This window comes from Variovorax ginsengisoli, assembly GCF_030486595.1.
In the GTDB taxonomy this organism is placed as follows: domain Bacteria; phylum Pseudomonadota; class Gammaproteobacteria; order Burkholderiales; family Burkholderiaceae_C; genus Variovorax; species Variovorax ginsengisoli_B.
On sequence record NZ_JAUJZH010000002.1, the window covers coordinates 112,277 to 169,235 of the forward strand.

49 protein-coding genes (2 of these 49 cut by a window edge) are annotated in these 56,959 nt (G+C 68.1%); 18 read left to right on the forward strand and 31 right to left on the reverse strand.

Annotated features, from left to right (window positions below):
• The 14 genes from QZH52_RS03100 to sucC all read right to left on the reverse strand — a co-directional run.
• Positions 1–905, reverse strand: the 5' portion of a protein-coding gene (locus tag QZH52_RS03100; protein WP_301803599.1) for a glycosyltransferase family 4 protein. It extends 175 nt beyond the left edge of the window; 905 of the gene's 1,080 nt are visible here — the first part of the coding sequence; it begins with the start codon at positions 903–905; its stop codon lies off the left edge, out of view.
• A complete protein-coding gene (locus QZH52_RS03105; protein ID WP_301803602.1) occupies positions 887–2,113 on the reverse strand; it encodes a lipopolysaccharide biosynthesis protein in 1,227 nt (408 codons plus the stop codon). The genes QZH52_RS03100 and QZH52_RS03105 overlap by 19 nt, the downstream gene beginning before the upstream one ends.
• Before the next feature lie 182 nt (positions 2,114–2,295).
• On the reverse strand, positions 2,296–3,249 hold the full coding sequence (locus QZH52_RS03110; protein ID WP_301803604.1) for a glycosyltransferase family 2 protein: 954 nt from the start codon (positions 3,247–3,249) through the stop codon (positions 2,296–2,298).
• A gap of 13 nt (positions 3,250–3,262) precedes the next feature.
• Positions 3,263–5,263 carry a tetratricopeptide repeat protein gene (locus QZH52_RS03115; RefSeq protein ID WP_301803607.1) on the reverse strand — a complete coding sequence of 667 codons (2,001 nt, stop codon included), beginning with the start codon at positions 5,261–5,263 and terminating at the stop codon, positions 3,263–3,265.
• A gap of 74 nt (positions 5,264–5,337) precedes the next feature.
• Positions 5,338–5,784: a pilin gene (locus QZH52_RS03120; protein ID WP_301803610.1), complete on the reverse strand. Its 447-nt coding sequence runs from the start codon at positions 5,782–5,784 to the stop codon at positions 5,338–5,340.
• 201 nt (positions 5,785–5,985) lie between these two features.
• Positions 5,986–7,260, reverse strand: coding sequence for a type II toxin-antitoxin system HipA family toxin (locus QZH52_RS03125; RefSeq protein WP_301803614.1), 1,275 nt, complete (start codon positions 7,258–7,260; stop codon positions 5,986–5,988).
• Between the two features lies 1 nt (position 7,261).
• Complete coding sequence (locus QZH52_RS03130) at positions 7,262–7,555, reverse strand: helix-turn-helix domain-containing protein (RefSeq protein WP_301803616.1); 294 nt, start codon at positions 7,553–7,555, stop codon at positions 7,262–7,264.
• 50 nt (positions 7,556–7,605) lie between these two features.
• Positions 7,606–8,418 carry an MBL fold metallo-hydrolase gene (locus QZH52_RS03135; RefSeq protein WP_301803619.1) on the reverse strand — a complete coding sequence of 271 codons (813 nt, stop codon included), beginning with the start codon at positions 8,416–8,418 and terminating at the stop codon, positions 7,606–7,608.
• Between the two features lie 36 nt (positions 8,419–8,454).
• Positions 8,455–10,722 carry a CHASE2 domain-containing protein gene (locus tag QZH52_RS03140; protein ID WP_301803625.1) on the reverse strand — a complete coding sequence of 756 codons (2,268 nt, stop codon included), beginning with the start codon at positions 10,720–10,722 and terminating at the stop codon, positions 8,455–8,457.
• A 45-nt stretch (positions 10,723–10,767) separates the two neighbouring features.
• Complete coding sequence (locus QZH52_RS03145) at positions 10,768–11,424, reverse strand: FHA domain-containing protein (protein WP_301803629.1); 657 nt, start codon at positions 11,422–11,424, stop codon at positions 10,768–10,770.
• Between the two features lie 64 nt (positions 11,425–11,488).
• Positions 11,489–12,298: a Stp1/IreP family PP2C-type Ser/Thr phosphatase gene (locus QZH52_RS03150; RefSeq protein WP_301803632.1), complete on the reverse strand. Its 810-nt coding sequence runs from the start codon at positions 12,296–12,298 to the stop codon at positions 11,489–11,491.
• 29 nt (positions 12,299–12,327) lie between these two features.
• Complete coding sequence (locus QZH52_RS03155; protein ID WP_301803635.1) at positions 12,328–13,008, reverse strand: TerC family protein; 681 nt, start codon at positions 13,006–13,008, stop codon at positions 12,328–12,330.
• Between the two features lie 95 nt (positions 13,009–13,103).
• Positions 13,104–13,997: a succinate--CoA ligase subunit alpha gene (gene sucD / locus QZH52_RS03160; RefSeq protein WP_301803638.1), complete on the reverse strand. Its 894-nt coding sequence runs from the start codon at positions 13,995–13,997 to the stop codon at positions 13,104–13,106.
• 10 nt (positions 13,998–14,007) lie between these two features.
• Positions 14,008–15,171, reverse strand: a complete 1,164-nt coding sequence (gene sucC, locus QZH52_RS03165) for an ADP-forming succinate--CoA ligase subunit beta (protein WP_286519718.1) — start codon at positions 15,169–15,171, stop codon at positions 14,008–14,010.
• Between the two features lie 179 nt (positions 15,172–15,350).
• Between sucC and argC the strand changes: the two genes are divergently transcribed.
• Complete coding sequence (gene argC, locus QZH52_RS03170) at positions 15,351–16,274, forward strand: N-acetyl-gamma-glutamyl-phosphate reductase (protein WP_301803644.1); 924 nt, start codon at positions 15,351–15,353, stop codon at positions 16,272–16,274.
• 45 nt (positions 16,275–16,319) lie between these two features.
• Here argC and QZH52_RS03175 read toward each other — a convergent pair whose 3' ends face one another.
• The 4 genes from QZH52_RS03175 to recA all read right to left on the reverse strand — a co-directional run bounded on the left by QZH52_RS03175 (position 16,320) and on the right by recA (position 18,540).
• Positions 16,320–16,649 (reverse strand): helix-turn-helix domain-containing protein, encoded by a 330-nt coding sequence (locus tag QZH52_RS03175; protein WP_301803646.1) that lies wholly within the window; start codon positions 16,647–16,649, stop codon positions 16,320–16,322.
• Positions 16,633–16,890, reverse strand: coding sequence for a type II toxin-antitoxin system RelE family toxin (locus QZH52_RS03180; protein WP_301803649.1), 258 nt, complete (start codon positions 16,888–16,890; stop codon positions 16,633–16,635). Before QZH52_RS03180 ends, QZH52_RS03175 begins: the two co-directional genes overlap by 17 nt.
• Positions 16,891–16,969: 79 nt before the next feature.
• Positions 16,970–17,419 carry a recombination regulator RecX gene (recX, locus tag QZH52_RS03185; RefSeq protein WP_301803652.1) on the reverse strand — a complete coding sequence of 150 codons (450 nt, stop codon included), beginning with the start codon at positions 17,417–17,419 and terminating at the stop codon, positions 16,970–16,972.
• 8 nt (positions 17,420–17,427) lie between these two features.
• On the reverse strand, positions 17,428–18,540 hold the full coding sequence (gene recA / locus QZH52_RS03190) for a recombinase RecA (RefSeq protein ID WP_301803655.1): 1,113 nt from the start codon (positions 18,538–18,540) through the stop codon (positions 17,428–17,430).
• Between the two features lie 145 nt (positions 18,541–18,685).
• Between recA and QZH52_RS03195 the strand changes: the two genes are divergently transcribed.
• The 3 genes from QZH52_RS03195 to QZH52_RS03205 all read left to right on the forward strand — a co-directional run bounded on the left by QZH52_RS03195 (position 18,686) and on the right by QZH52_RS03205 (position 21,358).
• A complete protein-coding gene (locus QZH52_RS03195) occupies positions 18,686–19,156 on the forward strand; it encodes a MarR family winged helix-turn-helix transcriptional regulator (RefSeq protein ID WP_286371826.1) in 471 nt (156 codons plus the stop codon).
• A 30-nt stretch (positions 19,157–19,186) separates the two neighbouring features.
• The gene (locus tag QZH52_RS03200) at positions 19,187–19,861 is read left to right on the forward strand and encodes a response regulator (protein WP_286510980.1); all 675 of its coding nucleotides are present in this window, start codon (positions 19,187–19,189) and stop codon (positions 19,859–19,861) included.
• Positions 19,862–19,939: 78 nt separating this feature from the next.
• Positions 19,940–21,358: a sensor histidine kinase gene (locus tag QZH52_RS03205; RefSeq protein ID WP_301804595.1), complete on the forward strand. Its 1,419-nt coding sequence runs from the start codon at positions 19,940–19,942 to the stop codon at positions 21,356–21,358.
• Between the two features lie 22 nt (positions 21,359–21,380).
• Here the strand turns inward: QZH52_RS03205 and QZH52_RS03210 are convergent, their stop codons facing one another.
• From QZH52_RS03210 to QZH52_RS03225, 4 genes are read right to left on the reverse strand one after another with little or no spacing between them, the layout of a single operon-like run.
• A complete protein-coding gene (locus QZH52_RS03210) occupies positions 21,381–25,418 on the reverse strand; it encodes a Pls/PosA family non-ribosomal peptide synthetase (RefSeq protein WP_301803671.1) in 4,038 nt (1,345 codons plus the stop codon).
• 57 nt (positions 25,419–25,475) lie between these two features.
• Positions 25,476–25,658, reverse strand: a complete 183-nt coding sequence (locus QZH52_RS03215; RefSeq protein ID WP_301803674.1) for a sporulation protein — start codon at positions 25,656–25,658, stop codon at positions 25,476–25,478.
• An 8-nt stretch (positions 25,659–25,666) separates the two neighbouring features.
• Positions 25,667–26,464, reverse strand: a complete 798-nt coding sequence (locus QZH52_RS03220) for a biotin--[acetyl-CoA-carboxylase] ligase (protein ID WP_301803676.1) — start codon at positions 26,462–26,464, stop codon at positions 25,667–25,669.
• A gap of 2 nt (positions 26,465–26,466) precedes the next feature.
• The gene (locus QZH52_RS03225) at positions 26,467–27,081 is read right to left on the reverse strand and encodes an SET domain-containing protein (protein ID WP_301803678.1); all 615 of its coding nucleotides are present in this window, start codon (positions 27,079–27,081) and stop codon (positions 26,467–26,469) included.
• A 252-nt stretch (positions 27,082–27,333) separates the two neighbouring features.
• On the opposite strand from QZH52_RS03225, the gene QZH52_RS03230 reads away from it, so the two are divergent.
• Together QZH52_RS03230 and QZH52_RS03235 are read left to right on the forward strand one after the other, a co-directional pair.
• Positions 27,334–30,324, forward strand: a complete 2,991-nt coding sequence (locus QZH52_RS03230; RefSeq protein WP_301803681.1) for a DNA topoisomerase III — start codon at positions 27,334–27,336, stop codon at positions 30,322–30,324.
• Between the two features lie 11 nt (positions 30,325–30,335).
• Entirely contained in the window at positions 30,336–30,512 is a 177-nt protein-coding gene (locus QZH52_RS03235) for a hypothetical protein (RefSeq protein WP_301803684.1), read from the forward strand.
• 9 nt (positions 30,513–30,521) lie between these two features.
• On the opposite strand, the gene QZH52_RS03240 is transcribed toward QZH52_RS03235, so the two are convergent.
• Complete coding sequence (locus QZH52_RS03240; protein ID WP_301803687.1) at positions 30,522–31,403, reverse strand: gamma-glutamyl-gamma-aminobutyrate hydrolase family protein; 882 nt, start codon at positions 31,401–31,403, stop codon at positions 30,522–30,524.
• A gap of 164 nt (positions 31,404–31,567) precedes the next feature.
• On the opposite strand from QZH52_RS03240, the gene QZH52_RS03245 reads away from it, so the two are divergent.
• A complete protein-coding gene (locus QZH52_RS03245) occupies positions 31,568–32,623 on the forward strand; it encodes a sugar phosphate isomerase/epimerase family protein (RefSeq protein ID WP_301803691.1) in 1,056 nt (351 codons plus the stop codon).
• Here QZH52_RS03245 and QZH52_RS03250 read toward each other — a convergent pair.
• Complete coding sequence (locus QZH52_RS03250) at positions 32,620–33,696, reverse strand: S1C family serine protease (RefSeq protein ID WP_301803696.1); 1,077 nt, start codon at positions 33,694–33,696, stop codon at positions 32,620–32,622. The genes QZH52_RS03245 and QZH52_RS03250 overlap by 4 nt on opposite strands.
• A gap of 390 nt (positions 33,697–34,086) precedes the next feature.
• On the opposite strand from QZH52_RS03250, the gene QZH52_RS03255 reads away from it, so the two are divergent.
• The 6 genes from QZH52_RS03255 (at position 34,087) to QZH52_RS03280 (ending at position 37,711) form a co-directional block, all read left to right on the forward strand.
• Positions 34,087–34,335, forward strand: coding sequence for a hypothetical protein (locus tag QZH52_RS03255; RefSeq protein WP_301803699.1), 249 nt, complete (start codon positions 34,087–34,089; stop codon positions 34,333–34,335).
• Positions 34,336–34,388: 53 nt separating this feature from the next.
• Positions 34,389–34,661, forward strand: coding sequence for a translation initiation factor IF-1 (infA, locus tag QZH52_RS03260; RefSeq protein WP_286519699.1), 273 nt, complete (start codon positions 34,389–34,391; stop codon positions 34,659–34,661).
• Between the two features lie 8 nt (positions 34,662–34,669).
• Positions 34,670–36,067 carry an ATP-dependent RNA helicase DbpA gene (dbpA, locus tag QZH52_RS03265; protein WP_301803703.1) on the forward strand — a complete coding sequence of 466 codons (1,398 nt, stop codon included), beginning with the start codon at positions 34,670–34,672 and terminating at the stop codon, positions 36,065–36,067.
• Between the two features lie 35 nt (positions 36,068–36,102).
• The gene (locus tag QZH52_RS03270; RefSeq protein ID WP_286371840.1) at positions 36,103–36,273 is read left to right on the forward strand and encodes a hypothetical protein; all 171 of its coding nucleotides are present in this window, start codon (positions 36,103–36,105) and stop codon (positions 36,271–36,273) included.
• A gap of 92 nt (positions 36,274–36,365) precedes the next feature.
• Positions 36,366–36,686, forward strand: a complete 321-nt coding sequence (locus tag QZH52_RS03275; protein WP_301803710.1) for a hypothetical protein — start codon at positions 36,366–36,368, stop codon at positions 36,684–36,686.
• 101 nt (positions 36,687–36,787) lie between these two features.
• The gene (locus QZH52_RS03280; protein ID WP_301803713.1) at positions 36,788–37,711 is read left to right on the forward strand and encodes a c-type cytochrome; all 924 of its coding nucleotides are present in this window, start codon (positions 36,788–36,790) and stop codon (positions 37,709–37,711) included.
• A gap of 10 nt (positions 37,712–37,721) precedes the next feature.
• Here QZH52_RS03280 and QZH52_RS03285 read toward each other — a convergent pair whose 3' ends face one another.
• Together QZH52_RS03285 and QZH52_RS03290 are read right to left on the reverse strand one after the other, a co-directional pair.
• Complete coding sequence (locus QZH52_RS03285) at positions 37,722–38,693, reverse strand: tripartite tricarboxylate transporter substrate-binding protein (protein ID WP_436411528.1); 972 nt, start codon at positions 38,691–38,693, stop codon at positions 37,722–37,724.
• Between the two features lie 41 nt (positions 38,694–38,734).
• Entirely contained in the window at positions 38,735–39,937 is a 1,203-nt protein-coding gene (locus QZH52_RS03290; RefSeq protein WP_286533313.1) for a M20 aminoacylase family protein, read from the reverse strand.
• An 88-nt stretch (positions 39,938–40,025) separates the two neighbouring features.
• Between QZH52_RS03290 and QZH52_RS03295 the strand changes: the two genes are divergently transcribed.
• A complete protein-coding gene (locus tag QZH52_RS03295) occupies positions 40,026–40,205 on the forward strand; it encodes a hypothetical protein (RefSeq protein ID WP_286519694.1) in 180 nt (59 codons plus the stop codon).
• A 19-nt stretch (positions 40,206–40,224) separates the two neighbouring features.
• Complete coding sequence (locus tag QZH52_RS03300) at positions 40,225–40,995, forward strand: SGNH/GDSL hydrolase family protein (protein ID WP_301803720.1); 771 nt, start codon at positions 40,225–40,227, stop codon at positions 40,993–40,995.
• Between the two features lie 4 nt (positions 40,996–40,999).
• Here QZH52_RS03300 and QZH52_RS03305 read toward each other — a convergent pair whose 3' ends face one another.
• Positions 41,000–43,288 carry an ATP-dependent DNA helicase gene (locus tag QZH52_RS03305; RefSeq protein WP_301803723.1) on the reverse strand — a complete coding sequence of 763 codons (2,289 nt, stop codon included), beginning with the start codon at positions 43,286–43,288 and terminating at the stop codon, positions 41,000–41,002.
• Positions 43,289–43,325: 37 nt separating this feature from the next.
• Positions 43,326–44,621: an Nramp family divalent metal transporter gene (locus tag QZH52_RS03310; RefSeq protein WP_301803726.1), complete on the reverse strand. Its 1,296-nt coding sequence runs from the start codon at positions 44,619–44,621 to the stop codon at positions 43,326–43,328.
• A 196-nt stretch (positions 44,622–44,817) separates the two neighbouring features.
• Between QZH52_RS03310 and QZH52_RS03315 the strand changes: the two genes are divergently transcribed.
• The gene (locus QZH52_RS03315; RefSeq protein WP_301803729.1) at positions 44,818–45,804 is read left to right on the forward strand and encodes an SDR family oxidoreductase; all 987 of its coding nucleotides are present in this window, start codon (positions 44,818–44,820) and stop codon (positions 45,802–45,804) included.
• Position 45,805: 1 nt separating this feature from the next.
• On the opposite strand, the gene QZH52_RS03320 is transcribed toward QZH52_RS03315, so the two are convergent.
• Entirely contained in the window at positions 45,806–53,257 is a 7,452-nt protein-coding gene (locus QZH52_RS03320; RefSeq protein ID WP_301803732.1) for an autotransporter-associated beta strand repeat-containing protein, read from the reverse strand.
• A gap of 275 nt (positions 53,258–53,532) precedes the next feature.
• Between QZH52_RS03320 and QZH52_RS03325 the strand changes: the two genes are divergently transcribed.
• Positions 53,533–54,012 (forward strand): FKBP-type peptidyl-prolyl cis-trans isomerase, encoded by a 480-nt coding sequence (locus QZH52_RS03325; RefSeq protein ID WP_286533303.1) that lies wholly within the window; start codon positions 53,533–53,535, stop codon positions 54,010–54,012.
• A gap of 332 nt (positions 54,013–54,344) precedes the next feature.
• Positions 54,345–55,412, forward strand: a complete 1,068-nt coding sequence (locus QZH52_RS03330) for a pirin family protein (protein ID WP_301803735.1) — start codon at positions 54,345–54,347, stop codon at positions 55,410–55,412.
• 10 nt (positions 55,413–55,422) lie between these two features.
• Here QZH52_RS03330 and QZH52_RS03335 read toward each other — a convergent pair whose 3' ends face one another.
• Together QZH52_RS03335 and QZH52_RS03340 are read right to left on the reverse strand one after the other, a co-directional pair.
• On the reverse strand, positions 55,423–56,409 hold the full coding sequence (locus tag QZH52_RS03335) for a Bug family tripartite tricarboxylate transporter substrate binding protein (protein WP_301803739.1): 987 nt from the start codon (positions 56,407–56,409) through the stop codon (positions 55,423–55,425).
• A gap of 13 nt (positions 56,410–56,422) precedes the next feature.
• Positions 56,423–56,959: the final stretch of a M20 family metallopeptidase gene (locus QZH52_RS03340; RefSeq protein WP_301803741.1), read on the reverse strand. The gene runs 891 nt beyond the window's last position; 537 of the gene's 1,428 nt are visible here — the last part of the coding sequence; its start codon lies off the right edge, out of view; it ends in the stop codon at positions 56,423–56,425.

A 56,959-nucleotide genomic window follows, 5' to 3' on the forward strand; every position in this document is an offset into this window, starting at 1 on the left:
GCTTCTCGCAGTTCGGGAATATCCGTGGCAACCACCCGGGTTCCGAGCGCGGCGGCCTCTGCGGCGGGCATCCCGAAGCCTTCATATATGGACGGCTGCGCGAGCACGTCAGCATGAGCGAACAACGCCGACATTCGCTCATCTGGAACGTACCCAAGTTCGCGCAGCCACTCAGGTCGTGTGGCTTGGGTGTTGGAGTTCACTCCCCAGCCAGCCGCCCCTGCCAACACCAGAACCTGTCGGGGCAATTTGCCCTGCGCCTTGAGCATTGCGAAGGCCTCGATCAGATTGGCTAAGTTCTTTCTCGGCTCTCGCGTGGCGACTGACAATACGTAAGGTTCGCTGACCGGGGCCAGCCCTTCGGGCGTGCCCATTCGAGCCCATTGGGACCCCGGACGAGCGATGCCATCAGACGCCCGTCCGATCGCTTTCTCAAGTCGCATGGCGGTTCCACTGGAGATGCTCACCACTTGGTTCGCCCGCATCACATCCTTGGCCAACCACCTCATATGTGCAAATCGGTTTACCGGCGTCATCGTCTCCGGAACGATTTGATGGTTGAGGTCGTACACGGTCGACACATATGGGATGCGAGCATGCGGCGCGAGCGTCGACGCGGCCCAGAAGACGTCGAGCGAATCATGCCGAATCAGCGCCCCGAGTCGCGCTTTGACCCAGAGCGAACTGGGAATCCGGCGCCCGATCGCGTAAGGGTCGGACTTCAGCAGCCAACGCCTCGATGGAAGTGGAACTTCCAGCGGACGTCGCGAGTAGAGGACCCATTCCGCATCCGGGAGCTGCTGAGGCATGCAATGCAGAATCTCGAAGATGTAGCGGCCAATGCCGGTAAGCTTGCCATCGAGGGAGCGAGCGTCAACGCCAATTCTCATGTCTGTGGTCGCCATGGCTGAGGTTCATGATCTGCACCTGCGACTTCAGCCCCGGCGGAGCCGACGGAAGTCCGCGTGATGACGACGAGCATCACCATCGTCATGGCGATATGCGTTGCACAGGTCGCTACCACGGCGCCCCGCCAGTCGATCAGTGCAACCAATGCAATGCAAAGTGCAACGCTCAGAATCGCCCCGCCGCTTTCGACGGCTGCTGCCTGGCGTTCGCGACCTGTGGTGGCGGCGATGCTTCTAACGGTGATCCAGCACGCCGAAGTCAGAGGCAAAAGGCACAGCCATCTCGCAATCTCTTTGACACCCTCGAACTGCGGTCCGAATATCCACGGAAGGAAAGGCGCAACTCCAAGCATCGCAACACTGGCAAGCAGGGACAGCGCGATCACTCCGAGCCAGCGGGCCCAAAGCACACGAACAGCATGAACGGCGCCTGATTGACCATGCTCAAACATCGCTCGCGTGCTCCACTCGATCAACGAGACAATCGGCAGCAGCAAGACGTCGACGATTCGATAAGCAAGCGAGTACTCGCCTGCAATACCCATCGACGACATCCTCGCAAGGATGACCTTGTCTACATCTGAGTGGACTCTGCTTGCGGCCGCCGCGGCAGCAAAAGCCACGCCTGAAGCGTGCTTCGCAGACGCCGCCCCATCGTCCTTCTTGCTTCTCCTTGATCGGAAGGACAGAACGAACCCACAAGCGGCAAGGATCAATCCGCTTGCAAAGACCACGTATGCCCAATGTGTCAAGGTGACCGGACTTTTAGTGAGAAGCACAGTTCCCCCGAGCATCGTGAGGCGCAGCGAAGGCAGTGCGCAGACCGCGCCGGCCATGGCCGCGTACCGCGAGCGCCCTTGAAAGGAACGCGCGATCAAGTCGGCTGTGGGAGCCCCGAGCAACTCCCCTGAAACCAGCAACACGACTGTCAACGGCGAAATCCGTTCATTGATTGTGAACCACGCAGCAAGAACTGCCACCGCAATCAGTGGCAGCAGCGAAAGAGCGATCCGGCGATGCATTCGAGCGAAACTGGATCGCCAGCGATAGGGCTCGATGGCGCAGTCTCTCAAATGCAGGGCAGGAGCGCCTAGGCCAGCCCACGTCGCAAAGAATCCAGCCACCCCCGCGATGGCGACGCTTGCGCCGAAGTCAAGCCGGCCGAGGACGCGCGCCGCCACCACTGTGAGCGCAGCTTGCAGCACCGCCCTGCAAGCCAGGCCGAATAGAACGACGAGATAGGACCGAGGGATCCACTTCCTCTGTCTCATCGCTGAGTCAACCTCGACCCGTCCATTTTGATCCTCAACCCTCGCAGATCGGCAAGGAGGTCACGACGGTGCTGCCTGTGCACGCATGAGTGGGAGCTTTCAGGTTCGCTTCGGGTTCAAGAATCGGAATTCTGATTGCCGTACATCAAAGCCGTGATCTGCTCCGAGATCAACCCGATCAGGAAAACAATGACCGCAGCGCTGAACAGCAGAACACTCATGTTTGTGAAGCGGTGCTGCGTCAGAAAGGTGTAGAGGTAGTAACCCACGCCGGTACAAAAAAAGCCGGCCGCGATCGGCGCGAAAAGTTTCAAGGGCGAGTACAGAGTGCCGATCTTGAAGATGATGAGCAGGAAGCGCACACCGTCCCGCATGATCTTCACATGGCTTGAAGTTCCCTTGATGCGCTGCTGCACATCGATAGGCTCATACGCCACGGAATAGCCTGCCCGGAAAAAAGCCATCGTACAGGTCGTCGGATAGGAAAAGCCATTGGGAAGCAAATGCAGGAATTCCTTGAAGCGCTTGCGGCGCACGACCCTGAAACCCGAGGTGAGATCCTTGACCGGATGACCGACCATCCATGTCGCCAAGCGGTTGTAGAAAGCGTTGGCCAGACCTCTGTGGCGACTGGCTTGCCCCCCCGCACTGCGAGCCCCGACCACCATTTCGTAGCCCTCGCCCAACCTGGCAAGCAGTCGTTCGATGTCCTCGGCGCGGTGCTGCCCGTCGCCATCCATGAACACGATCCACTCCCGACTCGCCGAGCGTGCCCCCGCTTTGATAGCGGCCCCGTTTCCGGACCCGTAAGGGCGATGCACCACTTGGACGCCCAAACCCCGAGCGAACGCGACCGTCTGGTCGGTGGACCCGTCGTCAGACACGATGATCTCAGCACCCGGCAGCTTGGCAAGCAGTTCCGGCAACAGTCGAGCAAGGCCTTCGGCCTCGTTGCGCGCGGGGATCACGACGCTCAGCTCGTGCAGCCCAGGAATTCCACGGGAGGCTACCGGCTTCGGTCCACTGGCTGCGGCAGCTGTGCGCGACATGGTCTCGGATGGGTTCAGCATTTGTTGGCTTGTTTCACTGATTGGCGGCAACCTGCCGGATGCTCTTGCGCTCTTCGTCGATCTGTCGTCCATGAACGTGCTTGCGATCCAGCTTCTCGGCCTCGTCCAGCTGGCCCAGCGCATCTCCGAATTGACCTTGCATGGCCAGCGCTTGGGCATACATGAGCCTGCTGGCCGCCGAATCGTCGGCATCGATGGCCTTGTGAATCAGCAAGGTGCCCTTGGGCAAATCATTGTATTTGTTGATGTAGTACTGGGCGAGCAGCTTGTTCACCTCGCCGCGATCCCTGTTCGAGATGCGGGGATTTCTCAGCGCAGCTTCCAGCAGTTCCAAGGCTTGCGCGTCCGGCAAGCGGCATTTGCCATCGATCTGGCAAGTCACGAAGGATCTCAGGGCCGCGGTATTGATGTTGCGATAGGGCCAGTGCTCGAACGCATATTTGGCTTTCTCGAATACGCTGGGCGCCGGGTCCAGATTCCGAAAATATGCCAGGTGAATTCTTGCGAGATAGGGCAGAACACCCGGCAAATAGCCGTTGGCCGCCTGCAGCAGCGCCTCATCCGCGAGTTCGCCGAAGCGCGCCTCTCCGGTGCTATCCAACAGGGCCATGTAGACACGCGCGAGTTCATAGGTCGCTCGGGGTGAGGCCGGATGGTTGGCGGCCTCCAGCGCCGCCCAGTCCACATGATTGGACCATTGCAAGGCGCGCACACCAGTCACGAAGCAGAGCAGCGCCAGATAGGCACAGAAGAGCGCCACACAAAGACGCCTCACCTCAGGCTTCGTTATACGTCGCAGGTACAAAGGGACCAGCAAGAACAGGCCGAAGGTGGCGAAATAGTTCCGATGCTCGTGCACCAGCTCGAGCGGAAAGATCGTGGATTCCATCGCGTGGGCGATCAGAAACCACCCCAGCGCAAACCACAACTCGGGTGCCTTGCGCCTGAAAAGCCAGGCCGATATGCAGATCACGGCAAGCCCCGCGACCGACAAGGCGGTGCTGACCGGGCTCCAAAGCGAGCTTGAGACCTCAAAATCGTCGTGATAAAGGGAGAGTTCGGCATTCCGCGGCAAAACAACCATCCGCAGGTAGTAGAACAGCACGCGACTTTCGGTCAGCGCCCGCTCGGTCAGCGTGAAATCCCGGTTGTTAAATGCGCCCGGCCCGAGCATCGCCGGAAGTTTGAACACGGCGATATAGATGGCACCGACGCAGACCAGCATCGTGGTGAATCGCTGGAGATCGAACGAGAGAAGATGCAGCGGGCGACCCCGATACATGAAGCCGAAAATGCTGTATTCGATCCACAGCAGCAGCGGCGCGAACAGCAATCCGCTTTCCTTGGTCAGGGCCGACAGCAGTACCAGCACGGCGATCGAGAAGCCCGCAAGTACGGCCTTCCAAACTGGATGCGACACGTCCTGCCGTTGCCAGGTCATCGCGCGAAAGCGCACGAAGATCAGCAACCCGACGAGCCCGAACAAGGCCGACAGACTCGTCATGCGCTGGACCACGTACAACACGCTGGTCAGATTGATCGGGTGCAGTGCCCACAGCGCTGCAACCATCCAGCCCGCCCATTTGTCGATGGTCGACGTCGTCGTCTTAGGCCATCGGCGCTGGACGAATGCGTCGTAGAGCGCCTGGGCGGTCGCACCGATCAGCAGCACATTAGCAAGGTGAATCAGTACATTGACGAGCTTGAAAGCGTAGGGCCCCCCCCCCCCGAAATACAAGTTCAGCGCGAAGGTCAGGAGCGCGACCGGCCGTCCCAGCGGGCCCGCATCTCCGGACCACGCCGCCGCCCAGAGCTCCCGCCAGTTAAGACTGCTGATGCGCAGGCGGTCGTTGCCTAGGATGTTGACATCGTCGTCGAAGACGAAACCGCCGTGCAACCCGGGCGCGTAGCAGGCAAAGGTCACGGCGAGCAAGACAACCCAGGGGAGCCACGCCAAGCCCGCTTTCGAGCCGGCAGCCTCTTTGGGCAGGACGGACGGGGGGGAGGAGAACATGCGACGGATCAACCAGAGGGACAAAAGAAAAAAGGCACTTTACGTGCCTTTTTCTCGTTGATGCTAGACGGGGATTAGCGGCATTCCGAAGGCATGTACTTGGCGGGCATGGCGGTTGCCCCCGCAGCGCACTTCCAGCCGACACTGCCCGCGTTCGCGCTCGAAGGAGTCAGGGTGATCTGCGCATTGTTTTGCACCAAACTGCCATAGGTGATCGTGATCGCACCCCCTGCGCCGACTGCGACGCCGGTTACAGCGTTGCCCTTGATCGATGCGGCGGGCGGGAGACCTGCAGAAGCGTTGGTTGTGGGCCAAGCACCCTTCGAAGCAAAATATTCACCCACACCCGCCTTGGCGGCCGAAGCCAGACCCAGACCTTCCGAAACGCGAGCACGCTTTGTGTAGTCCTGATACGCCGGCAGCGCCACAGCAGCCAAAATACCGATGATCGCCACAACGATCATCAATTCGATCAGGGTGAAGCCCTTTTGCACGTTGCGTGCGATGTTCCGACGGTTCATTCATTCACTCCAGTTAGTTGTAGAGCCCGAGGCGGGCCCCCGGTGCGGACATGTAACCGCAGCATCCGTGCCACCCCCGATTTCGCGCGTGCGCGCCGCTTTTCACGTGCAGTTGTTCACGTTCTAGTTACAACATGTGACGAAAACTGTTGCCGAAGTCTGACGCCGGGTGACATTTTTGTCACTCCCTGCCAACCCTCGTCACACCGGCGCCCCCCGCCCCGCCCCACCCCCCGCCCGCTCCACCCGCATCCACGCCCGAGCCCCATCCCACACGGCCGTCATGCGCTCCAGCAACTCCCCCGGCACCGCCGGATGCGGTGCCGCAAGCGCAGCGCTCATCGCCTCGCAGCTGTGCTCGATCACCGCGCCCGGATGATGCACGCCGCAGACATCGCGCCCAAAGGCCTCGAGTTCGGCCCGGTTCGGGTAGCTGCGGGCCGGGGACTTGTCGCCGCTGCGGCCACCCCGCCGCCACTTGAGCGCCAGGGTGTGGTCGACGGTCTCGATGCCGCCCGGCCGCTCGTAGGGATAGAGCACCGTGGTCACCTGGTCGTACACCGGGCTGGGCCAGACCCGGTCGTCGTCGTACAGCACGGCAAAGTTCTTGAGGTGGGCGTCGCCGTTGCGCAGCAGCACCGTCAGCACCAGCAGCTTGAAGAACTGGTGCAAGGCCGGCGCCGGTTCGCTGCACACCAGGCGCAGGGCCGCCGCCACGTCTTCGTAGCTCCCGATGTACTTGCGGCTTGAAAGGCGCTCCCGCACACGCAGCTGCATGACGGCCGCGATGTCCTCGAACCCGAGGCGGCTGCCGTCGGGCAGGATATCGAAGCGGTCGAGTACCAGCAGCTTGCCGTCGGCCGAGAGATCGGCGCGCGGCACCGGCAGGCCGGCGTGGCGCGCGGCTTCCAGGCACAGCCATTCGTTGGCGCTCAGGCCGGGGTAGCGCGGCCCCTCGGCCTTGACGATGACGTTGGGGCCGGGCACCACCGCCTTGTCGGCCACCGGCACCATGATCTTGGGCTGGACGCCGGCCAGGCCGGTGCCCGGGCCCATGAAGGCGTCGACCAGTTCCTCGAACAAGGCTTCGCTGCGCCCGCCGGCGAGCAGGTCGTCGCGCGAGACCAGGCCGGCGGCCCCTACGCCCAGCGGCGTTTCGCCGGGCAGCTGATAGGCAACGCGGCCGATGGCGCCGGCGCCCATCAGGGCCAGCAGGTGCATCTTGGTGACCTGGAACTTGCCGAAGCGCGCCAGGATGCGCTCGAACAGGTAGCCCTCGGGAAGGTTCATGTCGAGGGCGGCAAAGAGATCGCCGTCCTGGAACACGCGGTCCGCGATCGGCAGGCCCAGGCCGACCTGGTGCTGCGCCTCCGCTTCATAGACCAGCGAATAGATCGACCGCTTGGCGAGCAGCGCCTGCGGCCGGCCATGAACGGCCAACTGCAGGTCGCGCAGTTTTTCGGGCAGCGCCGTCATGTCAGGTCTCGTCGGGCTCCTGCAGGTGCGCGAAGGCCTTCGCCAGGTCCGCCGCGCGCAGCGGCCCGGGCTCGCGCGGGTCCAGGCTCAGCGCCAGGCCGAGCGGCGCGAGCATGGCGAGCAGCGAGGCCAGGGAGATGTCCTTTCCGGCCTCGAGCCGGTAGACCGGCATGCGCGACAGGCCGGCGCGCTCGCCCAACGCGGTCTGGGAGAGCTTCTTGCGGCGGCGCGCGCTGCGAATGATGGCGCCGACCTCGGACAACGAAGAGATCGGCGTGGCGATTTTGCTATCCATGCGTTGCATTATTCCAGTGCAGAGACAAAATGCAACGCATGAATAGCAAATTAGGTCTGCAGCACCTCATCCGCCTGCAGCCACCGAATGTCCCACCCCGCATCGCCGCCAGCGCGCATGCGCGAGCCATGCGTGATGCCGTCGATCTGGCTCATGATCTCTTCCGTCTCGGCCGGCTTTGTGTGCGTGATGTAGATCGGATAGCTGCGCCCAGGCGCGATCTGGGCCAGTTCGTCCGCCAGGGTCGCCGGCGACAGGTGCAGGCTGCGCCGCGCCAATGCCTGTTCGCGGTTGCTGAAGGCGGTCTCGATGACCAGCATCGCGACGTCGAGCTGGTTTACGCGGGTCCAGAAGGGCGCATTGCGTTCGGTGTCGCCACTGAACACCCAGTGCGGCCCGCCCTGCGCGCAGCGCACCGCGAATCCGCAGGCCGGCACCGTATGGACCGCCGGCAGCACCTCGATGTGCTTCAAGGCCCGGGTGCCCAGCTCCAGTTCCTGGCCGATCACCAGATCGTGGAAGGTCACGAACGGCGCCTCCCGGCTCGGGATGCTGGCGAAATCGGGCCAGATGACGTTGTTGAATACATGCGCGCGCAGCGCCTCGATGGTGGCGCGCAAGGCATGAACGCGCAGCGGCCGGGTGCGACGGCTGGCGATGGCATCGATCATCAAAGGCAGGGCGGCGACATGATCGAGGTGCGAATGCGTCAGCAACACGTCGTCAATCTTCGCCATCTCGTCGAGCGTGAGGTCGCCCACGCCCGTGCCGGCGTCGACCAGCAGGTCGCAATCGACCAGGAAGGAGGTCGTGCGGCAGTCCTTGGCGATGGCGCCGGAGCACCCCAACACACGCACCTGCATTTCGCGAGACCTTTTGACTTTCCAGCCCGTAGGCCGCTACTTCGAATCGAACCGGGTTGCGCCGTCCCATTCGGGATCATTGGGCTGCAACGACATCGAGGCTAAACGTTGTGCATACAGCTGGTAAAGGACTTTTTTGGCATCCGCGGCAACGAGGGCCGACAGCATAGCCTGTCCTTGTAACCAATCCTGCAGGCGATAGGCGGAAAGCACTCCATCCCACTGTTGCAGCTCTTTTCGGACTTCGGGGCTCACGCTGCCGGACCGCCCGATGGGCGTGAAGATGCGCACCCTCCGCGCCTTGCCCTGGACCTGGACCGTGTCGAGTTCCTGCCAGGTGAAGCCCGGCGCCGCGCGCCGGGTGGCCTCGGTGGCGATGATCTCGACGCCGTAGTGCACGCCCAGCCCCTCGATCCGCGACGCCAGGTTGACCGCATCGCCGACCACCGTGTAGCTGCGGCGCACGGCCGAGCCCATGTCGCCGACGCTCATCACGCCGGTGTTGATGCCGATGCCGACCTGGACCTCGGGCAGCCCGGACAGGCGCCGACGGCCGTTCAGTTCCCGCACCGCGGCGACCATCTCGATGGCCGCCTGCACGGCCAGCTCGGCATGATCGACGGTCTCGACCGGCGCCCCCCAGAAGGCCATCACGCAGTCGCCCATGTACTTGTCGACGGTGCCGCGGCGGGCGCTGATGATCTCGCTCAAGCGGCTGAAGAAGATGTTCAGGAAAGCCTGAAGCTCGGCCGGCGCCATCTGCTCGGCCATCCTGGTGAATCCGCGCATGTCGCAGAACATCACGGTGAGCTCGCGGTTTTCGGCCCGCATGCTGTAGCGGCCCGGATCGGCGCGCATCTCGTCCACCAGCTCCGGCGGCACAAAGGTGCCGAAGAGGCGGGCCAGGCCGCGGCTCGAGCGGCCCTCGATGAAATAGCCCCAGCTCATGTTGAGCACGAAAGACAGCGCGACCATCAGCAACGACAGCGCGAGCGGCAGCACCAGCCCGGCGCGCAGGAAGAGCCATGAGTTGACGCCGATCAGCACCACGCAGATCGACAGGGCCACGCCGATCGCACGCGCCGCGCCGCTCAGCGAGAGGCCGAAGGCCAGCGCCAGTCCGGCCGCGAGCAGCATCACGAGCTCGTAGCCCAGCGCGTAGTCCGGAACTGCCGGGAGCCTGGAATCCAGGAGTCCAGAGACGATGTTGGCGTGCACTTCGACACCCGGGAAGTCGGCGCCGACCGGTGTCGAGCGCAGGTCCTGCAAGCCCGGCGCGGTCGATCCGACGAGCACGATCTTGTCTTTCAGCTCTCCCGCGGCCAGGCCGCCGCGGAGCACCTCGGACGCCGACACATGGCGGAAGGACCCGCCGCGCGGCCCTCCTACGCCGCGAAACGGAACCAGCACGCTGGCGCTGGCGTCGACCGGAACGCGCAGCCGCGTGTCCCCGGTCGACAGCATCAGCGCCTCCAGCGGCGGCGGGGCGCTTCCCGGTCCGGCCGGGGCGAACGCCGGCGCCAGGTCGGTGTCGCCGACGGCCAGCCTGTACACCACCAGGGCCAGCGATTCGTAATACCCCGGCTGGGCGTTCTCGCCGTCGTAGCGCGCGATCAGCGGCACCGCCCGGATCACGCCGTCCACGCTGCCGTCGAGCACCACGTTCAGGAAGCCGCCGGCCGGCGCCGCCTCGGCCAGCTGCGGGATGCTGCCGACGAAGCCGTTCCAGCGCGTCGTGTAGTCGCGGCCCTCGGGGAAGGTGCCGGGCGGCAGGACCGGCGCCGGCAGAGCGCCCTTGGTCCGCGGGACCTGGGTCTGGGTGAAGTAGAAGCCGAGCGCCACCCGGCGGCCGGCCAGCGTCTTCGCGAAGGCGGCGTCGCGGTCGAGCGAGGGCGCGAGCTGCTCGATCTCCCGGGACAGCCCGGCCCGTTCCCGCAGCGGTCCTTGCGCGAGCTGGCGCAGGGCCTCGAGGCCCGAGCTCGCATCGGGCTCGACGAACAGCACGTCGAAGCCCAGCACCCGCGCCTGCTGCCGCTCCATGATCTCGGTCGTCAGCCGGGCGAGCTGGTCACGGCCCCAGGGCCATTGGCCGAGCGCCTGCAGGCTCGGGTCGTCGATGTCGACGATGACGATCCGCGGGTCAAGCGTGCCCGGCAGGGTGGCCCTCAGCCGCACGTCGTAGATGAAGCGGTCGAGCCGGTCGACGAAGGGAAGCTGCCAGGCGCCCAGCACATGCGCCAGGGCCAGCGCCACGGGCAGCAGCGTGATGGCGATGCGCGCGCCGTGCCGGCGCAGCAGGTTCATCCCGCCACCCGCGGTCGAAGACGGCGCGGCTGCTTCAGGGCGCGGTCAGCTGATGACGAACTGCATCCGCGTGCCGCCGAGCTCGAGCACGTCGCCGTCCTGCAGCGCCACGGCTTCGCTGCCGAGCGGCTCGCCGTTGAGCAGGGTCTCGCCGTCGATCGGCGCCACCACGTAGCCGTGCAGGCGACGCGTGACGGCGGCGACGGCCAGGCCGGGTTTGCCGATGGTGGTGACGACTTTCTGCAGCGACAGCTCGCGCCCCGCGGCCGAGCCCGAGAGCACCCGCATGACGGCCGCTCCGGCCGTGCCGCCGCCGAGCGGCGACTGCACCGTGGGCGCGGACGAGAGCGGAATCGGGCCCGAGGGTGCCGGGGGGGGGGGTCGGACCGGCAGCAGGCTCTCGGTCGCCGCGGCGGCGCCGGCCAGGAAACGGATCTTGTACTTGCCCACCTCGATGACGTCGTTCTGCTCCAGCGCCTGCTTCTTGATGGCGCGGCCGTTGACGTAGGTGCCGTTGGTGCTGTTGAGATCTTCCAGGTAGACATCGCCGCCGATCATGTGCAGCACGGCATGCTCGCCGCTGATCGCGAGATTGTCGACCACGATGTCGTTGTAGGGCCTGCGCCCCAGCGTGGTCCGGTCCTTGGCGAGCGTGACGTCCTTGATCACGACACCGTCGATCGACACGATCAATTTCGGCATGGCCGACTCCTGGATCTCGTTGTTTTGTTCACAGGGCCCTGGCAGCACAGTTTGAAGACCTTCTCTATCCAGTGGCACCAGGGGCCTGGGTCCCACCCGCCCGGGCCAGGACAACGGAAATGTTATCCCGGCCGCCATTGTCGTTCGCAGTTGCAACCAAAAGTGTTGCTTTCTCAGGCAAGCCGATATCTTGTAACAAAATCGTGAAAATCTGCGCGCTGGACACCATCTCGGACAGTCCGTCGGAGCACAACAGGAACAGGTCGCCCGGCATCACGCCGTGCTCGTGCATCTCGAGGTCGACGTGGCGCTCGATGCCGAGCGCCCGGGTGACGAGGTTGCGGTGCGGCGACACCACGGCCTGCTCGGGCGTGATGGCCCCGGCGTCGAGTTGCTCCTGGAGCAGCGAATGGTCGCGGGTCAGCAGTTCGAGCTGGTCGCCGCGCAGGCGGTAGCAGCGCGAATCGCCGATGTGCCCGACGATGGCGCGATGCGAGCCGAAGGCCGCCAGCACCAGCGTGGTCCCCATGCCCTGGAGCTGCACGTTCGCGATGCCGGCCTCGAGGATGGCCGCGTTGGCCTCGTCGGTGCCTGCCTGCAGGGCGCGCTTGATCGCCTTCGGATGCGCCTGTGGCCCGGCATGCGCGAGCCAGCGGCCGAAACTCGCCTGCAACAGCGCGATCGCCATGCCGCTGGCCACCTCGCCGCCGTTGTAGCCGCCCATGCCGTCGGCCAGCAGCACCAGCCCCAGCGAGGGTTCGAAGGCGATGGTGTCCTCGTTGTTGGCGCGCACCCGGCCCGGATCGGTCAGCGCGGCGAAATCCCACCTCAGGACGCCGGGGTCGTTGGAAACTGAAGTGCCGGGATTCGCCATGGATCAGGAGGTGGATGGACTGCGGCTTGTCAGGCTGCGGCGTGGGATCGCTTCTGCAGCCATTTTCCGACAGCGACGACAAACACCGCGCCGGCCGCGGCTGCCGCGTAATGCAGCCACGGATTGGCCGTAAGCATATCGTGCAGGATGGTGTCGCTCACGATGGTTTCGCCGGCCACCCAGCCGATCAGGGCGGCACCGAGCATGACGATGATCGGGAAGCGCTCCATCAGCTTGATCATCAGGGTACTGCCGAAGATCACCAGGGGGATGCTGATCGCCAGGCCGAGGATCAGCAGCACCATGCTGCCCTGCGCGGCCGCGGCGACCGCGATCACGTTGTCCAGGCTCATGACCAGGTCGGCCAGCAGGATGGTGCGGACCGCGGCCAGCATGCTGCCGTATTCCTTGTCTTCGCCATCGCCCTCCTCTTCGCCGCTGAGCAGCTGCGTGCCGATCCATAGCAGCAGCAGGCCGCCGATGATCTGCAGGTACGGCAAGGCCAGCAGCTTGGCCGCGACCACCGTCAGGATGATCCGCAGCACCACGGCGGCGCCGGAGCCGAACAGGACGGCGGTGCGCTGCTGCTGCGGCGGCAGCGAGCGGGCGGCCATCGCGATCACGACCGCGTTGTCGCCCGAGAGAATGATGTTGATCCAGACGATCTTGAGCAGACCGATCCAGAAGTCCGTGGTTTGAAGGAATTCCATGTCTCTTTATTCCACTGTTATTTGATTGAAAAAGCGCCCGCAACCTGGTTGCGGGCGCTTTTTCTCTTGTGTGGTTTGCGAGAAAGCGAGGCTTCTTACAGCAGCGCCTTGAGGCGCTTCGCGAGCTCCGAGAAGTTGCGCGTGACCGTGAAACCGCTTTCTTCCATGATCGCCAGCTTGGCATCCGCCGTGTCGGCGCCGCCGGAGATCAACGCACCGGCGTGGCCCATGCGCTTGCCGGGAGGCGCCGTGACGCCGGCGATGAAACCGACGATCGGCTTCTTCATGTTGTCCTTGCACCAGCGGGCCGCATCGGCTTCGTCGGGGCCGCCGATTTCGCCGATCATGATGACGGCGTCGGTGTCGGGGTCTTCGTTGAAGGCCTTCATGACGTCGATGTGCTTCAGGCCGTTGATCGGGTCGCCGCCGATGCCGACCGCGCTCGACTGGCCGAGGCCGATCTCGGTGAGTTGGGCCACGGCTTCATAGGTCAGCGTGCCGGAGCGGCTGACCACGCCGATGCGGCCCTTGCGGTGGATGTGGCCGGGCATGATGCCGATCTTGATCTCGTCGGGCGTGATCAGGCCGGGGCAGTTCGGGCCGAGCAGCAGCGTCTTCTTGCCGCCGGCGGCTTCCTTGGCGCGCATCTTGTTGCGCACTTCGAGCATGTCGCGGACCGGGATGCCTTCGGTGATGCAGATCGCCATGTCGAGGTCGGCCTCGACCGCTTCCCAGATGGCGGCGGCGGCGCCGGCCGGCGGCACGTAGATCACCGACACGGTGGCGCCGGTCTGCGAGGCCGCTTCCTTGACCGAGGCGTAGATGGGGATGTTGAAGATCGACTCGCCGGCCTTCTTCGGGTTCACGCCGGCCACGAAGCAGTTCTTGCCGTTCGCGTATTCCTGGCACTTTTCCGTGTGGAACTGGCCGGTCTTGCCGGTGATGCCTTGCGTGATGACCTTGGTGTCTTTGTTGATGTAGATCGACATGACTTGTTCCTTACTTGGCGACGGCCGCAACGACCTTCTGAGCGGCTTCCGCCATCGTATCGGCGCTGATGATCGGCAGGCCCGAATCGGCCAGCAGCTTCTTGCCCTCGACTTCGTTGGTGCCCTTCATGCGCACGACCAGCGGCACTTGCAGGTTCACCGCCTTGCAGGCCGCGATCACGCCGGTGGCGATGGTGTCGCACTTCATGATGCCGCCGAAGATGTTGACCAGGATGGCCTCGACGTTCTTGTTCTTCAGCATGATCTTGAAGGCCTCGGTCACCTTCTCGGGGGTGGCGCCGCCGCCCACGTCGAGGAAGTTGGCCGGCTCGCCGCCGAACAGCTTGATGGTGTCCATGGTCGCCATGGCCAGGCCGGCGCCGTTCACCAGGCAGCCGATGTTGCCGTCGAGGCTGATGTAGGCGAGGTCGAACTTGCTGGCTTCGACTTCGGCCGCGTCTTCCTCGTCGAGGTCGCGCAGGGCGACGATCTCGGGGTGGCGGAACAGCGCGTTGCTGTCGAAGTTGAACTTGGCGTCGAGCGCCATGATGTTGCCCTTGCTGTCGCGGTTGAGCGGATTGATCTCGACCAGCGAGGCATCCGTTTCCATGTAGCAGGTGTAGAGCTTCTTGAAGACGTCCACGGCTTGGGCGGTGGAGTCGGCCGGGATGCCGATCGCGTCGGCGATCTTCTTGGCCTGTGCGTCGCCGAGGCCGGTCAGCGGGTCGATGAACTCGGTGACGATCTTCTCGGGCGTGGAGTGCGCCACTTCCTCGATGTCCATGCCGCCTTCGCTCGAAGCGATGAAGGCCACCTTCTGGGTGGCGCGGTCGGTCACGGCCGAGACGTAGTATTCCTTCTGGATGTCGGCGCCGTCCTCGATGTAGAGGCGACGGACCTTCTGGCCTTCGGGGCCGGTCTGGTGCGTCTTGAGCTGCATGCCGAGGATCTCGCCAGCCAGCTTCTTGACGTCTTCGATCGACTTGGCAACCTTGACGCCACCGCCCTTGCCGCGACCACCCGCGTGGATCTGGGCCTTGACGACCCAGACCGGGCCGCCGAGCTTCTGGGCGGCCTCGACCGCCTCCTGAACTGTGTACGCCGGGATGCCGCGGGGTACGGGCACGCCGAACTTGGCAAGAATTTCCTTGCCTTGGTACTCGTGAATCTTCATGAGGGTGTCTCTCGGAACGAGGGGTTGAGATCGGGAGAATGTGGTTGCTGTCCACGGGCCACGGCGCCTGGCGGCGGGGGCGGCGGACAGCAGGGAACTGTATCATGGTGCGCCGCACCAACAATTGACCCCACTTTGTGGTCAATACGTATTTACTCCCAAGGCACACGAGGCCCCCTATGCCCAAGGTCTTCATCGATGGCGAAGCCGGAACCACCGGCCTCCAGATCCGCGAGCGGCTCCAGTCGATGCCGCAGATCGAACTCGTGAGCATCGCGCCCGAGCTGCGAAAAGACGTCGCCGCCAAGCGCACGCTGATGGCCGGGGTCGACCTGGTCGTGTTGTGCCTGCACGACGACGCGGCGCGCGAATCGGTGGCGCTGATCGACCAGCTCGACGGTCGCCGCCCCAAGATCATCGACGCCTCGACCGCGCACCGCACGGCGCCCGGCTGGGTGTTCGGCTTCCCCGAGCTGGCTGCCGGACACGCGGACGCGGTGGCCAAGGCCGAGCGCGTGGCCAATCCCGGCTGCTACGCCACCGGCGCGATCGCCATCGTTCGCCCGCTGGTCGACGCCGGGCTGCTGCCACCCGACTTCCCGATCGCCCTGCCCTCGGTCAGCGGCTATTCGGGCGGTGGCCGGACCATGATCGAGGCCTACGAAAAGGGCGAGGCGCCGCTGTTCGAGACCTATGCGCTGGGCCTCAAGCACAAGCACATCCCCGAGATCATGAAGTACACCGGCCTGACCCGCCGTCCGGTCTTCATCCCCTCGGTGGGCAACTTCAAGCAGGGCATGCTGGTGCAGCTGCCGCTGCACCTGGACGACCTGCCCGACCGCCCGAGCGCCGCCCATCTGCACGACGCGCTGGCGGCCCACTACGCGAGGAGCAACACGCCGGAACAGTTCGTGAAGGTGTTGCCGCCGACCGCCGACGGCAAGATCGACGCGCTGGCGCTCAACGACACCAACCAGCTGGAGATCCGCGTGTTCCCGAACGAGGATCACCGGCATGCGGTGGTCATTGCCCGGCTCGACAACCTGGGCAAGGGCGCGAGCGGTGCGGCGGTGCAGAACCTCAAATTGATGCTGGGCATCTAGCGAAGGGTTCGGGGAATTCCCGAATTCAACCGCGCAGGAGCAGCTTCAGAAATCGAGTTGGCTGCTGCTGATGCCCAGCGCGTTCGCGATGTTCTCGCGTGATCCCTTGCGCAGGCGCGAGCTGGTTTCGAGCTGCGCATAGGCGCTTTGCGTCACACCCATGCGCTTGGCGACCTCGCTCTGGGTCAGGCCCAGATGGGTACGCCAGGCCTTGGCCGGCGACATGGCGTCATCGAAGACGAGTCTGACCACGGCGTCGGGCACCAGGTCGCCTTCGTTCTCGAAGCGCTTCACGAATTCGTCGTAGGGCACTACGACGAAGGCGGGGCGACCATCTCCATCCAGGATGGTCTGGAAGCTAATAGGTTTGTTCATTTCGCTTCCTCACTTCCTCGATGCTGACGATGTGAATCGCCACGTTGAAGTCAAAGAACACTCTGTAGTTACCCACCCGCAGGCGGTAGCCGTGCGCGTGATTGATCAGCTTCTTCACGTTGCGCGCGCCGGACAGATCGACCAACTCCGATGACACGGCTGCGCGGATTGCGGCGCCCGACTGACTCGGCAGCTTACGCATCTGCTTCAGGGCTTTCGTCTTCCAGCTGATCGCGCTCACGGAAACTATAAGTCAATAATTAGATATTGCAAAGAAATTCTAATATTTTGAAGACGTAGCGAGGCCTGGCTAAACCGGCCTATTCGTCCGCGTCGTGCCGCAGCACCTTCGCGACGACCGCGCCGGCGAATCCGCGCGCCATCAGGAATCGGACTTGGCGGGCACGCTCGGTCGCATCCTGCGGCTGGACCCCGAAGCGGCGCTTCCAGACCTCGAGCGCACGGTCGAACTCGCTGCCCTGCAGCCCCGCCACCGCTTCGGCCACCGCCTCGGGCGCGATGCCCTTGTGCAACAGCTCCTGGCGGACGCGGGCAGCGCCCAGCCGGGCCGCCCGCTGGTGCAGCACCGACTGCACCACCCTCGCCTCGCTGATGAAATCCTTGGCGGCCAGCTCGTCGAGGGCCTGGGCCAGGGTGCCGGGCTCTTCCTCGTATTTCTTGAGCTTGCGCTCGAGCTCGGCGCGCGAATGCTCGCGCTGGCTCAAGAGGCGCAGGGCGCGCCCCTTGAGCGATGGCGCACTGAAGGCCATGCGGGTGATTACTTCTTGTCGGCCTTGTCGGCCTTTTCCGCCTTCTCGGGCTTGTCGGCGTCGCCACCGGCGCTCTCGACCGCCGCAGCCAGCAGCGGAATGCCCAGCGACTCGCGCACCTTGTTCTCGATCTCGCGCGACAGCTCGGGGTTCTCGCGCAGGAACTCGCGGGCGTTGTCGCGGCCCTGGCCGATCTTCTCGCCGTTGTAGGCGTACCAGGCGCCCGACTTGTCGACGATCTTGGCGTTGACGCCCATGTCGATGATCTCGCCCTCGCGGCTGATGCCCTCGCCGAACAGGATGTCGAACTCGGCAGTCTTGAAAGGCGGCGACACCTTGTTCTTGACCACCTTGACCTTGGTCTCATTGCCGATGGCTTCGTCGCCCTTCTTGATGGTGCCGATGCGGCGGATGTCCAGACGCACCGAGGCGTAGAACTTCAGCGCGTTGCCGCCGGTGGTGGTTTCGGGCGAACCGAACATGACGCCGATCTTCATGCGGATCTGGTTGATGAAGATGACCATGCAGTTGGTCTTCTTGATGGTGGCGGTGAGCTTGCGCAGCGCCTGGCTCATCAAGCGGGCCTGCAGGCCGGGCAGCGAGTCGCCCATTTCGCCTTCGATTTCGGCCTTGGGCGTGAGCGCGGCGACCGAGTCGACCACGATCAGGTCGACCGCGCCGGAGCGCACCAGCGAGTCGACGATCTCGAGCGCCTGCTCGCCGGTGTCGGGCTGGCTGATCAGCAGGTCAGACAGGTTGACGCCGAGCTTCTGGGCGTATTGCACGTCGAGCGCGTGCTCGGCATCGACGAAGGCGCAGGTGCCGGCCTGGCGCTGCATCTCGGCGATGACCTGCAGGGTGAGCGTGGTCTTGCCGGAGGATTCAGGGCCGTAGATCTCGATCACGCGGCCGCGCGGCAGGCCGCCGACGCCGAGCGCGATGTCCAGGCCCAGCGAGCCGGTGGAGACCACCTGGATGTCTTCCAGGGCCTCGCCCTCGCCCAGCCGCATGATCGTGCCCTTGCCGAACTGCTTTTCGATCTGGGCCAGGGCGGCCTGCAGGGCCTTGGCCTTTTCGCTGTTGGGGACCGAGATGCTGGTGCCTTTGACGAGTGCGTCCATGTGGAAAACTCCTTGAATATCAATGGGTTGTAGAGGCCGCATCGATCTGCTTTTAATCACAGGCTGGATGCTTGAACAGTAGTGTAGCGAGGGATACCGGGTCGGGAAGTCATTTTTTGGTCAGTTTGCCTTACTATATGACGCCATGGAAATGCCCTCCGACGCCTGGCGCCAGACCCACCTCGGCCGCCTGCTGGGCCACGCGATGCGCCGCTTCGACGAACGGGTGCTGAGCCTGATGGCGCACGACGCCGAGGTGCCTTTGGCGCTGTCGAACCTGGCGGCCCGGGCCCAGGTGAGCGCCGCCCACATCCACATCACGCGCCACCTGGCGCGCGAGGGCTCGCGGCTGACCGAACTGGCCGAGCGCGCCGGCATGACCAAGCAGGCGATGGGCACGCTGGTCGACCAGTGCGAGGCCTGGGGACTGGTCACGCGCGGGCCCGATCCGTTCGATGCGCGGGCGCGGCGGGTGTTGTTCACGACCGACGGGCTGGCCTGGCTGGAGGCCTTCCGCCGTGCCGTCGCGCAGGCCGAGGACGAGTTCCGCGCCAGCGTCGGCAGCGAGATCGCCACCGTGGTAACCATCGGTCTCGAGGCGTACACGGCGGCCTAGAATTCGAGGTTGCTCTGGAGGCAAGGCACCATGCGAATACTCATTGCAGAAGATGACCAGGTGCTGGCCGATGCCCTGCTGCGCAGCCTGCGCACCTCGGGCTCGGCGGTCGACCACGTGGCGACCGGCACGCAGGCCGATGCCGCGCTGATGACCAACAGCGAATTCGACCTGCTGATCCTCGACCTCGGCCTGCCCAACCTGCACGGCCTCGAGATTCTCAAGCGGCTGCGTGCGCGCGGCTCGCAATTGCCGGTGCTGGTGCTGACCGCGGCCGACAGCGTCGAGGAGCGGGTCAAGGGCCTGGACTACGGCGCCGACGACTACATGGCCAAGCCCTTCTCGCTGCAGGAACTCGAAGCCCGGGTGCGGGCCCTCACCCGGCGCGGCATGGGCGGCACCAGCAACGCGATCAAGCATGGTCCGCTGGTCTACGACCAGGCGGGCCGGGTGGCGACCATCGACGGCAAGATGATCGAGCTGTCGGCGCGCGAACTCGGCCTGCTCGAGGTGCTGCTGCAACGCGCCGGCAGGCTGGTCAGCAAGGACCAGCTGGTCGAGCGCCTGTGCGAATGGGGCGAGGAGGTCAGCCTCAACGCCATCGAGGTCTACATCCACCGCCTGCGCAAGAAGATCGAGAAGGGCCCGGTGCGCATCGCCACCGTGCGCGGGCTCGGCTACTGCCTCGAGAAGATCCCCTCTTGATCCCCGGAACGCCGCACCCGCTTGGTCAAACTCTTCCAGCGCGCCCAGCGCTCCCTGTTCGGTGAGATCCTCGACTGGATGCTCACGCCGCTGCTGCTGCTGGTGCCGGTCAGCATCGGCGTGACCTGGCTGGTGGCGCAGGGCATCGCCAATGCGCCCTTCGACCGGGCGCTGGAGTCCAACATCCAGACCCTGGCCCGGCTGGTCGACACCGACAACGGGCGGATCAAGTTCGCGCTGCCGCAGCCGGCGCGCGAGATCCTCGGCAGCGACGAGATCGACCGGGTCTACTACCAGCTGCTCGACGTCCACGGCACGCTGCTGAGCGGCGAGCGCGAAGTGCCGTACCCCGGCACCGACGATCCGCCGGTGCCCGGCGTGGTCTACCTGCGCGACGGCCAGATGCACGGGCAGAAGGTGCGGATCGCCTCGCTCTGGGTGGCGGGCAAGCCGCCGGATGTGCCGCTGGCGCTGCTCCAGGTGGCCGAGACGCGCGAGAAGCAGTCGGTGCTGGCGACCGAGATCATCAAGGGCGTGCTGTTGCCGCAGTTCGCAATCCTGCCGCTGGCGGTGCTGCTGATCTGGCTGGCGCTGGTGCGCGGCATCAAGCCGCTGTCGGTGGTCGAGGCGCGGATCCGCGAGCGCAAGCCCGGCGACCTGAGCCCGCTGGACGAATCCTCGGTACCGCTCGAGGTGGTGCCGCTGGTGCTGTCGGTGAATGACCTGCTGAGCAAGCTCAACGATTCGATCGGCACCCAGAAGCGCTTCCTGGCCGATGCGGCGCACCAGCTCAAGACCCCGCTGGCCGGCCTCCGCATGCAGGCCGACCTGGCCCAGCGCGAGGGCGCCAACGCCGACGAACTCAAGCAGTCGCTCAAGCAGATCGGGCGCGCCAGCGTGCGCGCCACGCACACCGTCAACCAGCTGCTGTCGCTGGCCCGGGCGGAGGGCAGCGGCGCAAACATCGGGCGCCAGCCCTGCGACCTGGCCCGGCTCACGATCGAGGTGGTGCGCGAGGCCGTGCCGCGAGCGATCGACAAGCGCATCGACCTCGGCTACGAGGGCGCCGAGGCGGGTTCGCCCGGCGTGGTGTTCGAGGGCAACCCGACGCTGCTGAAGGAACTGGTGCGCAACCTGGTCGACAACGCGCTCAACTACACGCCGTCGACGCCCGATCGGCCCGGCGTCGTGACGGCGCGGGTGCTGGCCGACCCCTTCGGCCAGGTCCTGGTGCTGCAGGTGGAAGACAACGGGCCGGGCATCGCGGCGCACGAGCGCGAGCTGGTGTTCCAGCCCTTCTACCGGGTGCTCGGCAACGAGGCCGACGGCTCGGGCCTGGGCCTGCCGATCGTGCTGGAGATCGCCCGCCAGCACGGCGCCACCGTCCGGCTCGAGGATGCCCATCCGGGCCAGCGGCCGCCCGGCACGCTGGTCAGCCTGCGCATCGACACCCGCGACGGCGGCCGGCGCCCGCACGGGCCGGGCCCGCACGCCTGACGAACGCGGTCCTGGGGCCCGGTCAGGCGGCGACCGGCGCGGCGGGGTTTCCGCTCCAGCGCGAAAACGGCGGGATGCTTTCGCCCTTCATCACCAGCGTGAGCGGACCGAGCTGGGCGCCGTCGTGCACCGTCGCACCGTAGAGCACGATGCTGCGCGGGCCGATGTTGACCCGGGCGCCGATGTCCACGTGATGGATCTTCATCACGCGGTCCTCGAACAGGTGGGTCTGCGGGCAACACTGGGCATTGAGCTCGCTGTGGTCGCCGATGCGCACGCAGTCGAACTCGGTGAGGTCGGTGGTGTCCAGGTAGACCCCGCGGCCGATCTTCGCGCCCAGCAGGTTGAACGCCAGCGGCAGCCAGGGTGTGCCGCGCAGGTAGTGCATGAAGTTGGGCACAGCGATGCCCTCGTAGAGGTTGGTCGCGGCCTCGGAGAGCCAGACGAAGGGCGTCCACATCGGCACCGCGAGCGGGCGGTAGCGGCGCAGGAAGAGCCACTTGAACAGGACCACGAAGATGAAGGTCGCGAGGCCGAAGACCAGGCCATCTACAGTCAGGTAGGCGATCACGGCGCCCCAATGGCCCGCGGCCGCCGAGGGCATCACGGCCAGCACGATGGTGTAGCCGGCGGCGATCACGATGGCGTGCGGCGCAACGATGCGGAAGGCCTCGACCAGGCCGCGTCCGAGCCTGCGGATGGGCGAGGGGTTGAAGGTCAGGTGCTCCGGATGGCCGGTGACGACTTCGCGCGCCGGCAGGCGCAGCGCCGGCGAGCCGACCCAGGTGTCGCCGCTCTGGACCGCGGCCGGATCGGGGGCGCGGCCGAGCACGCCGATCAGAACGTTCTCGGGCAGGGTGGTGCCGTCCGGGATGTAGGCCCCGTTGCCGACGAAGCTGCGGCGCGAAATGACCGTCGGGCGCATCGACATCCAGCCGCCGTCGATCTCCTCGTCGCCCAGCAGCACCGCATCGGCGATGAAGCTGCCCTCGCCGAGGGTGAGCATGTCGGGCACGACGCCCAGCGCGGTCGAGATCTCGGCATTGCGTCCGACCTTGGCGCCGAGCAGCCGGTACCAGGCGGGCGCGAACATCGTCGCGTAGACGCCGTGCAGCACCGCCAGGCTCGACTCCTGGATCTGGTTGACAAGCCATTTGCCGCAGTAGACGTTGCTGTGCACCGGCCAGCTGCCGCTCTTCAGGCGCGGCAGCACGCTCCAGCGGATCCCGGCCGAGACCAGCGCGGTGAGCACGATCATCACCGCCGCCGCCGGCAGCGCCAGCACGAAGTACTTCAGCAGCTGCATCACGACCCCGTTGGTCTCCAGCCAGGGGAAGCGGTCGAAGTCGTCCAGCACGTCGATCAGCATGAAGGTCGGGAACAGGGGCAGGAAGAACAGCGCCGCCACCAGCAGGGCGCCGGTGAAGAAGAACAGCCCTTCGCCGATCCGCCGGCGCCGGCTGACGGCGGGGCGCGGGCGCAGCGAAGCCGGGTCGAAGGCACCCGCATCGCGCGCCGGCGAACCGCTCCAGATGCGCCCGGCCGGCACCGCCTGGCCCTCGGCCAGCGCGGACTGGGCGTCGAGATGGCCCCAGTCCCCGATCCGGGTATGGCCTTCCAGCACCGCGTAGGAGCCGACGTGAGCCTGCGCGCCGATGGCGATCGGCCCGAGGCGCAGCTCGCCGCACAGCACGCGCGCGTTCTCGAAGTTGACCGCGTTGCCGATGCTCGCGCCGTCCCCGACCGAGAACAGGTCGGGCGCGCGAAGCTTGACCGACCCGATCATCACGTCGCGCCCGATGCGCGCGCCCAGCGCCCGCAGCCACCAAGCGTGGAGCGAGGATCCGCTGATGAAATAGGTGGGCGCCGCATCGACCAGCCGGTCGGCCAGCCACCAGCGGAAATAGGTCAGGCCCCAGAGCGGGTAGCGGCCCGGCGCCAGCCGCCCGGCGATCAGCCATTTGCCGGCCAGGGCCAGGACGAACTCGAGCACCGTGGCGACCAGGAAGGCGGCCACCGACATCGCCACCGCGTAGGGAACCGAATCGCCTGGACTGCCCGTATAGAAGTGGTAGGTGAAGAAAGGCGCCAGCCACTGCGCCATGCGAATGGCGACCAGCCCCGGGATGGCCAGCGCCTGCGCCAGGCCGCAGCGCCAGCGGCGCCATGCCGAAGGCGGCGTCCAGTCGGGCACGCGCTCGGCAGCCTGGGTGCCGCTGGCCTCCAGCGCGGCAGCGATGCCGCCGACCGTGCGGTTCCGGTAGATCTCGCGCACCGTGATCCGGGCAAAGCGCGGATCGGCCCGCAGCATCGACGCGAGCCGCGCCGCCAGCAGCGAATGGCCGCCGAGTTCGTCGAAGAAATCCGAATCGCGCCGGATCGCGAAGCCGGGGAAGAGGGTGGCCAGCGCCGCGAACAGCGCGACTTCGGCGGCCGTCTCCGGGCGGTCCGAATCGCCTGCGGGAGCGACGGCTTCCGGGAGCGGCTGCGCCTTCAAGGCCTTGCGATCGATCTTGCCGGAACTCAGCCGCGGCATCTGCGGCAGCAGCTCGATCCGGCCCGGCACCATGTAGGGGGGCAGCCGCGCAGCGAGCGCCGAGCGCAGCGCGGGCGCCGAGACCTCGGCGCTGCCCTCCGGCACCAGGAAGGCGATCAGCTGGTCGACGCCCTGGACCTCGCGCAGCACCACGGCCGCGGTACCCACGCCCGGCTGCTGTGCCAGCAGCACCTCGATCTCGCCGAGCTCGACGCGAAAGCCGCGAATCTTGACCTGGTCGTCGGTCCGGCCCAGGCACTGGACGCGCCCGAGTTCGTCGATGCGGGCCAGATCGCCCGTGCGATACAGCCGGGCATCGTCGGTGTCGCGCGACCAGGGGTTGGGGAGGAACTTCTCGGCCGTCAGCTCGGGGCGCCCCAGATAGCCCGCCGCGACGCCGGGCCCGGTGATGCACAACTCGCCGATCTCGCCGCGCGGCAGCAGCCGGGGGCCGGCCGCCATGTCGGTAGCGATCACCAGCAGCGCGTAGTTGGGCAGCGGCAGGCCGATGGTGACGGGGTCGTCCACCGCCAGTTCGGCCATGCTGGCCGACACCGTGGTTTCGGTCGGGCCGTAGCTGTTGAAGAGCTGGCGGCCGGGCCGGGCCCAGCGCGCCACCAGCGAGGGCGGACAGGCCTCGCCGCCGAGGTTGATCAGGCGCAGGCTCGGCACGTCCTGGCCGAAGAGGGCGAGCAGCGTGGGCACGGCATGCAGCACGCTGATGCCGTGCACGGCCAGCGCCTGCGGCAGCGCTTCGGGGTCGGAAGCCAGCGCCTTCGGCGCGATCCAGAGCGTCGCGCCGACCAGGTAGCTGAGCCAGATCTCCTCGAACGACATGTCGAAGGCGACAGAGAAACCCTGGTAGACGAGGTCGTCCTCACGCACGCCCAGCATCTCGTTCTCGCTGCGCAGGAAGTGGCAGATGCTGCGCTGGCTGATGGCGATGCCCTTGGGCTTTCCGGTCGAGCCCGAGGTGTAGATCACGTAGGCCGGGTGCTCGGGCAGCGCCGCGGCGCGCCGCTGCAGCGCGCCAGCCGGGACGCGCTCGGCCAGCAGCGCCTCGACCCGCCAGAGCGGTCGGCCGATGGCCGCCAGGCGGGGCGCGAACTCGCTGCAGCTCAGGATGCCCGCGGCACCGGCATCGTCCAGGCAGGCGGCGATGCGTTCGACCGGCGTGTCGGCATCCAGCGCGAGCCAGGCGGCGCCGGTCTTGGCGATCGCCAGCTGCGCCACCAGCAGCTCGATGCCGCGCGGCAGCCACAGGCCGACGATCTGCCCGGGGCGGATGCCGTCGTCGATGAGCCGCGATGCACAACGGTCGGCCTGCGCGTCCAGTTCGCCGTAGCTCAGCCGCCGATCGCCGAAGATCAGCGCCGTCCGGGTCGGAACGCGTTGGGCGGTGGCCTCGAACAACGACGCCAGGACCTCGTCTCGAATGAGTTCGGGCCGCTCGGGGCCGCGCAGGATGGGAGAGGCGTCGAACGGGTCGGCGTGGGGGAAAAGGGCAGGGTTCGGGCGAAACATGGACGGGTTCTGATGCAGCGGTGCTGCTGGCGCACCGCCTTGGCTTCGGCGCGCCGGCTAAGGCTTGGTGGGCTCGACCTTGCGGATCTGCAGCATCTCCGGACGGACCTGCTGCTGCAGCCGTTGCGGCTCGGTCTCGCTGAAGCGCGCGGGCTCGGCGCCGAAGAGGGCCAGCGCGCCGCGGGTCCAGGCGAAATAGCCCAGGTTGGCGACGAGCAGGAGGACGACGACCAGGCGCATGGGTCCTGTCAAATCGGGGCGGGACGGGGCCGGACACTGACTTCGGCGCTGCTGATCATCTGTACGCCCGCGGCGGTGCGGACCAGCAGTTCGCCACCCCATCCGACCCCTTCGCAGTGGCCTTCGGTGCCGTCGCTGAGCCGCACTTCACGGCCGCGCAGCACATCGCGCGCGGCGAAGCGGGCCGCGAAGGGCACGAAGCCGCTGCCGCTGAACAGCAGCACGTCGCGCACCAGCGGTGCGGCGATCTCGCGCAGCACCTCGCCCGGCGTCGCGCCCGGCCGCCATTCCTTCAGCCAGGCGGGCGGCGTGCTGAGGTTCGCCGCTTCGCGCGCGCCGATGTTGATGCCGATGCCGATCACGAGATAGCGCTCAGCCACATCCGGCTGGAACAGGGCGGTTTCAATCAGGATGCCACCGAGCTTGCGTTCGCCGACCCACAGGTCGTTCGGCCACTTGAGCCCCAGGCCGGCGGCACCGGAGGGGTCCAGGCTTTCGGCCACGCTGACGCCGACCGCGAGCGACAGGCCGGACCAGTCCCGCGGGGCGAGCGACAGGCCGAGCGAAAAGGTCAGCGAACTCGGCTCGCGGGCGTCCTGGGCGCTTTGCCAGGGACGCCCCAGGCGGCCGCGGCCGGCGGTCTGGCGCTCGGCCACGAGCAGCACGGCGGCGTTGTGGCCTTCGCGGGCACGGCGCATCAGCTCGGTGTTGGTGGAACCGATCTCGGCCACCACCTCGACGCCGATGCCGGGCAGCACCGGCGCCAGGCTCTGCGCGATCTCGTCTTCGAACCAGGGGGCGGGCATGCTCAGCGCTTGTCGGACTTCTCGGCCTTTTCGGCCTTGGCGTTCTTTTTCTTGTCGGCCTTGGCGGATTTCTTGTCGGCCTGCTTTTCAGCCTTCTTTTCGGCCTTCCTGGCTTTTTTCTTCTTCTTTTTCTTCTTGCCCTCGTCGTCATCCTTTGGCGCCAGCAGCGTGCCGCGGCAGTCCGCCGACCCGCACCAGCAGGGGAACTCGGACAGCAGCTTCTTGGTGTACGGCTCGTCGATGATCAGCCCGTAGTCGTAGTTCAGCTCTTCGCCGGCCGCGATGTTGCGCAGCGCCTTGATGAAGACCCGGCCATTCTGCTCGTCGGCCTCGCAATTCGGCTCGCAAGAGTGATTGATCCAGCGCGAGGCGTTGCCATCGACATTGCCGTCGATCACGCGGTCGTCGTCGACGTGGAAGTAGAAGGTGTGCTGCGGCTGGGTCGGATCGTGGGGATGGCGCCGGAGGGCTTCCTTCCAGGAAATGACCTCGCCCTTGTATTCGATGAGCGTTTCGCCTTCTGCAATATCCTGCACGGCGAAGACGCCGTTGCCGTGGACACCGGAGCGACGGGTCTGGATTCGGCGGCCGCCGGAAATGGGGGATTTGGAAGGCATCGCCGAAGTCTGTTAGTTTGAATATGTACGCATGCGCGTGCGCGTACGCACGCGAGAAGCGCCCGATTGTAAATGTCGCCCCCACGCTCCCCATTTCGTGTGGTTCGCTGCCCCCCGAGGGGGCGCAGGCCGCCTTGGGGCGGCCCGGCGGCGGCCTGGTCGCCCCCACCCCCGCCTCGCGTGGGACGGCCGGGGGAGGGGGCAACCCCTGTCGGGGGATGCGGGTGTGACTGAACGAATAGGATTGGTTGAATGAAAACGTTGGTGATTGCAGAAAAACCCTCGGTGGCGCAGGACATCGTGCGCGCGTTGACGCCGGTGGCCGGCAAGTTCGACAAGCACGACGAGCACTTCGAGAACGACAAGTACGTCGTCACCAGTGCCGTGGGTCACCTGGTCGAGATCCAGGCGCCGGAAGAATTCGACGTCAAGCGCGGCAAGTGGAGCTTTGCCAACCTGCCGGTGATCCCGCCGCGCTTCGACCTGAAGCCGGTCGACAAGACCAAGACGCGGCTCAACGCGGTGGTCAAGCAGGCCAAGCGCAAGGACGTGACCCAGCTGGTCAACGCCTGCGACGCGGGCCGCGAGGGCGAGCTGATCTTCCGCCTGATCGAGCAATACGCCGGTGGCAAGGCACCGCTGGGCAAGCCGGTCAAGCGGCTCTGGCTGCAATCGATGACGCCGCAGGCGATACGCGACGGCTTCGAGCAGCTGCGCACCGACAAGCAGATGCAGGGCCTGGCCGACGCCGCCCGCTCGCGCTCCGAGGCCGACTGGCTGGTCGGCATCAATGGCACGCGCGCCATGACCGCCTTCAACTCGCGCGACGGCGGCTTCTTCCTGACCACCGTCGGGCGGGTGCAGACGCCGACCTTGTCGGTGGTGGTCGAGCGCGAGGAAAAGATCCGCAAGTTCGTCAGCCGCGACTATTGGGAAGTGCACGGCAGCTTCCTGGCCGAGGCCGGCAGCTACCCTGGCAAGTGGTTCGACCCGAACTGGAAGAAGCCGCCGCCCGGCCCCGACGGCGTGCCCGACCCCGAGCAACGTGCCGACCGGGTCTGGAACGAGCGCGAGGCGCGCGAGATCGCCGACGCCGCGCGCGGCAAGCCCGCCACCGTCACCGAAGAGAGCAAGCCCACCACCAGCGCATCGCCGCTGCTGTTCGACCTGACCTCGCTGCAGCGCGAGGCCAACGGCCGCTTCGGCTTCAGCGCCAAGACCACGCTGGCGCTGGCGCAGAGCCTCTACGAACGCCACAAGGCGCTGACCTATCCGCGGACCGACTCGCGCGCGCTGCCCGAGGACTACCTGCCGGTGGTCAAGGACACGATGAAGATGCTGGCCAATAGCGGCATGAAGCACCTCGCGCCCTTCGCGCAGCAGGCGGTCGACAACAACTACGTGAAGCCGTCGAAGCGCATCTTCGACAACGCGAAGGTCAGCGACCACTTTGCGATCATCCCGACCTTGCAGGCGCCCAGCGGCCTGTCCGACGCCGAGCAGAAGCTGTACGACTTCGTGGTGCGGCGCTTCATGTCGGTGTTCTTCCCGAGCGCCGAATACCAGGTCACGACGCGCATCAGCACGGTCGAGCAGGACGGCAAGAAGTATCCGTTCCGCACCGACGGCAAGGTGCTCGTCAAGGCCGGCTGGCTGGCGATCTGGGGCAAGGAAGCCGAGGACGACGAGAAGGACGACGACAAGGACGGCAAGCGCCTAGTGCCGGTCAAGCCGGGCGAACTGGTGAAGGTCGAAGCGGCCGATCCCAAGGGACTGAAGACCCGCCCACCGGCGCGCTATTCGGAAGCCACGCTGCTCGGCGCGATGGAAGGCGCCGGCAAGACCATCGACGACGACGAATTGCGCGAGGCCATGCAGGAGAAGGGCCTGGGCACGCCCGCCACGCGCGCGGCCACCATCGAAGGCCTGCTGGCCGAGAAATACATGATCCGCGAAGGCCGCGAGCTGATCCCGACCGCCAAGGCCTTCCAGCTGATGACGTTGCTGCGCGGGCTCGGCGTCGAGGAACTCTCCAAGGCCGAGCTGACCGGCGAATGGGAATACAAGCTCGCGCAGATGGAGCACGGCAAGCTGAGCCGCGAGGCCTTCATGCGCGAGATCGCCGAGATGACGGAGCACATCGTCAAGAAGGCCAAGGAATACGACCGCGACACCGTGCCCGGCGACTACGCCACGCTGGCGACGCCGTGCCCCAATTGCGGCGGCGTGGTCAAGGAGAACTACCGCCGCTACAGCTGCACCGGCAAGCCGGGCGCCGGCGCGAGCGCCGACGCCCACGGGCGTGCACATGACGCCGCCGGACAAGCCGGCAGCGAGCCCTGCGGCTTCTCGTTCGGCAAGTCGCCGGCCGGGCGCACCTTCGAGGTGGCCGAGGCCGAGGCGCTGCTGCGCGACAAGCACATCGGCCCGCTGGAAGGCTTCCGCTCGAAGGCCGGGTGGCCCTTCACCTCCGAGATCATCCTGAAGTTCGACGACGAGGCGAAGAACTGGAAGCTGGAGTTCGACTTCGGCGACGACAAGAACGCCGACACCGGCGAGATCGTCGACTTCAGCCAGCAGGACACCGTGGGCCCGTGCCCGGTCTGCGGCGCGCCGGTGTTCGAGCACGGCAGCAACTACGTCTGCGAGAAGTCGGTGCCGACCACCGCGCAGCCGACGCCGAGCTGCACGTTCAAGACCGGCAAGATCATCCTGCAGCAGCCGGTGGAACGCGCGCAGATGGAAAAACTGCTAGCCACCGGCAAGACCGACCTGCTCGACAAATTCGTCTCGATGCGCACCCGCCGCGCCTTCAAGGCCTTCCTGGCCTGGAACAAGGACGAGGGCAAGGTGACCTTCGAGTTCGAGCCGCGGACCAGCAAGTTCCCGCCGCGCAAGACCTTCGCCAAGGCGGCGCCGGCGGCGGCGAAGAAGGCGGCATCCAAGACGCCGGCGGCCAAGAAGGTCGCGGCGGCGAAGAAGTCCGCCGCGCCCAAGGCGCCGCGCAAGCCGGGCGCCGGGCTCAAGCCCAGCGACGCGCTGGCCGCGGTGATCGGCGCCGAACCGGTGGCGCGCACCGAGGTCATCAAGAAGCTGTGGGACTACATCAAGGCCAACGGCCTGCAGGACGCGGCCAACAAGCGCGCGATCAATGCCGACGCCAAGCTCAAGCCGGTGTTCGGCAAGGACCAAGTCACGATGTTCGAGCTGGCCGGCATCGTCGGCAAGCACCTCGGGGCATGAAGGGGATTCGCATGAAGACATTCGTCGCGGCGGCGTTCGCCGCCACCCTCTGCCTGGCTGCGGGCTGTGCATCGCGCGGTGCCTCGGGCGCCGACGGCGGCGGCGGTGCCGCGAGCAGCAGCAGCGGCATCACCGTGTTCGGCACGATCGACGCCAACGTCAGCAACATCAAGAACCAGAGCCGCTGACGGCGCGGCTCAACGCATCAGCAGGGCCTGCCGCAGCAGCCGTGCCGCCCGATTGCGGATGCGGCCGGGCGCGCTGCGCAGCGGCCCCTTGGGGCTGACCTTGGCGGTGGCGCAGGCCCACAGGAAATCCTGCAGGATGGCCGTGTCATCGACCGTGTCGGTGGCGCCGTAGGTATGGAACTCAGGGTGCCACTGGGTCGCGGCGATGTAGCTGCGGCCGCGGTCGACCTTGCGGCGGATGGCTTCGGGAATGCGGTCGGGGATGCTCCACGCATCGACCTCGAAGCCGGGCGCCAGGTCCTTCACACCCTGGTGATGGATGCTGTTGACGCGCGCGCTTTCCATGCCCGGATAGAGCTTCGAGAGGCGGGAGCCGGGCGTGATGCTGATCTCGTGGAAGTTCTGGTCGTAGGTCTCGGCGTCGCGGTGCCGAAGCGCGTTCGGGTGCTGGGCCTCGATGTCCTGGTAGAGCGTGCCGCCGAAGGCCACGTTGATCAGCTGCAAGCCGCGGCAGACGCCGAAGATCGGCTTGCCGGCCTGCTCGAAGGCCTCGACCAGCGCCAGGTCGTAGAGGTCGCGGATGCGGTCGCCCACCCAGGCGTCCTTGAGCGGCACCTCGCCGTAGCTGCCGGGCCAGACATCGGCGCCGCCGTGCATCACGACGCCGTCGAGCCATTCGGCGTAGTGCGACAGCTTGGTGTCGCCGCGCGCGGTGGCGCCGGTCGGGCAGGGGACCATCACCACCATCGCGCCGGCCGACATCAGCCAGTGCGTGATCGACTGCTCCACATACTGCAGCGTCTTGTTGGTGAACAGCGAGCGCGCCGGATCGGCGTGGGAGAAGCAGGCGGAAAGACCGATCTTGAGGCGCCCCGAAACGGTTTGTGACATTGGCTCTGTTGCGCCGCGAGTGCCCCGCGGCCCTGCTGTGTGGAATGGCAGTGGCCATTGTGTCGCCTTCCGGCGCGACGTGCACTGCGACGGCCAGGCTGACGCACTGTCGGACGGCATGCCGCGATGGCATCATCGATGCCCCACGACCCGGAGACAAGCACATGAAGACGATCAAGGGGCCGGCCATCTTCCTGGCCCAGTTCGCTGCCGACACGGCGCCCTTCAACTCCCTCGACGCCATCGCCGGCTGGGCCGCCGGCCTGGGCTACAAGGGCGTGCAGATACCGAGTTGGGACGCGCGCCTCTTCGACCTCCGCAAGGCGGCCGAGAGCAAGACCTATTGCGAGGAAGTCAAGGGCACGCTGGCCCGCCACGGCCTCGAGATCACCGAGCTGTCGACCCACCTGCAGGGCCAGCTGGTGGCGGTGCATCCGGCCTATGACGCCGGCTTCGACGGCTTCGCGGCCCCCGAGGTGCGCGGCGATCCGGTCAAGCGCCAGCAGTGGGCCGTGCAGCAGTTGCACTACGCGGCGCAGGCCTCGGCCCATCTCGGCCTGACGGCGCACGCGACCTTCTCGGGCGCGCTGGCCTGGCCCTACCTCTACTCGTGGCCGCCGCGCCCGGCCGGCCTGATCGAGGAGGCCTTCGACGAACTGGCGCGGCGCTGGAAGCCGATCCTCGACGCCTTCGACGAGGCCGGCGTCGACGTCTGCTACGAGATCCATCCGGGCGAGGACCTGCACGACGGCGTGAGCTACGAGATGTTCCTCGAGCGGGTCGGCAACCATCCGCGCGCCTGCCTGCTGTACGACCCGAGCCACTTCGTGCTGCAGCAGCTCGACTATCTGGCCTACATCGACCACTACCACGAGCGCATCAAGATCTTCCACGTCAAGGACGCCGAGTTCAATCCGACCGGCAAGCAGGGCGTGTACGGCGGCTTCCAGTCGTGGATCGACCGCGCCGGGCGCTTTCGCTCGCTCGGCGACGGCCAGGTCGACTTCGGCGCCATCTTCTCGAAGATGGCGGCGTATGACTTCCCGGGCTGGGCGGTGCTCGAATGGGAGTGCTGCATCAAGCACCCGGAAGACGGGGCGCGCGAAGGCGCCGAGTTCATCAAGCGCCACATCATCCGCGTGGCCGACCGTGCCTTCGACGATTTCGCCGGCGGCGGGGCCGACAGGGCGGCCAACCGGAAGATGCTCGGGATCGGCTAGATCCCCTGCGGCTTGCGCAAGGTCCGCATGCGGTCGACCGCGTGCACCTTGACCTTGCGGATCTGCGTGCCCTGCTGCACGGTGAGCTCGACGTCGGCCTCGGCGTCCGGCCGGGTCCAGAGCTGCTTGTAGAAAGCCTCGAGCGTCGCCACCCGGACGCCGTCGATCTCGAGCACCACGTCGCCCGGCTGCAGGCCGGCCTCGAGCGCCGGCCCCCAGCGGTCGACCCGCACGATCTGCACATGCCCATCGCGCTCGAAGGACGAGAGCCCGAGCCAGGGCCGCACGCTGGCCCGGGTGCGCCCGGTCGACTGCATCTCGGCCAGCACCGGCCGCAGCAGCTCGACTGGCACGAACATGTTGCCCGGCAGGCGGTTCGGACCACCGGCCTCGCGCACCAGCAGGCTGCCGATGCCGACCAGCTCGCCGTCGCGGTTGAACAGCGAGGCGCCGCTGTGGTTGGCGATCGGCGGGCTGGTGAAGAGGGCGATGTCGATGTGGTACTCCCAGTTGCCGGAGAACGGCCGGGTCGCCACCAGCCGCGTGAACGCCACCTCGGTGCCGCCGCTGGCGCCAGTGGCGGCCAGCAGCGGCTCGCCCGGCCGCAGCCCGCCGACGCCGGCCAGGGGCACCGGCTCGATGCCGGGCAGCGGCACCAGCGGGCGCACTAGCGCGAAGCCGGTCGCCAGGTCGTAGGCCACCTGGCGCGCCGGCAGCCGGCGGTCGTCCTGGGTCAGGACTTCGATGGTCTCGGCCTCCAGCAGCAGGTAGCCGATCGTGAGGATCAGCCCGTCGGGCCCGATCACCACGCCCGATCCGCTGCGCTGCCGCCCCAGGTTCTCGGCCGAGGTGGCCCCCTCGGTGGCCGTGACCTCGAGCGCGACGACCGCGTCGCCGGCGCGCTGCAGCGCCTGCACCTGGGCCTCGGCCCGGGCGGCATCGACCGCTGGCGCAGGGGTGGCCGCCTGCGCCAGCGGGAGCCATGCCAGCGCGGCCAGCCAAACCCCGACCCACTGCGAGCACCAGCGCCGGGGCGGCGCCGGCGGCCGCTTGGCGAAGGGGTGGTTTTGCATGGCAGCGCTCCTTGGAACGATGACGCCATGGTGCGCCGCAAGCGCCTCGCCCGCAAGCGCCGGGCGGACTGTCACGAAGCTGAAATAGCAACTGTCATGCCAGTCGGATATAATCCGGGGTTCGTTTCGATTTAACGACGAAGCACTTTCGTCATTTGCCGGCCGGGCTGGAGATTCTGGAGATCTCCGGGCCCCTCATGACCAGCCGGCACCACAGTGTGTTGGAGCGCCAGACCGGGCGCCCAAGATTTGCCACCACTGCCTTCGTACTTTGTTGAAGCGAACAGCGCGCTGTCCGCTCCGGTGGGCGCCATATCCGGCCGGCCTGCGCTCGTTTTATTCAATCTCAATTTCGGCATTTCGCGGCGTCGCGGGATGCCAAGGCTTTCGATGGACATCATTCAACACAGCATCGCAGTGGGCAAGTACCTTGTCTCGCCGCTCATCAAGGACCTGGACGACGGCCGCTATGCGGCATCGGTCTCGATCCGATCCGGCCGCGGCAGCGGCACGCACGACCGCGTGATGCGTTTCACGCCCAGTTTTGCCAGTCACGCGGCCGCCGTCGGCTACGCGATCGACCAGGGCCTGGGCTGGATTCGCGAACGCAGCGCACCCCGTACGCCTTGCGCCGCTTGATTCGGCACACCGATTTCCTATCCAATTACGACAACCCATTCAAAAGGTAATTCATGCCCAAGGAAGAACTGATCGAAATGAACGGCGCAGTGACCGAAGTGCTGCCTGACTCCCGCTACCGCGTCACCCTCGACAACGGCCACCAGCTGATCGCCTACAGCGGCGGCAAGATGCGCAAGCACCACATCCGCATCCTGGCCGGCGACAAGGTGTCGCTCGAGCTGTCGCCCTACGACCTGACCAAGGGCCGCATCACGTTCCGCCATCTGGAACGCCGTGGTCCGCCGCCGGTCAACAGCGGCGGCAACAACTCGCAGCGCCGCTGACCCCCTCCGTGACCGGTCTCGCCACCGACTTCGCCACGCTGCCGCTGTCGCCGCAGGCGCTCGCGAACCTGACGCAGCTCGGCTACCTGCAGATGACGCCGATCCAGGCCGCCAGCCTGCCGGTGGCGCTGCTCGGCAAGGACCTGATCGCCCAGGCCAAGACCGGCAGCGGCAAGACCGCCGCCTTCGCGCTGGCCCTGCTGGCCAACCTCAATCCGCGCCGCTTCGCCGTCCAGGCCATGGTGCTGTGCCCGACGCGCGAGCTGGCCGACCAGGTCACGACCGAAATCCGCCGCCTGGCCCGGGCCGAGGAAAACATCAAGGTGATCACGCTCTGCGGCGGCGTCGCCCTGCGCGGCCAGCTGGCCAGCCTCGAGCACGGCGCCCACATCGTGGTCGGCACGCCGGGCCGCATCATGGACCACCTCGACCGCGGCAGCCTGAACCTCGAGGCGCTGAACACGCTGGTGCTCGACGAAGCCGACCGGATGCTCGACATGGGCTTCTTCGAGGACATCGTGAAGGTCGCCCGGCTGTGCCCGAAGGAGCGCCAGACGCTGCTGTTCTCGGCCACCTACCCCGAGGGCATCCAGAAGCTCGCGGCGCAGTTCATGAAGAGCCCGCAGCAGATCACGGTGCAGGCCCAGCATGAGGAAGGCAAGATCGTCCAGCGCTGGTACCAGGTCAAGAACACCGAGCGCCTGCATGCGGTCAGCCTGCTGCTGAACCACTTCCGGCCGCAAAGCTCGCTCGCCTTCTGCAACACCAAGCAGCAATGCCGCGACCTGGTGCAGGTGCTGCAGGCCCAGGGCTTCAGCGCGCTGGCCCTGTTCGGCGAGCTCGAGCAGCGCGAACGCGACCAGGTGCTGGTGCAGTTCGCCAATCGCAGCTGCTCGGTGCTGGTGGCGACCGACGTCGCGGCGCGCGGCCTCGACATCGCCGACCTCGAGGCGGTGATCAACGTCGACGTCACACCCGACTCCGAGGTCCACATCCACCGCATCGGCCGCACCGGCCGCGGCGAGGCGCAAGGCCTGGCGCTCAACCTCGCGAGCATGGACGAGATGGGCAGCGTCGGCAAGATCGAGCAGCTGCAGGGCCGCGAATCCGAATGGCATCCGCTGGCCGAGCTCACGGCCGATGCCGCCGGTCCGCTGCAGCCGCCGATGGCCACCTTGCAGATCGTCGGCGGCCGCAAGGAGAAGATCCGCGCCGGCGACGTGCTGGGCGCGCTGACCGGCGAGGCCGGCTTCACGCGCGACCAGGTCGGCAAGATCAACGTCAACGAATTTTCCACTTACGTGGCGGTCGATCGGCGCATCGCGCGCGAGGCTGCGCACAAGCTTTCCACCGGCCGCGTCAAGGGCAAGACCGTCAAAGTGCGGCTGCTCGACGATGTGGCTTAATTACGTCCTTCGATTTCTTATCACCTGAGCTTTCCATGCCCAAGAAAATCCGCACCGAGGCAGACCGCATTGCCACCCCCAAGCCCGTTCCGCAACCCGGCTACAACGTCCCCAAGTCGGGTGGCGGCCAGAAGGTGAGCCTGGAGCGCGGCACCGCGACCCGCAGCAAGAAGAACCCCGGCAAGCGGGCCAAGAAGGGCGGCTGATCGCCCACCGAGTCGTCTGCGCCGCCGCGGCGCATGCACTCTCGAAACGCGCCCCCGGGCGCGTTTTTCATTTGGATCCCAGGCCTGCACCCATGTCCGACGACTACCAGATCGACATCCCGCCCTCGTTCTTCGCGGTCTACACCGACACCAGGCAACGCCTCGCCGAGCCGATCGCGGTCGTGCGCGCCCGCTACGAGATCTGCGAGGACCTGGCCAACCACCTGCTTGCGCATGCGCAGGTCCTGCACCACGTCGAGGTGCCCTCGGAGGACGAGATCCTGCGCCGGATCCACGCCGGGCTGGCGGTGCCCGACGCCGGGGTGTCGGGGGCGGAAGCCGAATGGATCGTACGGCGGCTGGCCGAGCTGCTGGGCTGGGACTGCCCGCCGCTCGACGCGGCGCCGGGCTAGCAGCGGCCGCCCATCAGTGGGCCAGGTCCTCTGGCAAAGGTGGTATGGACGGCAGGACTAAACGTACGCCATCATGCGTTTTCACACGCACAGGTCCTTTCTTGACCGATCCATCCCTCACCCATCCGGGCCGGCGCTGGCTCAAGCGCATCCTGCTGGCGCTCGCGCTACTAGTCGCCCTGGCCGCGGCGGCCCTGTTCGCCGGCGACCAGCTGGCGCAACGGAAGATGCAACGCAAGATCGACATCCCGGCGCGGGGCGTGGCGTTCCGCGACGACGCCGCGGCGATCGAACGCGGCCGCTACCTGTTCGCCTCGCGCGGCTGCGTCGATTGCCATGGCGCCCAGGGCGGCGGCAAGGTGTTCCTCGACGACGGCAAGGGCATGCGCATTGCCGGGCCCAACATCAGCCCGGGTCCGGGCAGCGTGGTCGCCGGTTACACGCCGGCCGACTGGGAGCGCTCGATCCGCCACGGCGTCAATCCGCTGGGCCGGCCCCTGATGGTGATGCCGAGCGAGGACTACAACCGCTTCACCGACGACGACCTGGCCGCGCTGGTCGCCCACCTGCGCCACATGCCGCCGGCGAGCGGCGGTGGCCCGGTGGTCGATTTGTCGCTGCCGGTGCGCGCCTTCTATGGCTTCGGCCTGATGCAGGACGCCGCCGCCAAGATCGACCACGGGCGGCCGCCGGAGCCGCCGGTGCCCGAAGGCCTGAGCCTGAAGCACGGCGCCTACGTGGCCAACATGTGCCTGGGCTGCCATGGCGAGAAGCTCAATGGGGGCAAGATCCCCGGCGGGCCGCCCGACTGGCCCGCGGCGGCCAACCTGACGCCCGGCGAGGGCACGGCCATGACGCGCTATGCCGATGCGGCCGCCTTCCAGCAGCTCTTCAGGAGCGGCACGCGGCCCGATGGCACGCCGGTGCGGGTGATGCCCTTCGGATCGCTGCGCGAAATGAGCGACATCGACGTGCAGGCGCTGTACCTGTTCCTGAAGAGCCTGCCGCCGAGCCCGCACGGCTAGTGCGACCGGCTCAGTCGACCTTCGCGCCCGACGCCTTGACCACGGCGCCCATCGCGTCCCAGTCGGCCCGCAGCAGCTTCTGGAACTCTTCGGCGTTCTGGCTGCGCGGCTCGACGCCGAGGCGCTTGAAGCGCTCCTGGATCGCCGGATCGGCCAGCACCTTGTTGGTGGCCGCATTGAGGCGCTCGACCTCGGCCTTGGGCGTGCCGGCCGGTGCGAGCAGGCCGATCCAGGAGTCGAAGGCATAGCCCGGCAGTCCGCTTTCCGCCACGGTGGGCAGCGTGGGCAGGAACTGGCTGCGCGCCTGGCCCGTGGAGGCCAGCAGCTTCATGCGGGGGTCGTTCTGGAATCCCATCACGCCAACGCTCGACGAGATCACGGCCTGCACGCGGCCGGCCAGCACCTCGTTGACCGCCTCGCCGGTCGACTTGGTCGGGATGTGGGTCATCTCCAGGCCGGCCCTGGCGAGGAAGGACGCCATCGCAAGGTGCGTGGCGCTGCCGTTGCCGGCCGAGGCGTAGTTGTACTTGCCGGGGTTGGCCTTGACCCGCTTGATGAAGTCGGCGGTGTTCGCGACATCGAGGTCGCTCGCCACCGCGAGCACGTAGCCGGCATTGCCGAGGTTGGCGACGCCCACGAAGTCCTTCAGCGGCTCGTAGGGCAGCTTGCTGTAGAGGAAGCCTGCGATGTGGTGGCTGGCCGCCGCCAGCACCAGCGTGTTGCCGTCCGGCGGCGCCTTGGCCACCAGGGCCGCACCGACCGTGCCGCCGGCGCCGGCCCGGTTCTCGACGATCACCGCGGCGTTGAGCGCCGCGCCCAGCTCGTTGTTGAAGGCGCGCGCCACGGTGTCCTGCACGGCGCCGGTGCCGAAGGGCACCACGATGCGGATCACGCGCTGCTGCGCGCGCGCCGGCAGCGCGGCGCCCAATGCCAGCCAGGCGGCGGCCGCGGCCAGGGATCGACGGGTCAACGGATTCGACATCTGCATGCTTTCTTGTTGTGGGAAGGAAAAAAAAGGTGCGCTCAGCGGCCGCCGACCGGGAGCCAGCGCTCCACCAGCTTCACGAAGTAGCTGGCGCCGATCGGGATGATCTGGTCGTTGAAGTCGAACGAGGTGTTGTGGATGATGCAGGGCCCCGGGCCGTGGCCGTCGAGCCGGTGGTCGCCGTCGCCGTTGCCCAGGAAGGCGTAGCAGCCGGGCCGCGCCATCAGCATGTGGGCGAAATCCTCGGCCCCCATCACGGCCGGGAAGTCGTCGGTGACCATGTCGGCGCCGACCACCTCGCGCATCACCTCGGCGGCGAAACGGGCCTCGGCCGGATGGTTGACGACCGGCGGCGAGGCGCGCACGAAGCTCACCTCGGCCGTGCACTCGTGCGCCGCGGCGATGCCCTCGGCGACGGTGCGCAGGCGCGCCTCGATCAGGTCCAGGGCGGCGATCGAGAAGGTGCGCACCGTGCCGCCGACCGAGGCGACATCGGGGATCACGTTCGGCGCATCGGAGCCCTGCAGCTGCGTGACGGCGAGCAGGGCGCGCTCGGTGCTGGCGATGGTGCGCGGCACGAGGGTCGCGAGCGCCTGCGCCAGCGCGACGACCGCGCCGACCGGGTCAAGGCCGGTGTGCGGCATCGAGGCATGCGTGCCGCGCCCGCGCAGCGTGATCTTGTAGGTGTTGCTCGATGCCATCAGCGCGCCTTCGTTGAGCGCGAAGCGGCCGACGTCGCCGACCGGGAAGTTGTGCAGCGCGAAGACCGCGTCGCACGGGAAGCGCTCGAACAGGCCGTCCTGGATCATCTTCCTGGCACCCGCCTTGCCCATCTCCTCGGCCGGCTGGAAGATGAAGTGGACGGTGCCGTCGAAAGCCGCGCCCTGCTGCGCCAGGTGCCAGGCGGCGGCCAGCAGCATCGTGGTGTGGCCGTCGTGGCCGCAGGCGTGCATGCGCCCGGCGTGGGTCGACTTGTGGGCGAATTCGTTGGCCTCGTGCAGCGGCAGCGCATCCATGTCGGCGCGCAGGCCGATGGTCCGCTTGCCGTTGCCGCGGCGCAGCACGCCGACCAGCCCGGTGCCGGCGATGCCGCGGTGCACCTCGATGCCCCATTCCTCGAGCAGGCTCGCCACCTTCTCGGAGGTGCGGTGCTCCTCGAAGCCGAGTTCGGGATGGGCGTGGATGTCGCGGCGGATGGCGACGAAGCGGGAAACGTCCGCAAAGGATTCGGCGAGCTTCATGGGGGTCCGGTCTACGAGAAAACGATAGCAGCGCATTCTGACGCAGGCCGACTACGATGCGCGGTACCGACCCCGATGGAGCCTTGCCATGAGCAACGAACTGCGCAACAAGCTGCACGAACTGCAGGAGCTGTCGACCCATGCCCCCGACGCGCCGACCCGCGCGATCATCGAGGCGCTGCGGCTGCAGACCGCGATCCTGAACGAGCGACTCTTCCGCATCGAGCTCCAGTTGAGCGAGGTCACCAAGCGGACCGATACGGCCTGAGGCGCCGCCAGGGACGACGGTGAAGCGAAGTCACATCGCAGCGGGTGCCGGCTTGTCCGTGCTGCTCGGGCTGGCGGCCGCGACCGCCGGCTACGCCGCCTTGCGGCTGCACCGGTCGACGCGGCTGGCGCGCCGGGCCCATCGCTTCGAGCGACAGGCCGAGCCTGAAGGCGCGCGCCTGCTGGTGGTAGGCGACAGCACGGCCGGCGGCGCCGGTGCCAGCGAACCGATCCACAGCCTGCCGGGCCTGCTGTCGCGCGCCAATCCGTCGCTGACCGTGGTCAACAAGTCCCAGCCCGGGGCGCGCTTCGCCGACATCCTCGAGCAGCTCGACGGCAACGAGCGCTTCGACGCGGTGCTGGTGCTCGGCGGGACCCACGACGTGCTCGGCACCACCCGCGATGCCGTCTTGCGCGACTTGGTGCAGCGCGTCGCGCAGCGTGCCCGCGTGCGCGCCCAGGTGGTGGTCTTCATGCCGCCCGGCAACCTCGGCAACCTGCGCGTCTTCCTGCCGCCCTGGAGCTGGTGGATGAGCTACCGGGCACGCCGGCTCCAGGCCGTCGTGGCCGAGGTGGCGCGGGCCAACGGCGCCCAGCACGTGGCGCTGTTCATGGCGCGCGAGGACGACCCGTTCGCGCGCCATCCCCGGCGGCTGAGCTCCCGCGACGGCCTCCACCCGAGCGACGCTGGCTACGAGTTGTGGCAGCGCGAACTCGAGACCCAGGCCCAGTTGTCGGCCAGGCTGCGCAAGATCGGCCGCAGCGCCGCGGTGCGGGGACCGGTGACCTGAAGACTCAGCGCGCTCCGGCGAACATCGGCTCCAGCTGCCACCAGGCCGGCAGGAGCGCCCGGATCTCCTCCCGCGCGAAACGGTCGTCCAGCAGGTAGAGCACGCCGGCATCGGTCTCGCTGCGGATCACGCGCCCGGCGGCCTGCACCACCTTCTGCAGGCCCGGATAGACGTAGGTGTAGGCATAGCCGTCGCCGAACAGCGCGTCCATGCGCTCGCGCATCACCTCGTTCGGCTCGTTGTGCTGCGGCAGGCCCAGGCTGGCGACGAAGGCCCCGACCAGGCGGTCGCCCGGCAGGTCGATGCCTTCGCCGAAGGCGCCGCCGAGCACGGCGAAGCCGACCCCTCGGCCACCGGCGGCGAAGCGTGCCAGGAAGGCCTCGCGCTCTGCTTCGCGCATGCCGCGCGACTGGCGCCAGGCCGGGATGCCCGGGTGCCGCCGCTCGAAGGCGGCCGAGGCGCTGTCCAAGTAGTCGAAGCTGCTGAAGAAGGCCAGGTAGTTGCCAGGGCGGCGCGCGAACTGCGCCGCCACGATGTCGATCAGCGCGTCGAGCGAATGGTCGCGGTCGCGAAAGCGGGTCGACAGGTCCATCGCCACCCGGACATCGAGCTGTTCGCTGCGGAACGGCGAGCCCACGTCCAGCGTCGCCGTGTTCTCGGGCAGGCCCAGCGTGTCGCGGTAGAACGAGAAGGGCGCCAGCGTGCCCGAGAAGCAGGCCGCCGAGGCGGCATCGGCGAAGCGCGCCTGCAGGAAGGGCGCGGGCACCAGGTTGCGGATCGCCAGGGCACGCGTGTCCCCCGGGCCGAGCGTCGCCTCGAAGACCGAATGCTTGCCGAAGCTGTCGGCCAGCCGGGCAAACTGGAGCAGGTCGAAGAAGCATTGCTGGAGCGCCCCCGGTGGCTCGTCGGGGCGGGCCGAAAAGTGCTCGGCCATCAGCGAGACCGCTTCCTGCAAGGCCCGCGCGAAGCGCTCGGGCACCTGGTCGTGCGGCTGGTAGGCGGCGACCTGGTCGCGCTGCAGCAGTTGCCATTCGCGCGCCAGGCCCCCCAGCGGCTTGCGCAGCAGCGCCGGCGCCTTGGCGCGCACCGCCTCGAGCGCGGCGGCATCGAGCTGCGCCGAGTACATGCCGCGCGCGCGGTCCAGCAGGTTGTGGGCTTCGTCGACCAGCAGGGCGACGCGCCACTCCTCGTCCTTGGTGAGCGCATACAGGAAGGCGCTGCCGTCGAAGTAGTAGTTGTAGTCGCCGATGACCACGTCGCTCCAGCGCACCATTTCCTGGGCGAGGAAGTACGGGCAGACCTGGTGGGCGAGTGCGATGCCGCGCAGCGCCTCGCGGTCGAGCCAGGCAGCGGCGATGGCTTCGCCGCGGGCCGCCGGCAGCCGATCGTAGAAGCCGCGCGCGAGCGGGCAATCGTCGCCGTTGCAGGCCCGCCCGGGGTACTCGCAGACCTTCTCGCGGGCCGCCAGTTCGAGCACCCGCAGCGGCGCCTGCGCGCGGTCGAAGGTCTGCAGCGCACCGAGGGCGACCGCGCGGCCCGAGGTCTTGGCGGTCAGGAAGAAGATCTTGTCGAGCTGCCGCGCCGGCCGCGCCTTGAGCAGCGGAAACAGGGTGGCGACGGTCTTGCCGATGCCGGTCGGCGCCTGGGCCAGCAGCGGGCGCGCCGAGACCGCCGAGCGGTAGACCGCCTCGGCCAGCTCGCGCTGGCCAGGGCGAAAGCCGCCATGCGGAAAGGCGAGCGCCGCCAGCGCCGGATCGAGCGCCGCGCGGTGGGCGGACTCCTGCTCGGCCCACGCCAGGTAGCGCGCGCACAGCGCCTCGAAGTGCTGCTGCAGGTCGGCACGGGTCCAGCTCTCCGCGAGCACCGTTTCCTTTTCGGTGCCGAGGTCCAGATACACCAGCGCGACGTCGAGCGCCGGCAGCGCGTCGCGCTCGCACAGCATCCATGCGTAGCTGCGGGCCTGGGCCCAGTGGAGCGCGCGATGGTTGGCCTTGATGCGGCCGAAGTCGCCGCGATAAGTCTTGATTTCCTCGACCCGGCGGCGCCGCGGGTCCCAGCCATCGGCCCGTCCGCGCACCAGCAGCCGGCCGAAGCGCGCCGACAGGCCGACCTCGCTTTCGTAGTCGAGGCTGCGGCGGGACTGCACCAGCCGGTGGCCCGCCTGGCCTTCCTGGCCACTCGGGGCCGGCACGAAGCGCAGGTCGAGGTCGCCGGCCTTGGCGGCGAAGGCGCAGAGTGAGCGGACCGAGACCGCGAGTGGAGCGGCGGCGGAAGGGGAGGGGAGGGCGGCCATGGGGCTGGATGAATATACAGCGCCCGGCCGCACCCCGCTACGTGAACGAGACCACCCCCAGCGCCACCGAGGCCGCCGCCATGGCCGCGGTCGCCAGCCAGCCCAGCAGCCGCCATTTGTGCGGCAGCACCATCTGGCCCATGACCGCCGGACTCGACGCCGCGATCATCACCGCGACCATCACCGGCACCGAGATGACGGCGTTGATCACCGCCGCCCAGTACAGGGCCGAGATCGGATTCAGTCCCGACAGGCTGATGCCCACGCCCAGCAGCATCGCGGCCGCCAGGATGGCGTAGAAGCTGCGGCCGCGCGCCAGCGTCAGGTCGAGCCCCTTGCGCAGGTGGAAGTAGCTGGCCACCGCCTCGGCCGCCGATCCGGCGAGCACCGGCAGCGCCAGCATGCCGGTGCCCAGGACGCCGAGCGCGAAGAGCCAGAAGGCGAGGTCGCCGGCGATCGGCTTCAGTGCGGCGGCGGCCTGGGCGGTGGTCTCGATCCGGCTCTGGCCATGGGCATGCAGCGTGGCGGCGGCGGCGGTGATGATGAAGAAGGCAATCAGGTTCGAGAAGCCCATGCCGACCGCGGTGTCGATGCGCAGTCGGCGCAGTTGCGTGCGCGCCTGTTCCGGCGCCACGCGCAGCGGATGGTCGGCGGCCACGCGCTTGATCTCCTGCACTTCCTGCGAGGCCTGCCAGAAGAAGAGGTACGGACTGATCGTGGTGCCGAGGATCGCGACCACCGTGGTGACGTACGCGCGGCTCCAGTGGAAGTCCGGCGTGAAGGTTCCCCTGAGCGCCGCGGCCCAGTCGACATCGACCGCGAACACCACGCCGACATACGCGAACAGCGACAGCGTCAGCCACTTGAGCACGCGCACATAGCGCTCGTAGGGCAGGAACACCTGCAGCAGCAGCGACACGATGCCGAAGCCCACGGCGTACCAGGCCGGCCGGCCGGGCAGCACCAGCGCAGCCGAATCGCCCATCGCGCTGAGGTCGGCGCCGAGGTTGATGACATTGGCGACCAGCAGCAGCGACACCAGCGTCGCCACCATCCATCGGGGGCAGAAGCGGGCGAAGGTCTCGGTGAGGTTCTTGCCTGTGACGCGACCGATGCGCGCGCTGGCCAGCTGAATCCCCATCATCAGCGGATAGGTCAACAGCAGGGTCCAGCCCACACCGTAGCCGAGCTGCGCACCGGCCTGGGTATAGGTGGCGATGCCGCTCGGGTCGTCGTCCGCGGCGCCCGTGATCAGGCCCGGGCCGAGCTTGGACCACCAGCGCGCTTTCGCGGGTGCGGCGGGCGCGGTCGCGGACGCTGAAGGGGTGCTCATCGCGGCTTCGTGTGAAGGGGTGCGCCAGCATCGCTGGCCGGGCCAGGCCCCAGGCATAGGTGCCGGCCCCGGCGCGCTGTCGGACTGGGTCGAGTCCGCATCGGCAACGCGGTGTTGGACGACATGCACGCGGCGCACCCCTGCCTACGGTGAAGCCATCCCACCCACTTTCCATCCCGCCACCAGGAGCACTCTCATGACCCCTTCCGCCAAATCCCCGGACAGCGTCGCTTCGGAGCATCGCAAGGTGCAGCGTGAGCAGGATGCCAAGGACCGCACAGCGGGCCAAGCCGAACGCGGGAAGCCCATGCAGGCGGGCCATCGGCCCGAGCCGGAGAACCCGATGCCCAGCCAGCATCTGAAGAAGCCGGGCCTCGAGGCCGACATGGACCTGCAGCCTCGCTTCATCGCCTCGGGTTACCTGGGCAGCGGCAAGCTCGATGGCATGGTGGCGCTGGTGACCGGCGGCGACTCGGGCATCGGCCGCGCGGTGGCGCTGCTCTACGCGCGCGAAGGCGCCGAGGTCGCGATCGTCTACCTGCAGGAGGAGCAAGTCGATGCCGAGGAGACCAAGCGCTGCATCGAGGCAGAGGGCAGGCACTGCGTGCTGATTCCGGGCGACGTGCGCGACCCGGCCTTCTGCCAGCGCGCGGTCGACGAGACGGTGCAGGCCTTCGGGCGGCTCGACATCCTGGTCAACAACGCCGCCTTCCAGCTGCACGCCGCGGCCATCGAGGACATTACGGACGAACGCTTCGAACTCACGCTGCGCACCAACGTCTTCGGCTACTTCCAGATGGCACGGGCCGCGGTGCCGCACTTGCCGCGCGGCGGCTCGATCATCAACACCGGCTCGGTGACCGGCCTCGAAGGCAGCGCCGAGCTGCTCGACTATTCGACCACCAAGGGGGCCATCCACGCGTTCACGAAATCGCTGGCGAGCAACCTGCTGGACAAGGGCATCCGCGTCAATGCCGTGGCGCCGGGGCCGGTGTGGACGCCGCTGAACCCCGCCGACCGCCCGGCCGAAGACGTGAAGGACTTCGGCCGCCACACCGACATGAAAAGGCCGGCGCAGCCCGAGGAGCTGTCGCCGGCCTATGTGTTCCTGGCCGCGCCCTGCTGCGCCAGCTACATCACGGGCATCGTGCTGCCGGTGACCGGCAGCGTGGGCGCCGTGTAGATCAGAACTTCCACAGCAGGGTGGCCTTGACGCCGTTGTCGGTCACGCCGCTGCCGGCCTGGCCGAGGTAGGACACGCCCAGCGTCAGGTCCTTGCGCAGCGAGAAGTCGACACCCGCCTCGACCACCGCGGCATCCTTCGCGATCGGCACGCCGGCGACCACGAAGGCCGACTGCGAAGCCAGCGCCATCGACGCGTACTGGCTGGTGCTGCCGATCGCGTGGCGCCAGCCCAGCATGCCGCGCAGCGTCATCTTCGCGCCGCCGAGTTCGACGTCGGTGGTGGCGCGCACGCCCAGCGTGCTGTAGCCGATGCCGGTGCTGTCGCCGGCGCCGTGCAGCGCCGCGAAGCCACCGCGCTCGCTGAAGTCATCGGTATGCAGGTTGACATAGGCGAGGCCGGCGAAGGGCTCGACCGCGACCGCGCCGGCATCGATGCGCCAGCCCAGTTCGCCGAACAGCTGCGCCGTCTGCGCCTTGTAGCTGGCGGTCGGCAGGTCGGCGAAATTGCCGAACACCACCGCGCGCCGGGTGTCGATGCTGCTGTCGCTGTAGCTCGCGCCGAGCCGCAGGCCCAGGGCGCCCCACTGGCGGCCGCCATAGACGCCCAGGTGCCAGCTGTCGCTGCTGGCCGACGAGGCGCGGGCGTCGAGATCGGCGCTGCCGCTGCTGTAGCCGGCCATCAGGCCGACACGCCAGTCGTCGCCGACCTTCGTGTCGCCGCCGATCAGCAGGCCGCTGGTCGAGCCGTCGATCTTCGAGGCGTTGCCGTCGCCGCGGATGTCGCCCCGGGCGCCGAAGGCATAGGCCCAGACGCCGTCCTTCGAGGCGGTGTCGGTGCCGGTGGCGACGCCGCCGAGCGAGCGCCGGGCATGGTCGAGGCCGGCGTCGCGCACGTAGCGGCTGTCCTCGATGGCCATCGACTTGAGCGAGGCATGCAGTTCGCCGCCGAGTTGCGCGAACGCGCTGCGGGCCGTGACGGCGTCGAGCTTGACCACCGCGTTGTAGAGCGCGCCGGAGCACGAGGCGTCGACCGCGCCGCCGGCCTGGCTCTCGTTCGGCGTGTTGCCGACCGACTCGAACGTGGTGTCGTTGCGCTTCAGGCTCAGGACCACATCCTGTGCGCTGTAGCTGAGCGTTGGATCGAGGAAGGCGAAGTTGGTCGTGATGCCGCCGAAGTTGCCGTTCACGCCGGCACCGGCGTTGAGGATGGTGTAGGTGGCGGTCGGATTCCAGTTGCCGTCGGCCAGCACCGCCAGCGAACCGCCCTGCAGGTGGATCGCGCCGGTGGCGCGGATCAGGTCGCCGCGGCCGTCGACCGCGGCTTCGACCTGGTAGGTCGAGCCTGCAGCCAGCGTGAGGTCGCCGGCCACGTGCAGGGTGCCGATCGAATTGCCCGGCGCCACAGTCGCGCCCGACTGGACCACGGTCGTGCCGACCGTGCCGTTGCCCTTGAGCGTGGTGCCGCTGGCCATCGTCAGCGCGCCGCCGAGCGAACCGTTGACCGCCAGCGTGCCGGTCTTGACCAGCGTGCTGCCCGTGAAGGCGCTGCTGTCGCCGGTCAGGTTGAGCGCGCCGGCGCCGCTCTTGGTGAAGCTGCCGTTGCCGGAGATCGCATTGGCGAAGGTGGCATCGGTGGCCTGCCGGATCTCGAGCGCCGCGTTGTCGACGATCGCGCCGACGCCGAAGCTGCCGGCGCTGCCGATCAACTTGCCGGCCGAGATCAGGGTGCCGCCGGCGTAGGTGTTGGCGCCGCCGAGCGTGGTCGTACCGCCGCCGAGCTGGCTCACGCCACCGCTGCCGCTGATCGCGCCGGCAAAGTCCACGGCATCGCTGCGATTGAAGGCCAGCCTGCCGTTGTTGGTCACGTCGCCGGTGATCGAGCCGCTGGTGCCGCCATTGCCGAGCTGCAGCGTGCCGCCGGAAATCACGGTGCCGCCGCTGTAGGTGTTGGCGGCGGTGAGCGTGGTGGTGCCAGTGCCGAGCTGCTGCACGCCGCCGCTGCCCGAGATGGCGCCGGTGAAGGTCACGGCATCGCTGCGGTTGAAGGCCAGCGTGCCTTCGTTGGCGACGTCGCCGAGGATCGAGCCGCTGCTGCCGCCGTTGCCGAGCTGCAGCGTGCCGGCCGAGATCGTCGTGGCGCCGGTGTAGGTGTTGTTGCCCGTCAGCACGGTCGTGCCGGTGCCGGTCTTGGTGACCGTGCCGCTGCCCGAGATCACGCCCGCGATCGGCGCCGCCGTGTTGGCGAAGACCAGCGCGGCGTTGTCCGTCACGTCGCCGGCCAGCACGCCGGCCGTGGTCGCGTTGCCGACTTGCAGCGTACCGGCCGAGATGGTCGTCCCGCCGCTGTGGCTGTCGGTGCCGGCCAGCACCAGCGTGCCGCTGCCGGCCTTGGTCAGGCCGCCGCTGCCGGTGATGGCGCCGCCCAGCGTCAGCGTGTTGGCGTTGGTGTTGACCGTGCCTCCGCCCGCGTTCAGCGTCACCGCGCGGTTCGACGTGAAGTCCGCCGAGGTGCTCAGCGTGCCGCCGTTGAAGGTGATGCCGCCGGCGGTGTTGCCGAGGTTGCCGTCGTTCGCCACCGACAAGGTGCCGGCCGAGATCGTGGTGCCGCCGCTGTAGCTGTTGGCGCCGCTGAGCGTGGTCGTGCCGCTGCCGATCTGGCCCACGCCGCCGCTGCCGCTGATGGCGCCGGCAAAGTTCACGGCGTCGCTCCGATTGAAGGCCAGCGTGCCGTTGTTCGCCACGTCGCCGATGATCGAGCCGCTGGTGCCGCCATCGCCCAGCTGCAGCGTGCCGCCCGTGATCAGCGTGCCGCCGCTGTAGCTGTTGGCGCCGGTGAGCACGAGCGTGCCCGAGTCCGTCTTTTCGAGCTTGGCCGCGCCCGCGAGCTCGGCATCGACCGTGGCGGTGATGGGCGTCGCGCTGCCGTCGCCGACACGGATGATCGCCTGCGTCCCGACCAGCTGGACCGGGCCGCCCTGCACCACATAGCCGCTGGTCGCGAACTGCATGCCGGTGACGGCGACTGCACCTTGCGCGTTGTCGACCGCGACCGTGCCCGAGGCCCCCTGGAACACCGCGAAACCGGGTTGCGGCGACATCGGGGCATTGAGGGTGCCGTTCTGGTTCGCCCAGTTGCCGGAGCTCGCCGTCCAGGTGCCGGTGCCGCCGTCGATGGCGCCGTTGTTGAGGTTGGCTGCACTGCCGCCATCCCAGAAATTCAGCGTCTGACCGGTCGTGTTGACCAGGTTGACCTGCTGTGCCACGGCGGTCTGGACCGACAGCGAAGTGCCGCTCGGCGTGCTGCCGACCAAGAGGCCGTTGTCGGTCAGCGCGCCGGTGTAGTTCATCAGCCGGTAGACGCCGGGGCCGAAGCCGCCGAGGTCGGCGACGTTGACCTGGCCGTCGAGCGTGAGGGCGCCGTTGACCTGGAACAGCGCGGTGCTGCTTGGCGTGCCGAGCGCCACATTGATGTTCGAGTTGCTGCCCAGCGTCAGCGCGCCGGTGGCCAGCGTCTGACCGCTGCGGCCTTGCAGCGTGCCGCCATCGGCGACCGTCACGGCTCCGGCGATCGAGCCGCTGCCCGCCAGCGTGGCATTGTTCGCGACGCCGACGGCGGTGTTGCCGAGCGCGCCGATGACCTGCAAGGTTCCGGCTGCGACGCTGGTGGCGCCGGTGTAGGTGTTGTTGCCCGTCAGCACGGTCGTGCCGGTGCCGGTCTGGGTCACCGTGCCGACACCCGAGATCACGCCGCCGTAGCTGAGCGTGCCGGAACGATTGAAGACCAGCGCGCCGGCGTTGGCCACGTTGCCGGCGATCGCGCCGCTGGTGCCGCCGTTGCCAACCTGCAGCGTGCCGGCCGAGATCGTCGTCCCGCCCGTGTAGGTGTTGTTGCCGGTCAGCACGGTCGTGCCGGTGCCGGTCTTGGTGACCGTGCCGCTGCCCGAGATCACGCCCGCGATCGGCGCCGCCGTGTTGGCGAAGACCAGCGTGGCGTTGTCCGTCACGTTGCCGGCCAGGGTGCCGGCCGTGGTCGCGTTGCCCACCTGCAGCGTACCCGCCGAGATGGTCGTGCCGCCGCTGTGGGTGTCGGTGCCGGCCAGCACCAGCGTGCCGCCGCCAGCCTTGGTCAGCCGGCCGCTGCCGGTGATGGCGCCGCCCAGGGTCAGGGTCGTGGAGGTGTTGGTGTTGACCGTGCCGCCCGCGTTCAGCGTCACCGCGCGGTTCGACGTGAAGCTGCTCGTGGTGTTCAGCGTGCCGCCGTTGAAGGCGAGGCCACCGCTGGCGTTGCCGAGGTTGCCGTCGTTCGCCACCGACAAGGTGCCGGCCGAGATCGTGGTGCCTCCGCCGTAGCTGTTGACACCGCTGAGCGTGGTCGTGCCGGTGCCGATGTGGCTCACGCCGCCGCTGCCGGAAATCACGTTGCCGAACGTGACGCTGTTGCTTCGGTTGAATGCCAGCGTGCCGTTGTTCGTCACGGCGCTGGACGTACTGATCGCGCCGGTGGTGCCGCCGTTGCCCAGTTGCAGCGTGCCGGCCGAAATGGTCGTGGCACCGGTGTAGGTGTTGTTGCCCGTCAGCACGGTCGTGCCGCTGCCGCTCTGCGTCACCGTGCCGACACCCGAGATCACGCCGCCGTAGCTGAGCGTGCCGGAACGATTGAAGACCAGCGCGCCGGCGTTGGCCACGTTGCCGGCGATCGCGCCGCTGGTGCCGCCGTTGCCGACCTGCAGCGTGCCGGCCGAGATCGTCGTCCCGCCCGTGTAGGTGTTGTTGCCCGTCAGCACGGTCGTGCCGGCGCCGGTCTTGGTGACCGTGCCGCTGCCCGAGATCACGCCCGCGATCGGCGCCGCCGTGTTGGCGAAGACCAGCGTGGCGTTGTCCGTCACGTTGCCGGCCAGGGTGCCGGCCGTGGTCGCGTTGCCCACCTGCAGCGTACCCGCCGAGATGGTCGTGCCGCCGCTGTGGGTGTCGGTGCCGGCCAGCACCAGCGTGCCGCCGCCAGCCTTGGTCAGCCGGCCGCTGCCGGTGATGGCGCCGCCCAGCGTCAGCGTGTTCCCATTGGTGTTGACTGTGCCGCCCGCGTTCAGCGTCACCGCGCGGTTCGACGCGAAGCTCGTCGAAGTGCTCAGGGTGCCGCCGTTGAAGGTGAGGCCGCCGCTGGCGTTGCCGAGGTTGCCGTCGTTCGCCACCGACAAGGTGCCGGCCGAGATCGTGGTGCCGCCGCTGTAGGTGTTGGCACCGCTGAGCGTGGTCGTGCCGCTGCCGATGTGGCTCACGCCGCCGCTGCCGGAAACCAAGTTGCTGAACGTGAAGTTGTTGCTTCGGTTGAAGGCGAGCGTGCCGTTGTTCGTCACGGCGCTGGAAGCGCTGATCACGCCGGTGGTGCCGCCGCTCGCGCCCGTGCCGAGCTGCAGCGTGCTGCCGGACGCGATCGTCGTGGCGCCGGTGTAGGTGTTGGTGCCGGTCAGCACGGCCGTGCCGGTACCGCTCTGGGTCACCGTGCCGGCGCCGGAGATCACGCCGCCGTAGTTGAGCGTGCCGGAGCGGTTGAAGACCAGCGCGCCGGCGTTGGCGACGTTGCCGACGACCGCTCCGGTGGCGCCGCCATTGCCGACCTGCAGCGTGCCGGCCGAGATCGTCGTCCCGCCCGTGTAGGTGTTGTTGCGCGTCAGCACGGTCGTGCCGGCGCCGGTCTTGGTGACCGTGCCGCTGCCCGAGATCACGCCCGCGATCGGCGCCGCCGTGTTGGCGAAGACCAGCGTGGCGTTGTCCGTCACGTCGCCGGCGAGCGCGCCGGCCGTGGTCGCGTTGCCCACCTGCAGGGTGCCGGCCGAGATGGTCGTGCCGCCGCTGTGGGTGTCGGTGCCGGCCAGCACCAGCGTCCCGCTGCCAGCCTTGGTCAGGCGGGTGCTGCCGGTGATGGCACCGCCCAGCGTCAGGGTCGTGGCGGCGTCGGTATTGAACGTGCCGCCGCCCGTGCCAAGGCCGACCGCACGGTTCGACGTCACGTCGGCAGTCGTCCGGAGCGTGCCGCCCGCCAAGGTCAGACTGCCGGCGGTGGCGCCCAGGCTCGCGTCCGAAGCGATCGCCAGGGTGCCGGCCTGGATCGACCATGGCGTGAGCGCCGTCGTCGTGCCGGTCAGCGTCCAGGTGCTGGTGCCCGTCTTCTGAAAGGTCGCGAAATTGCGGTACTGGACCGTGTTGCCGATCTGGCTGGCGTCGAAACTGCTGCTCGTGTTGCCGCCCAGGACCAGCCTGTCACTGCCGCCTGCGGTCGCGACGACATTGCCCGTGATCATGGAACCGGCCTGGAGCGTCAGCGTGTTGCCGACCCCTGAGAACTGGATCGCATCGGCGCGGAGCCCGGCACCAGCGCCCGAGCCCGTCCCCGCCAGGCCCCCAGTGATCGTCCCGCTGTTGATGATCGTCACCCCGCCGGACGCCTTGATCGCGACACCGCCCGCCCCGGCCTGGCCGAGGCTTCCGCCCTGGCTGGATACGCCACCGGCGCCGCCGGCACCGCCGGCGATGGTCCCGGCGTTGGTGAGCGTCCGTGCTCCCGTGACAAGGACGCCGGTGCCACCGTCGCCACCCGAGCCGCCGGAACCCTGCGTGGCCGCGCCGCCCGCACCACCGGCCCCGCCCCGGACCGTCCTCGCCGCGTTGACGGTGACGTTTCCGCCGATGCTCGTCAGCAGGCCCACCCCGCCCTGGCCGCCGCCGCCGCCGCCGCCCCAGCCCCATTCGGCGGGCCCGCCGCCGGAAGCGATCGCACCTGCGGCGCCGCCCGCGCCGCCCGCGCCACCGGTCAGCGTGTTGTTGACGGTCAACGTGCCAGTCCCGGAGAACACCAGTCCCGCCGAACCGCCGCCGCCGCCACCGCCGCCGCCGTCGATGAAACCTCCCACCGCGGTCACCGCCGCGAGACCCGCGCCGCCGGTGGCGCCGGTGGTGGCATTGGCGAGCGTGTAGTTGCTGGACGTGATGCGCGAAGTCCCGGCGAGCACGCCACCGGCGCCGCCGGCGGCCACCGGCGTGTTGCCGCCGCCATTGCCGCCCGCAGCCCCGTTGCCCGCGGTGGCACCGGCGGTGACCATCGCACCGCCGCCACCGCCGCCGCCGATCTTGTAGGTCACGCCGTTGCCTGCCAAGGAGGTTCCGGTCGTGCCGTTGCTGCCCACCGACTGCGCCAGCGTCCCGCCGGCTGCGCCGGAACCGCCGACGATGCCGCTGTAGCCCGCCCCGCCGGCCCCGCCGTCCGCCCAGACGCTGCCCGGCGCCATGGACGCAATCGCCAGCGCGCAAATAGAAGCGAGCGCTGACATACGCGGCATGGTCGACTCGACGGTCGCCACGGCATCGCGTCCTCCGTGCGACCCGGTGGCAACCTCGGACACGGCCTGGCACACGCCCTTGCTGCGGTTGAAGACGACACGGTGGACACAATTCATTGGAAATCTCGAGAAGTGTTAACTAAAGATACAGATTGTTAGATATTTAGTGCTGAGTTGTAACTAGTTCGGGCTATATCCGAGTCCGATTAGTGAGAAATAAGTTTGCAATCCGCCCCATGGAACAGGACGTCGTGGCGGGCCAAAGACGGGTCGTCGATGGGTCAGGCAGGCGGACGGGTATCCACCGCAGGGAACGCGTCCGCGCGCTGCGCGCCCGTAGACTTGCGACCCCGGACCGGCCTTGCCGGGACGCAACCCAAATGCAAGACACCATGAAAGTCACCGCCAACACCGCCGTCACCCTCCGCTACAAGGTGAGCGATGCCGTCACCCACAAGCTCATCGACGAGGGCCGCGACCCGATGGTCTATTTGCATGGCGGCTACGAGAACACCTTCCCCAAGATCGAGGCGGCGCTCGACGGCCAGGAGGTCGGCTTCCAGACCACGCTGAACCTGCAGCCCGAGGACGCCTTCGGCGCCCGCGACGAGTCGCTGGTGCGCACCATCCCCAAGAGCGAGTTCCCGCCCGGCGTCAAGGTCGGCGGCCAGCTGGAAGGGCGCAACGACCGGGGCGAGCCGCAGCACTTCACCGTCATGAAGATCAAGGGCCCCCAGGTGATCCTCGACGGCAACCACCCGCTCGCCGGCAAGGCGCTGAAGTTCAGCGTGACCGTGACCGGCGTGCGCGCCGCGACCGAGGAAGAGATCGCCCACCGCCACGTCCACGGCGACCACGGACATCATCACTGAGCACCCCCCGATGCGCCTGCGGGCCCTGAGTCGCTGCCAGAGGCAGCGGCTCTTCGGTTCCGTCCAAGCCTGCGCGGGCAGGCTTGGAGCCGCGGACCTCAGCCCCCTCAAGGGGGGCGATGCCAGCGGACCGGCAAAGCCGGTTCCGCGGTATCCCTGGCATTCGGATGCGACGTTCGGTGCGGGCATCATCACTGGACACCCCGGGCGCGTGGGGATGCGGCGTTCCACCCGCCGTGCCACTGCGTTCCATGCCCGGGGCTTTTCACGGCCCGGCCCTGGCCCCATCTGCCTTGGACACGCCCCATCGCCAGCTCCACGAAAGCGCCACCATGACCACCGCCGCCAACCCCATCGTCCAGATCAAGGCCCTCGGCTTCCCCTGGGCGACGATCGACCCGTTCCTGTTCTGCGCCTATCACGACGACGCCTACCCGCGGGCCAACCCGCAGATGGGCCCGGACGCGCCGCTGGCCGGCCGCGACCTGGGCCAGGACTTCAGCCGCAAGGACGGCTGGAGCATGTACCACGGCCATCCCGTGCCCGGCTTCCCGGGGCACCCGCACCGCGGCTTCGAGACCGTGACCATCGTGCGCAAGGGCCTGGTCGATCATTCGGATTCACTGGGCGCGACCGCGCGCTTCGGTGGCGGCGACGTCCAGTGGCTGACGGCCGGCAAGGGCATCGTGCATTCGGAGATGTTCCCGCTGCTGAAGGCCGACGCCGCCAATCCGCTCGAGCTGTTCCAGATCTGGCTGAACCTGCCGGCGCGCAGCAAGATGGCCGAGCCGCACTTCACGATGTTCTGGGCCGAAGACATTCCGAGCTTCACCGCCACCGATGCCGGAGGCCGCAAGACAGAGGTCGCGAGCATCGCGGGCCGGATCGCGCCGATCGACGGCGAGCCGGGCGCCGGCGGCCCGCTGGTGCCGCCGCCGGATTCCTGGGCCGCCCAAGCCGATGCCGACGTGGCGATCTGGACCCTCCGCATGGAGCCCCATGCGCGCTGGACGCTGCCGGCGGCCGCGGGCGAAGGCACGCGGCGCAGCCTGTATTTCTTCAAGGGCCGTTCGGTGACGGTCGCCGGCCAGGCGGTCGACGGCAGCGCGGCCATCGAGCTGCGCGCCGACGCCGCGGTCGAACTGGTCAACGGTGACGAGGTCGGCGAATTCCTGCTGCTGCAGGGCCGCCCGATCGGCGAGCCGGTGGCGCAGTACGGTCCCTTCGTGATGAACACGCAGGCCGAGATCGCGCAGACCATGGCCGACTACCGCCGCACCCAGTTCGGCGGCTGGCCGTGGCCGGACCAGGCGCCGGTGCACGGGCGCGATCCGGCCCGATTCGCGCGCCACCCGGGTGGGCGCGAGGAAAAGCCGCAGGATCACGCCGCGGCCCGTTGAGGCGACCGCCTTATTCCGGCGCGATCCCGGCGCGGTGCGCCAGCGCCCGGTAGCGCGAGATCTCGTTTTCCATCTGGCTGCGGAAGGCGGCCGCGCCGATCACCACCGGCTCCATGCCCTGCGCGCGCAACTGGGCCTGCACGGCGGGATCGGCCATCGTCGCGCTGACATCGCGCACCAGCTTGTCGATCACGGGCTGGGGTGTGCGGGCCGGCGCGGCAAAACCGTACCAGGCGTCGAAGGTGGCTTCGGGCAGCTTCAGCTCGGCCAGGGTTGGCACCTCCGGCAGCAGGCTCGAGCGCGTAGCGCCCACGATGCCGAGCGCCCGCAGCTTGCCGGAGCGCACATGCGGCGCGACCGAGGCCACGGTGTCGATGCCCATTTCGATCTCGCCGCCAATGAGCGCGATGGCGCCCTGGCTGCTGCCCTTGTACGGCACGTCCTGCAGCTGCACGCCGGCCGCCAGCGCGAGCAGCTCGCCGGCCAGGTGCGGGCCCGAACCGCTGCCGAAAGTCGCATAGCGGATGCCCTTGGGACTGGCCTTGGCTGCGGCGACCAGGTCGGCCACGGAGTGCCACGGCGCGCTGCCGTTGACCACCAGCACCAGCGGCGTGCGCGCCACGATCGCGATCGGTGCCAGGTCGCGCACCGGGTCGTAGGGCAGCTTCGCCCGCAGGGCCGGGTTGACGCTGTAGCTGGTCGAGCCCGACAGCAGCAGCGTGTAGCCGTCGGGCACCGCCTTGGCCACCGCATCGGTGCCGATGATGGTCGAGGCGCCGGGCTTGTTGTCGATCACCACCGGCTGCTTGAGCCGCTCCGCGAGCTTCTGGCCCATGGCCCGCGCCACCAGGTCGGTGCCGCCGCCGGGCGGAAAGGGAACCACCAGTTTGACAGGCTTGGCCGGCCAGGCATCCTGAGACCAGCCGGGCAGGGCGAGGGTGGCGGCGGCGGCAAAGGCGAGCGCAGACAGGCCGCGGCGGGAGATGATGGAAATCATGGTGATCGAAAGGTCAAAGTGAAGGAAGGGAAGTCGAAGACAGCGCACCGGCCTGCCAGGGTGCCTGGCCCTCCGCGCCGAGGTCCCAGTACAGGCCGGCCATGAGCTGAAGTCCCTCGCGAACCAGCGGCGCCAGCAGGTGCTCGTTGGGCGCGTGCTGCGCACAGGCCGGGTACGAATGCGGCACCCACAAGGTCGGCAGGCCCAGCTGGCCGGCGAACACATCGTTCGGCAGCGAGCCCGCGAGATTCGGCAACAGGTCGGCGCGCTGGCCGCAGCTGTGGGCGATCGAGCGCTGGGCCCAATCGACCCACGGGTTCTCGACATCGAGCCGGGTCGCGGCGCCGGCCAGCGTGACCTCGACCTCGACCTGCCCGAAGCCGCGCGCATCCAGGTGCGCCCGCACGATCTGCGCGAGTTCCTGCCAGGGCGTGCCGACCACGAAGCGCAACTGGCAGTGCGCCACCGCCTGGCCCGGGATCGCGTTGACCGGCCGCTCGGCCGAGCCGGCGCCGAGCGCCAGCACCTCGATCGTGTTCCAGGCCATCAG

Bases quoted from the DNA above. Each gene is read 5' to 3' on its own strand.
- QZH52_RS03110 (WP_301803604.1), bottom strand. From the start codon at position 3,249: ATGCTGAACCCATCCGAGACCATGTCGCGCACAGCTGCCGCAGCCAGT.
- QZH52_RS03115 (WP_301803607.1), bottom strand. From the start codon at position 5,263: ATGTTCTCCTCCCCCCCGTCCGTCCTGCCCAAAGAGGCTGCCGGCTCG.
- QZH52_RS03120 (WP_301803610.1), bottom strand. From the start codon at position 5,784: ATGAACCGTCGGAACATCGCACGCAACGTGCAAAAGGGCTTCACCCTG.
- QZH52_RS03125 (WP_301803614.1), bottom strand. From the start codon at position 7,260: ATGACGGCGCTGCCCGAAAAACTGCGCGACCTGCAGTTGGCCGTTCAT.
- QZH52_RS03130 (WP_301803616.1), bottom strand. From the start codon at position 7,555: ATGGATAGCAAAATCGCCACGCCGATCTCTTCGTTGTCCGAGGTCGGC.
- QZH52_RS03135 (WP_301803619.1), bottom strand. From the start codon at position 8,418: ATGCAGGTGCGTGTGTTGGGGTGCTCCGGCGCCATCGCCAAGGACTGC.
- QZH52_RS03140 (WP_301803625.1), bottom strand. From the start codon at position 10,722: ATGAACCTGCTGCGCCGGCACGGCGCGCGCATCGCCATCACGCTGCTG.
- QZH52_RS03145 (WP_301803629.1), bottom strand. From the start codon at position 11,424: ATGCCGAAATTGATCGTGTCGATCGACGGTGTCGTGATCAAGGACGTC.
- QZH52_RS03150 (WP_301803632.1), bottom strand. From the start codon at position 12,298: ATGGCGAATCCCGGCACTTCAGTTTCCAACGACCCCGGCGTCCTGAGG.
- QZH52_RS03155 (WP_301803635.1), bottom strand. From the start codon at position 13,008: ATGGAATTCCTTCAAACCACGGACTTCTGGATCGGTCTGCTCAAGATC.
- sucD (WP_301803638.1), bottom strand. From the start codon at position 13,997: ATGTCGATCTACATCAACAAAGACACCAAGGTCATCACGCAAGGCATC.
- sucC (WP_286519718.1), bottom strand. From the start codon at position 15,171: ATGAAGATTCACGAGTACCAAGGCAAGGAAATTCTTGCCAAGTTCGGC.
- argC (WP_301803644.1), top strand. From the start codon at position 15,351: ATGCCCAAGGTCTTCATCGATGGCGAAGCCGGAACCACCGGCCTCCAG.
- QZH52_RS03175 (WP_301803646.1), bottom strand. From the start codon at position 16,649: ATGAACAAACCTATTAGCTTCCAGACCATCCTGGATGGAGATGGTCGC.
- recX (WP_301803652.1), bottom strand. From the start codon at position 17,419: ATGGCCTTCAGTGCGCCATCGCTCAAGGGGCGCGCCCTGCGCCTCTTG.
- recA (WP_301803655.1), bottom strand. From the start codon at position 18,540: ATGGACGCACTCGTCAAAGGCACCAGCATCTCGGTCCCCAACAGCGAA.
- QZH52_RS03195 (WP_286371826.1), top strand. From the start codon at position 18,686: ATGGAAATGCCCTCCGACGCCTGGCGCCAGACCCACCTCGGCCGCCTG.
- QZH52_RS03200 (WP_286510980.1), top strand. From the start codon at position 19,187: ATGCGAATACTCATTGCAGAAGATGACCAGGTGCTGGCCGATGCCCTG.
- QZH52_RS03205 (WP_301804595.1), top strand. From the start codon at position 19,940: ATGCTCACGCCGCTGCTGCTGCTGGTGCCGGTCAGCATCGGCGTGACC.
- QZH52_RS03210 (WP_301803671.1), bottom strand. From the start codon at position 25,418: ATGTTTCGCCCGAACCCTGCCCTTTTCCCCCACGCCGACCCGTTCGAC.
- QZH52_RS03215 (WP_301803674.1), bottom strand. From the start codon at position 25,658: ATGCGCCTGGTCGTCGTCCTCCTGCTCGTCGCCAACCTGGGCTATTTC.
- QZH52_RS03220 (WP_301803676.1), bottom strand. From the start codon at position 26,464: ATGCCCGCCCCCTGGTTCGAAGACGAGATCGCGCAGAGCCTGGCGCCG.
- QZH52_RS03225 (WP_301803678.1), bottom strand. From the start codon at position 27,081: ATGCCTTCCAAATCCCCCATTTCCGGCGGCCGCCGAATCCAGACCCGT.
- QZH52_RS03230 (WP_301803681.1), top strand. From the start codon at position 27,334: ATGAAAACGTTGGTGATTGCAGAAAAACCCTCGGTGGCGCAGGACATC.
- QZH52_RS03235 (WP_301803684.1), top strand. From the start codon at position 30,336: ATGAAGACATTCGTCGCGGCGGCGTTCGCCGCCACCCTCTGCCTGGCT.
- QZH52_RS03240 (WP_301803687.1), bottom strand. From the start codon at position 31,403: ATGTCACAAACCGTTTCGGGGCGCCTCAAGATCGGTCTTTCCGCCTGC.
- QZH52_RS03245 (WP_301803691.1), top strand. From the start codon at position 31,568: ATGAAGACGATCAAGGGGCCGGCCATCTTCCTGGCCCAGTTCGCTGCC.
- QZH52_RS03250 (WP_301803696.1), bottom strand. From the start codon at position 33,696: ATGCAAAACCACCCCTTCGCCAAGCGGCCGCCGGCGCCGCCCCGGCGC.
- QZH52_RS03255 (WP_301803699.1), top strand. From the start codon at position 34,087: ATGGACATCATTCAACACAGCATCGCAGTGGGCAAGTACCTTGTCTCG.
- infA (WP_286519699.1), top strand. From the start codon at position 34,389: ATGCCCAAGGAAGAACTGATCGAAATGAACGGCGCAGTGACCGAAGTG.
- QZH52_RS03270 (WP_286371840.1), top strand. From the start codon at position 36,103: ATGCCCAAGAAAATCCGCACCGAGGCAGACCGCATTGCCACCCCCAAG.
- QZH52_RS03275 (WP_301803710.1), top strand. From the start codon at position 36,366: ATGTCCGACGACTACCAGATCGACATCCCGCCCTCGTTCTTCGCGGTC.
- QZH52_RS03285 (WP_436411528.1), bottom strand. From the start codon at position 38,693: ATGTCGAATCCGTTGACCCGTCGATCCCTGGCCGCGGCCGCCGCCTGG.
- QZH52_RS03290 (WP_286533313.1), bottom strand. From the start codon at position 39,937: ATGAAGCTCGCCGAATCCTTTGCGGACGTTTCCCGCTTCGTCGCCATC.
- QZH52_RS03295 (WP_286519694.1), top strand. From the start codon at position 40,026: ATGAGCAACGAACTGCGCAACAAGCTGCACGAACTGCAGGAGCTGTCG.
- QZH52_RS03305 (WP_301803723.1), bottom strand. From the start codon at position 43,288: ATGGCCGCCCTCCCCTCCCCTTCCGCCGCCGCTCCACTCGCGGTCTCG.
- QZH52_RS03310 (WP_301803726.1), bottom strand. From the start codon at position 44,621: ATGAGCACCCCTTCAGCGTCCGCGACCGCGCCCGCCGCACCCGCGAAA.
- QZH52_RS03315 (WP_301803729.1), top strand. From the start codon at position 44,818: ATGACCCCTTCCGCCAAATCCCCGGACAGCGTCGCTTCGGAGCATCGC.
- QZH52_RS03320 (WP_301803732.1), bottom strand. From the start codon at position 53,257: ATGAATTGTGTCCACCGTGTCGTCTTCAACCGCAGCAAGGGCGTGTGC.
- QZH52_RS03325 (WP_286533303.1), top strand. From the start codon at position 53,533: ATGAAAGTCACCGCCAACACCGCCGTCACCCTCCGCTACAAGGTGAGC.
- QZH52_RS03330 (WP_301803735.1), top strand. From the start codon at position 54,345: ATGACCACCGCCGCCAACCCCATCGTCCAGATCAAGGCCCTCGGCTTC.
- QZH52_RS03335 (WP_301803739.1), bottom strand. From the start codon at position 56,409: ATGATTTCCATCATCTCCCGCCGCGGCCTGTCTGCGCTCGCCTTTGCC.